The organism is Niallia sp. Man26, from assembly GCF_022049065.2.
In the GTDB taxonomy this organism is placed as follows: Bacteria; Bacillota; Bacilli; order Bacillales; family Cytobacillaceae; genus Niallia.
In genome coordinates, this window is sequence record NZ_CP095746.1 from 115343 (window position 1) to 173013 (window position 57671).

Consider the following 57671-nt stretch of genomic DNA (forward strand, 5'->3'; position numbering starts at 1 on the left):
AAAAGTCCAACGCTGGAATTTGTGATGGATTCATTAAAACAGGTGCTTCCTATTATTCAAGAGCGTGCCAAATATAGAACCACCATTCACTCCGATCAAGGCTGGCACTATCAGCACTACAAATGGGTACACACATTGAAAGAAAATAAGATGTACCAAAGCATGTCTCGCAAAGCAACATGTGCAGACAATGCAGCAATGGAAAACTTCTTTGGCTTACTGAAGCAGGAAATGTATTACGGAGAACAATTAATTTCTTATGAAGCCTTGAAGATGAAGATTGAGAAGTACATCCATTACTATAACAACGATCGAATTAAACAAAAACTGGCCGGCATGAGTCCGGTAAAATTCCGAACTCATGCCAGCCAATTAGCTGTGTAATAAAAACTCTAACTTTAAGGGGTCACTACCTTACGGTAGCCTTTTTTTATCATTAAAATTAATATGGGAGTTGGACAAAATGGGGGCTGAAAAGATAAAAATTACTGTTAACGGTGGTATCCAGTTCGGAGCTAGAATAAATGCAAGGCAACTATCGATTCTGGCTAAATATTTAGATGAGAATCAAGAGGTAGAATTAACTACCTTCCAACAAATATATTTAGAGATTCCAAAAAGTAATGCTCAAGAAATAATGAAGGAATTTAGGATGTCTGGATTAAGTTGTTATCCAGTAGGCAATTATGTGAAAAGCCTACGTACATGTAATTTTTGTAAAGGTTCTGAGGAGGAAGGTATGCCTGTAGCACAGGAATTGAACAGAAGAGTTGCAGGTAGGGAAGTACCATTTACTTTGAAATTTGCTTATACTGGTTGTCCCGTGGGTTGTGGTGAACCATTAGTAAACGATATAGGAGTAATGAAAATAAAAGATACTTATTCCTTGTATATTGGGGGGGAAAGTACTGGGAAAGATGCAGAAATAGGAACATTATTATTTAAGGATCTTTCACCAGAGCAACTATATCAAAAGGCTGATAAAATCATAGAATTATATATTTGTGAAGGTAAGAAGAGAGAAAAATTTTATAAATTTGTTAAGCGAGTGGGAATAGATCGAATCAAGGAAAGTCTTTGATTTTGATAGAAAAGGTTATAGAGTTTGCTTTATAACCTTTTCATATTTTTGCTAGTTAATATTTGCTTAATAGATTAAAAGACTATTAGGTATAAAAACAATTAAAATAGGACAGTATGAAGCTAGAAGGGGGATATTTATATGAAGAAAACAATTATCTATTCAACAGCTTCTGTCCTTTTAATTTCTTTATTTTTTCATTTTAATTTTAAGGTCCTTGGAAAAGAGGATAAATTACTACAAACTATTGATAATCTCCAATCGATAAATGCTAATATTGCTCAGTGGTCTATCTTCACAAAAAAAGAGGAGAAGAGTGATTCTTCATTAAAGAAATACTATGAATCGGCTACACTAAGTTGGACAGAATTTATAAGGGCTAGTACACTAAACATACTAACCTAAAGGAGCTTGGTACAATGCCGCGCCAACGTAGAACTTTTACAGCCGAATTTAAACTTCAATTAGTAAAGCTATATGAAAATGGAAAGTCCCGTGCGGATATCTGCCGAGAGTATGAAATCACACCATCCTCATTAGATCGTTGGATTAAAAATCATCAAGAAACTGGATCCTTTTTTGCGAAAGATAATCGTACAGAGGAAGAGAACGAGTTAATGAGATTACGCAAAGAAAACCAACGCTTAATGATGGAGAATGACATTTTAAAGCAAGCTGCGCTGATCATGGGACGAAAATAAATGTGATTCGAAATAACACACACAAATATTCAGTATCAGCAATGTGTAACGTCCTCCATATACCCAAAAGTAGTTACTACTATCAAGCCAATTTGTGCGAAAAAGAAGCCCATGAAAGAGAAGAAGTGGAGCTTTCCAATGAAATTCAACGCATTTTTAAGGGAAGTCGTTGTAACTATGGTACTCGCAAACTCAAAGTAGAGTTAAAGAAGCAAAACTGGATCGTTTCTCGTCGTCGAATCGGTCGGATTATGAAACAACTAGGCTTGGTATCGAATTATACGGTGGCACAATACAAGCCATATAAACAATCCAGTAATGAAGCTCCTACCCGAAACGAGTTAAAACGTCCATTTAACCAAGAAGAAGCATTAACAGTAGTTGTAAGTGATTTAACATACGTCCGTGTCGAGAAAAAATGGCATTACGTATGCTTATTTGTCGATCTTTTCAACCGAGAAATTATCGGCTATAGTGCTGGTCCAAATAAGACAGCTGACCTGGTATATAAAGCATTGGCAAGCATTAAAGGTAACTTTCATAACATTCAACTGTTTCATACAGACCGAGGAAAAGAGTTTGATAATAAACTACTTTCCGAGGCTTTAGAAACATTTGGGATTCAAAGATCTTTGAGTACAAAGGGATGTCCATACGATAACGCCGTCGCCGAAGCTATGTTCAAAGTCTTCAAAACGGAATTCGCAAATGGAGCCCATTTTACTTCTCTTGAACAGCTAAAACTGAAATTAAATGATTATGTTCATTGGTTTAACCATATTCGAATTCATGGAACACTCGGTTACTTAACGCCAGTAGAATTCAAGAAACAGGCCTTATAAAAGTTGTCCAGTTTGGTGTTGACATTCCACTATAAAAGAAAATCTGAGTTGAAGAAAAAATATCAACAGTTTAACTGGGAAGTGGAGAAAGATGAAAACCATCATATTAAGTTAACTGGTTCATTAAAAGAGAAGAATAGAGAACAGTTAATTACCCTAACTGCATTTAAAGAAACTGATAAATATAATATTTTGGAAACCTATAGTTATAAAAATAGGGGTTGGAATAAAGAGGAATACAAAAAAGTATTATTAACATAGATGAGAAAGAAGAATACTATTTTACAGTCAAGGCATTAATGAAAAAGCAAGAAAATATTGAACAAATTTCAACTTTACTTGTAAAAAAATTTTCAGTAAAATCTATTGAAAAATTAGTTGAGGATGATTTTGTCTCAATTACAGCCTATAACAAGTCGTGGGAAAATTATTTAACTAGTAGTAAAAAAAATAAATTTAATGTTCAATTTGGTATAAGGACTAATAAAGATCTCCAAAACGCTTATAATTTAACAATTGGAAGCCCCATAATAACAGAAGAATATTGAAGGTTTTAACTATGGCTACCATAATGAGTATGCCATTTTTTTATGCAAGAGAAGTAGATTATACCATTCTAAAAAATTCTATCTCTATTAATGTGCAGAAAATATGCAGACTACTGGTGAATCTATCACATATAAATATGTAGATAACACTATCTAATAAGGAGGGTCTAATATGATTCTAAAAGTAAATGGTTATCTACTAGCTATTATTTTAGTGATGTATTTTAGTATTTTTCTAATAAATTATCTGAAATTAGATATCAAGCTTTCTTCAGATATTGTATCAACCTCTACAAAGCAACTAGATGCAGATATGCTTTCCTCTTTATTAGCAAATGAAATTGTACAATTTAATTTATCAGATGTGAACAAAGAAATAGTAAAACCCTCCATTTTAAACGGTGTGGTTTGGGTTACTTCAAATATTTGGCCAGATGATATAAGAACCTTTTTAGGAAGAGAATTAGTAGGATTTTCGCAATTTAATACAGAGATAGCTATTGCGGGGAAAGGAACGAATTTAGCAACATTGCCAATTGAGTCTCCACCTCCTAATGATGCCATTCTTTTAAATGACAGTAATAAAAATAGCAGCTCTAATGAAGAGAAAATTGAAACCCCAAAGAAGGATACTTCTGATAAAAAGGTTGTTTATATATATCATACTCATAGTTGGGAAGCTTTTTTACCACAACTTTCAGGTGTGACAAATCCTAATCAGGCGTCTAGCATAGATGAAACGAGAAATGTTATTCAAGTGGGTACCCAATTACAGAATGAATTACTAGAGAGAGGTATAGGGACTGAACATAGTACTACCAATGTAACTGCAGAACTTAAAAAGAAGGGTTGGGGTTATTCACAATCTTATAGTTTAACAAGAGAAATCGTACAAGAAGCAACTGCCAAGGAAAACTCTTTAGTATACCTTATTGATATACATAGGGATTCACAGGCAAGAAAAATAACTACATTAAATTATGATGGAATCGAATATGCAAGATTATTCTTTGTAGTTGGAAAGGATAATAAAAACTATGAACGAAATCTTAAATTGGCCAAAGATTTAAACGAAAGATTAGAAAATAAAATTCCTGGGATTAGTAGAGGAGTTTTTGTGAAAAGTAAAGATGAAGGTAATGGAGTTTATAATCAAGATTTATCAAGTAATTCTATTCTCCTGGAATTTGGTGGGGTGGATAATACACAGAAGGAACTTTCAAATACGGTTGAAAAATTTGCAGAGGTGTTTAGTGAATATTATAAACAAGTAGAGGAAGTAAATAATTAAATATATTTCCAGTACTAATTGTGCGGGTGATTATTATAAACATATAAATTTGGTGTAAAGATTAAAAATCCACACTTTCTCCAAATTTTAATTTATATTAACCACTAGAACAATGGAATGGAGAAAAGAGAATGAATTTCAAATTGGCAGTAAAAACAACATTCCTTTCTTTAATCATCCTTATCTTAGCAGCATGTATAACCGCGCAAAATGAAAAAACAAAATCCGTGGTGGATAGTAAAGAAAAAGTAAAAGAAGTAGTTCTTATAAGAAATAATTATAAGTTAGATAAAAATTGGAATTTAGTCGATATTCCAGACAATATAGTGATTTCTAAAAATAACAAGGATGTACAGGTTTTTGAAGAAGAATATGTATGTAAGGAAATGAAAGAAGATAGGAATATAGTAATCGGATATAATCACAACAAAATGTGATGGTCATCAAATATTAAGTAACCATATACACGTTGATCTTAAGTAACTTAATTAAAATCTGAAAAGGGTACGCCTAGGTTACTTTAGGTTTATTTCATACATACGTTTGCTACAGTACCATTTAAATCCTTTTTAAAACAAGGGGAGTTATATGTGACTTATTCTTCTATAAAATCTTATTACAAAGACAAAGCTGAAAAAAACCCTTGGGTATGACCAGCGATAAATAGAAGAAAAAATTAACTTTAGGCTTTACATAGGGTGCGGGGGTATAGTATACTTTGTTTGTGGAGGTGAATGTATTAATGACATCTTTTTTAGATAATGATGAGTCTTTAGAGGAAACTCATTGTTCCACTTCAAGTGATCGAAAAAGCCATCACTCCAATAAGGTCAAACAAAACCTTATAACTAGGTTAAATCGGATTGAAGGTCAAATACGAGGTATAAAAGGATTAATAGAGAAAGATACTTATTGTGATGATGTCATAACACAGATATCTGCTACACAAGCTGCTATAAATAGCGTTGCAAAGATTTTACTGGAGGGTCACCTGAAAGAGTGCGTTGTTGAGCGAATACAAGAAGGTGACTTAGAAGTATTAGATGAAGTTTTAGTAACAATACAAAAACTAATGAAAAAATAAGGGAGAAGATAATTATGGAAAAAGTAAAATTGAACGTACAGGGTATGTCTTGTAATCATTGCGTAAACTCAATCGAAGGTAGTGTAGGTAAAATTGATGGCGTATCAAATGTAAAAGTTGATCTTGGAGCCGGATCTGTATTTGTAGAGTTTGATAAAGAGGTAGTTACATTAGATAAAATTAAAGAAACAATTGATGATCAGGGTTACGAAGTACAGTAATACTAACAGGGGCGAACGTTAAAAAATAACGTTGCCCTCTCTTTATAAAATAAATATACCTGTAGGGGGTATTTTTTATGTGGACTATGAAGAGAATATAAAACCTTTTTTGTGTCAAATTAATAAAGGATTTTATAACTGTAAATGAAAGTTATAGGAGGGTATAAAATGTCAACAGAAAATGGTTCATTAGCACAACCAAAACCTAATACTAGTGAAAATGTTTCACTAAATATTACTGGAATGACATGTGCAGCATGCGCAACTCGTATTGAAAAAAACATATCAAAAGTGCAAGGCGTTCAACAAGCAAATGTAAATCTAGCTACAGAAAAAGCAGCAGTGACCTATAATCCATCACAAGTTTCAATTGAGGAAATAATTGAAAAAGTTAACAAAACAGGGTATGGGGTTGAACAAGAAAAAGTAAATTTAAATATCATAGGTATGACATGCGCCGCTTGTGCTACTCGTATTGAAAAAGTATTAAATAAGGTAGACGGAGTGAAAAATGCTACTGTTAATCTTGCAACAGAGAAGGCCAGTGTTGAATATATTCCGGGAAGTACCAATGTAGATCAATTAGTTAATGTAGTAAAGAAGGCTGGCTATGATGCAAAATTAATTAGTGAAAATGATGGGGATTATGAACAAAGTGCTCGAGAAAAAGCATATAGAAAACAAAAAATAAAATTTATTGTTGGTGCTATTTTATCTATACCTTTCTTAATCATGATGATATCAGATTTTATGATGGAGTACGGAAATGGAGGGTTTTTCCACTTAAATCCTTGGATTCAATTTTTACTAGCCACAGTAGTTCAATTTTATGTTGGTGGTCATTATTACCGCGATGCTTATAATTCAGTTCGAGGAGGTAGCGCAAATATGGCTGTACTAGTAGTGCTAGGAACATCAGCGGCCTATTTATACAGTTTAGTTGTTACCATAATGGGGACTGGGCAATTTCTTTATTTTGAAGCCGCAGCTGTGGTTATGACTCTAATTGTTTTAGGAAAGCTACTGGAAATAAGGGCAAAAGGTCAAACTTCTGAGGCTATAAAAAAATTAATGGGTTTACAGGCAAAGACAGCTAGAGTTATCCGTAATGGTATGGAAGTGGATATACCACTAGAAGATGTTCAAACAGAAGATATTATTTTCGTTAGGGCAGGCGAAAAGATACCAGTTGACGGAATAATTATAGAAGGAAATACTACAGTTGATGAATCTATGTTAACAGGAGAAAGCATGCCTGTTGGTAAGAAAGCTGGAGATAATGTTATTGGTGCTACTATGAATAAACATGGTTCGTTTAAATTCCAGGCAACTAAAGTTGGAAAAGATACTGCTCTTTCGCAAATAATTAAACTAGTTGAAGAAGCCCAAGGATCCAAAGCGCCAATTCAGCAAGTTGCAGATAAAATATCAGCAGTATTTGTACCAATTGTAATTGTAATAGCTTTAGCGACATTTGGTATTACATTCGTACTTCTTGGATTTACCCCAGCGTTAGTTAGTACAATTGCAGTACTAGTTATCGCATGTCCATGTGCTTTAGGATTAGCCACACCAACAGCTGTGATGGTAGGGACAGGTAAAGGGGCTGAAAATGGATTACTTATAAAAGGTGCAGAACATCTACAAAACTCACAGCGTGTAACAACAGTTGTGTTAGATAAAACCGGTACTATTACAAAGGGCGAACCTGATGTAACAGATATTGTTCCCTTCGGAAATCTTTCTCAAGATGAAATTTTACAAATTGCTGCAACTGCAGAAAAAGGTTCAGAACATCCACTTGGTGAAGCTATTGTAAACAGTGCGTCTGATAAAGGGTTAAATTTATTAAATGCAACTAACTTTAAAGCTATACCGGGGCATGGGATTGAGGTTAGTATCAATAATCAAAGGATTTTAATCGGTAATAAAAAGCTTATGGCTCAAAATAAGGTGAATATTAGTTCTTCTATTGATACTATGGAAAAATTCGAGGGTGAGGGAAAAACTGCTATGCTTATGGCTATTGATGAAAGTCTAGCAGCCATAATTGCTGTGGCAGATACTGTTAAAGAAACATCTACAGATGCTATTAAGGCTCTAAAGCAACTAGGTATTGAGGTCATCATGATTACTGGGGACAACCGACTTACAGCAGAAGCTATTGCCAAGCAAGTTGGTGTGGACCGAGTACTTGCTGAAGTTCTGCCAGAAGACAAATCTGCCGAAGTAGAAAAACTGAAGCAAGAAGGAAAAGTTGTTGCAATGGTTGGAGATGGAATTAATGATGCTCCCGCACTTGCTTCGGCTGATGTAGGAATTGCAATTGGGACTGGTACTGATGTTGCAATGGAGGCTGCTGATATTACCTTAATGCGGGGAGATTTGATGGGGATAGTCGATATAATTCTTCTTTCGAAATCAACGATGCGAAAGATACGCCAGAATTTGTTTTGGGCATTTGCATATAATATCATCCTTATCCCTGTTGCGGCAATTGGTTTATTAAATCCAATACTTGCCGGTGGTGCTATGGCTTTTAGTTCCGTATCTGTTGTAGGAAATACATTATTCCTCCGTAGATGGAAACCTATTAGATAAGTTGATAAAAGAACCTGCAAATATCTTGCAGGTTCTTTGTTTTATTTAAGTAACTACTGTTTATTGTTGTTGCAGATTTATTTCTACCAATAAGTTCTAGTTTTTGTTAGGTTAAAACGTTAAAATTTATGAACTTTTGTTCATATAAAATGCATAAAATCTCCAATTATTTTTAATATGATAATTCATGAAAGTGAGGAGAGAGAATGAAATTAAAAATAATAGCATTAATTGGATTTATATTGTTAATTCTTTCGGCATGCTCAAATAAACAAAACGAAAATACAAATCGAGCAGATGTTGAAAATCAGCCTGAGAAGATTACTACAGAAGAAACAACTGAACCTGAAATCTTAAAAGGGAACGAGTTTTCTATTGTCGCGAAAGAAGCAAAGCATCAATTGACAAAAGAAGTCAGTGTAGATGCTTGGACTTTTAATGGTTCGGTTCCAGGTTCTCAAATACGTGTAATGCAAGGGGAGAAAGTAAAAATCAACTTAAAAAATGAATTAGCCGATCCTGTAACTATACATTGGCATGGACTTGTTCTCCCAAATAATATGGATGGTATTCCGGGTGTTACTCAAAATGCTGTACAACCAGGTGAAACATTTACTTATGAGTTTACACCCCAAACTCCTGGCACTTATATGTATCACACTCATCAAGACGGTGTTAATCAACTTGATAAAGGTCTATATGGTGCCTTAATTGTTGAACCAAAAGAAAAAACATACGATCGTGATTATACGTTAATGCTTGACGAATGGATGAGTAATCCAGAGGAAGGTATGGATATGAGTGATATGGAAGGTATGGACATGGGTGAAAGTGATGAAATGGAAGATATGGATATGGATACGAGTAATGATGGTGCAAGCATGACGATGGACGATATGAGCGCATATGACATCTTTACCATCAATGGAAAAAGTGGTGAGATTATTGAGCCTTTAAAAATGAAGGAGGGTGAGACGGTAAGACTCCGTTTGGCTAATATTGGGTATATGACACACAAAATGCATTTGCATGGTCAGAAATTTAAGGTTGTTGCGATTGATGGGCAAGAAATAGACAACCCAGAAGTAATAGAAAATCAGTTAATTTCTATATCGCCAGGTGAACGGTATGATATTGAGTTTGTAGCAGATAACCCAGGGGAGTGGTTTCTGGAGTGTCATGGAAATATGGAAGGAACTGCTGGAATGAAAGTGAAACTACAATATGAAGGAAGTTCCTTATCTACAGACAAACCGAATCAGGAGAAAGAACTTCCAGAGTTCACTTACACAAATTATGGTTCCTCAAAAGAAAGTGAGTTCACTTTAAATCAGAAATATGATGTTAAATATACAATGAACCTAAATACAGAGGTATTAGATAATAATACGGCTTACACAATTAATGGAAAGGCTTTTCCGAATACAGAAAATATTTCAGTTAAAGAAGGGGACCTTGTAAAAGTAAAGCTTGTTAATAACTCTAAAGGTGAAGACCATCCTATGCATTTACATGGTACATCTTTTCAAATTCTAAGTAAAAACGGAAAAAATCTTGAGGGAGCTTCTATTATTAAAGACACTGTAAATCTAGAACCTGGAGATGAGTATATAATAGCTTTCAAAGCTGATAATCCTGGGAATTGGCTATTCCACTGCCATGATTTACATCATGCTTCTGCAGGTATGGTAACAATGGTTAAATATAAAGGGTTTCAGCCATCTTTTACTCCTGATAAAAATGCAAATAATCAGCCAGAATAATTTATCTTATAAAATAGGATAAAATGCGGCCTTTTAGGGCAGCATTTTACTGCTAATAAAAATAGTAACCGATAAAGGACGGGGAACATTTGAATTTTACTTTATTATTAAGGGATAAAAAGGTGTTGTTTATTCTATTAGTTGTCAATATTATAGGCACATTATATGGATTTATTTGGTATGGTGGTCAACTTTCGGTTACACCTAATAAATATCTAATTTTTGTTCCTGATAGCCCAACAGCTAGTTTGTTTTTTGTGTTTGTATTAATTGGTTTGATTTTAAGAACAAATTTACCTTTGTTTGAGGCTCTAGCTATTGTAACGTTATTTAAATATGGAATATGGGCAGTTGTAATGAATGTATTAGTTCTGATAGAGATAGGATATTTAGATTGGTCTAGTTACATGCTGATTTTCTCCCATGGAGCCATGGCAATTCAGGGTTTACTATATAAAAGTTTCTATAAAATAAAAGGTTGGCATCTAGTAGTTGCTGCAATTTGGACTCTTCATAATGATGTGATTGATTATCTATTTAACATGATGCCAAGATATAGTGTATTGGATAATTATATTCCGCAAATAGGCTATTTTACTTTCTGGCTAAGTGTTATTTCTATTGGCATTACGTATTTTCTTTGTATAAGAAAGAAAAATGCAATACCGGAAATTTGAAACAAAATCTCAGTCTTGAAAATTTAAAACGAGGTGAATCTTTGTGGAGAACATACAACAGTTAAATAGAATCGCTTTTGAGTTTGGAAATTTCACTGTTTATTGGTATGGAATAATTATTGGAGCTGGTTTACTTCTTGGGTGGATTCTTGCTACTAATGAATCTAAAAAACAAGGACTTCCTAAAGACATTTTTTCCGATCTCTTATTATGGGCTATACCTATTTCAATTATTAGTGCCAGGATTTATTATATTTTATTTCAGTGGGACTATTACAAAGAGAATATAGGAGAAATCGTGGCAATATGGGAAGGGGGTATTGCGATACATGGAGCTATTATAGGAGGGGTCCTGACTGCTTGGGTTTTTGCTAAAAAGAAAGGTTTATCCTTTTGGCAATTGGCTGACATAGCAGCACCTAGTCTTATACTAGGTCAGGCAATAGGACGTTGGGGGAACTTTATGAACCAGGAAGCTCACGGTGGCAAGGTTACTAGAGATTTTCTGGAGAATTTAAATTTGCCAGATATTATTATTAATCAAATGTATATTGAGGGCGCGTATTATCATCCCACTTTTTTGTATGAATCCTTATGGAATATTCTTGGCTTTACTTTATTAATTGTTGTTAGAAGAATTATTACCCTTAAAAAGGGAGAACTATTTTTAGGTTATATAATGTGGTATTCTTTTGGGAGGTTTTTTATTGAGGGGTTAAGAACGGATAGCTTAATGCTTACAGATAACTTACGGGTTGCACAAGTAATTTCTTTGATATTCTTTATTGCCGCTGTACTATTAATCTGGTATAGAAGAAGGCAGGAATGTGAAAAACTTAGATAATTTAACATCTACAAAAAATAGGCACCAGTTTTTCAGAAGCCTATTTTTTGTTGTTTTTTCTATGATAGGTGACTTTATCTCCATTTTTTATCTTGTTGCTTTATTTTTTTTAACTCTTTTAAAATATATATTAATAACAGGATTATTGAGCAATATATTATTGTCTCTTTCCATCCAGATAAATTGATATTGAATACCTTATTAATGGAATAAACTTCAATTAGAAGCGATGGAATTTTTCCTATTGTACTAGCTATAGTAAACGGGATAATTCTAATGCTACCTAATGCTGCTGTTAATGTCACGGCACATGAAGGAATAAAAGGAAGAATTCTTAACAGGATTATAAGTATTACGGCATTAAATTCAGTTGTGTTTTGTAACTTTTTTAAGAAGTGACTTTTTATCTTATACTTAGTGGTAAAGCGTTTTAACCCTTTACGGTATAAGATAAAACTTACTATAGCACCTAATGATTCACCAATTATTGAAATAATAATTGCTAATTTTAAATCAAAATAAATAATATTTATAGTAGTAAGAAAGGCACTAGGAATAACTCCAAAAATTGCTATTATAATATTTGCAATTATAGTAACAGCAGCTATGACGATGGGGTTCCCTGGTAAATACTCTATAAAGATGTTCTTCAATCAGATTCTTTTCCAATCCACTTGTATCCAACACCCCATACTGTTAATAAGTATTCCTCTGAAGGAAAACCAGCCTTTCTAAGTTTGTCACGCAAATTTCTTATGTGTGAATCTATTGTTCTATCTTCAGTTTCTACTCCATGTCCCCATATGGAGTGTATCAGATGGTCTCTAGTGAATACTTTATTTAGGTTTTGGAGAAAAAGTTTCATAAGAGCAAATTCCTTTGGAGTTAGAGGAATATTCTTCGTCTGGTATTGTAAATCAAAGGACTCTTGATCTAAGACTAAGCCATCAAACTCTATCAATTCGGACCTATTACCTTTTCTTCTTAATACTGCTTCAATTCTAGCAACAAGTTCCTCACCATCAAAAGGTTTGGATATATAGTCATCTGCCCCTGTATTTAACCCTTTAACAACATCTTTTTTATCTGTTCTTGCAGTAAGCATTATTATTGGAGTTTCCCAGTATTTTTTAATTTCTATACATGCTTCCCAGCCATTCATATCAGGCATCATTAAATCTAATAAAATAAGATCAACGGGGTTTGATTCTAAATAAAGTAAAGCATCAATTGCTGAATTTATTTTTTTGCAGTGATAGCCTAATGGTGACAAATACAGAGCAATTAGATCAAGCATTTGCTGTTCATCATCTACAATTAAGATTTGTTTCAATTGACTTCCCCTCCATACGTTTTAAAAGATAGTATAAATGTTGTTCCGATATTAAGCTTACTTTCTACTCTTATTGTTCCTTCATGTGCTTGAACCAATTCTTGTACAATGGATAAACCTAGTCCAGTACCCCCTAAAGATCTTGTTCTTGACTTGTCAACACGGTAAAATCGATTGAAAATATAAGGAAGATCCTCTTCGGGTATTCCGTTTCCATTATCATGGATAATTATTTCCGTTTCTTTTTTTCTAGCTGTTACTATAACTTCTACTTTACTGTTTTTTGGAGAGTACTTCATAGCATTATCCAATAAGTTGAATATTATTTGTTCCATTCTCGCTGGGTCTCCATGTAAAGAAGAAGTTCTAGGACAATTAATTGTTAAATCGATTTCTTTTTCTTTAAAGGCCGGTGACATTTTTATTTGTAATTTCACTAATAGCTCATATAGATTTATTTGTTGTTTCTGGATGAGAAATGTGTTTTTATCAATCTTTGCTAACTCAAATAAGTCCTCTATTAAAGTAGAAAGTCTATTTGCTTCTTCTACAATAATTCGAAGGTACTTTTCTTTTTCTTCCTCTTCAATATTTTTTCTAAGAGAAATATCAGCATAACCCTTTATATAAGTTAACGGCGTTCTAAGTTCATGAGAAATACTAGCCAAAAAATCATTTCTCTCTTTTTTTAAGAAATTTAAGTCTCTTGCTAATTCTTTTAAGGATACTGCTAATTCTCCTAATTCATCATTACTTGTTTTTGGGAGATCGACTAAGAAATTCCCTTTACTTATTTGATAAGTAGCTTCCTTCATCTTTACGAGTGGTTTAGTTAAAGCTTTAGTAAGGAGTATAATCACAATAAAGGTTAAAAGAAGTGCAATTATACCAGCAAGAACAAAATGCTCATTTAACCTTCCAATTAAAGTGTGAATGGAGTCTGTTTCTTGGTACATGTAAACATAACCGATAATTTCCTTTTTTTGCAATATCGGACTTATAGTAATAATGTAAGGTTTATTTTTCCAGTCATCCTCTACAATTTCCCCCTTTTTCTTTATTTCTGTTTTTTGGGGGTAAATTAAGTATTTCTTGAAATTTTCATTATCAAATGAGGAACCTAGAACTTCTCCTTTTTGATTAACAATTACTACATCTGTTAAAGCCTCTGACTCCATTAAAATTACGTGACTAATGGAATCTTCTACAAAATGTTTCTCTAGAATATCTCTATGAGAGTTACCTCTTGCTTGTAAGGATGATAGCTCATCATCAATTCTGGCATTAACTATAGAATTATGAAGATAAGAAAACATAAATGCTTCTAGTCCGAAAATAATTATGCAAAATAGAATTCCTAATTTTATTGAAAGTTTTCTCATTAGCTCACCTGAATTTTTATTGTATTTTTATAATACTACATTTGTATGAAGAAATTATGCAGGGAGGTAGGTAGTATAATTCACTATAGGATTTTTATTATGAATAAAGTACTCCTTTATCATACATTTTGTGGTAAATTACTCCTTAAATTTTATCAGGATATTACAATGAAATGTAATTGTAATAATTTTCATCTCCAAATTCGACAAAATGTGATGTTATAATTTTGCTTGTTACTAGAGAATTAAAAAGAAAGGAAATACTAATGAGTAAATTATTGATTAAGAAATCTACCATAACGATTGGGATTGCTGCTTCATTAACTTTATTTAATAATACATCTTTAGCATTAGCATCTTCTGAGAAGGATTTGCAAAATGTAAAAATTAATATACAAGAAAATCGTAGTAAAGTCCAAAGTGGTTTAGACAAAGCAGAAGAAGAACTTGAAAACATAAAAAAGGAACAAGATGATATTAATGCAGAAATTAAACGTCTGGATACATTGATTTCCAAAACCAATAGCGAAATACGTGAAAACGATGAAAATATTAAAGAAGCAAACACTAAGGTTAAAAAGTTAAATACGGAGATAAAAACTCTTAAAGAGCGCATACAGCAACGTGAGGAGTTGCTAAAGGAAAGAGCTCGTTCCTATCAAGAGACTGGAACTATTAACTATTTAGATGTTTTAATAGGATCACAAAGTTTTAGTGACTTTCTAGACAGAGCGGGAGCGGTAACAACCATAATCACTGCAGATCAAGAGTTAATACAAAAACATTTGGATGAAAAAAAATTGTTAGAAGATAAGCAAAATCAAGCAAAAGACCTGTTAGAAAAACTTGAAAATTTTGGTGAATCTCAAAAGAAGCTAAAAAGCGATTTAGACATACAAAAGAAGGAAAAGGATAATATTATGAAATCCTTAAAGTCTAAAGAAAAAGATTTAGAAAATGAAAAACTAAGTTTGGAAGAACAAAACTCATTGCTTAATTCTCAAGATGAAGCTATTGGAAAAGCAATAAAATTAGAATCTGAGAAGGAAACTGTAGTTAAAAATAAAACTGGATCAAGTAATTCTTCAATAAATAATGATTCGAATACAACTATTTCTAAACAGGCAAAAGGAGCGTGGACAGCTCCAGTTCAGGGGCGTTTAACTTCTACTCTTGGTGAAAGATGGAACAAGTTTCATGCTGGTATAGATATTGCTAATAGTGCCGATGTTCCAATAGTTGCTGCTGCTGATGGAGTTGTTAGTAGATCTTATTATTCCACAAGTTATGGCAATGTAGTCTTTATCTCTCATTCTATTAATGGACAGGTCTATACAACTGTTTATGCGCACATGGATAGTAGAGTCGTTGAGGCAGGAGAAACTATTTCTAAGGGGCAACAGGTAGGAATTATAGGTAACACTGGACAATCATTTGGTCAGCATTTGCATTTTGAACTCCATAAAGGTCAGTGGAATGCGTCTAAATCGAATGCTGTCAACCCACTCGACTATATTCCATTGTAAAAATTCCAATTAATCACAATAATTATTTTATCATTAACTTGATTAAAAAAAGTTTAATTAAGTTAATGTTTTTTTTTGAATTATTTAATATAAATATGGAACCCAAAAGGGGGAAATTGACAGATAAAACGGTAAATGAGATATGTGCCTTTACAAAGGTTAGTCAGGCTTCATTTTATCGAAAGTTAAAGGAAAGAGAAATTAATATGCTATAGCGGATTGGACATTTATATATGTGTCCCCTCGATGCGATTCGTTTTCGTACCTCTAAAAAAAGAAGAAAAAAAGGAGAGTATTGTTTTTCTGTTATGCGAGAAAAATTTAGCGACCTTAAAATTAAAATGAATAAAAATCTTTATAAAAAACAGTTCATTATTCAAGTTATTAATTTATCTATTTGCACTACTTTTATTGAAATTTATTCATCTATGTATATTATTCATTTTGATTTAAAAATTTGAAAATATTTTCGTAATTTCTCGTAAAAAATCCTTGTTTGAATATTATCCTAATAAAAAGTAAAGGAGTGATAAAAAATGGAATGGTTATCTATTTTACTAGTACTTATATGTCCAATTATGATGTTATTTATGATGAAAAGTCATGGAGGACATAAAGATAAGGTGAACAATAAATAACTAGATGCAAGAATTATTAATTTGGAAATCGAAAATAAAGAATTGCATAGGAAACTAAATGAAATTTCTACTAAATGATTTGATGTTTCTTAAGATTATAAAAGAACACCTTATTGTGTTTTAATTCCACTTTAAGGTGTTCTTTTTCTATTTCTTTCTAAAGTTTTTAATAAACTAGTTTAGTTTATTTTGAAATGTTAAATCAGTGGAATTACTTACCAGTCTCTATGTGTATAAAAATTCCCTTTTCATCATCTGTGATGCCCATAATAAGTGGTGTATCACTTGTTATTCCAAGTATATTTCGTATTTCCTTTGGTATAGAAATACGATTCCTGCTTAAATAACATTGATTTAAATTTTTATTATCATGGTTTGCTATTATTATAATAGATTTGTCTAATATATCAATAAATAAAAGGTCTCCATCTTTTAAGTTCAACAGATTCTGTACTTTTTTTGGAACAGAGATTTGTCCATTGTTATAAATTCTCCTTCTATACACAGTCATTTTTCCACACCTTTTTAATTTTGCTTTAATAATAACTTTTTCTATTATAGAAATTATTATTGAAGAAATTGTGCAGAAATCAAATTACCTTCTTTTCTCCATACTTTTTTGATGAATTGATTATAAACTCATGTTATTAAGTAGTTAGGGAGAATAATAATGCAATTTCAGTTTATTGTCTTGATTATGATAAGTTTGTTGTGTATAAGTATTTTAATAATATTGCTTGTGAAAAGAACCAAATTAGTTATAATTTCACTTATTTCTTTGTATTTAATCATAATATTGTCTTTATTTAGTATTGATAATAAGAAAGTCAATGAAATTTTACGCAAAGAAATAGCGATAGATATTTCTATACCGAAGTCTTTGTTGAAACAGACAAGGGAAAACCCTAAAGAACTAAATAACAAAGATAATGAAGTAGATACAATATCTAATTTAGAACTAATTAAGGATGACATTTTAATAGATGCACCTATAATAAAGCAATTTCCAGAGTTGCCTAGGGGCTGTGAAGTAACTAGTTTAGCAATGTTTTTACAATATTATCAAGTTGAAACAGATAAAATGGAACTTGCTAAAAACATAAAAAGGGATTCAACTCCTTTAACAACTCAAAATGGAAAGATACATTGGGGAGATCCAAATCAAGGATATATTGGAGACATGTATTCGTATAACAATCCAGGATATGGGGTTTATCATAGACCTATAATGGAGTTGGCAGAAGAGTATCTACCAAACAAAATAGAAAATTTAACAGGAAAACAGTTTGAGGAATTAAAATTATATCTTTCAAATGACAGACCTGTTTGGATAATTACTAACACAAGTTATAAAAAATTGCCTAATACCTCTTTTGAGGAATGGGAGACACCAAATGGAAAAGTTGAAATAACGTATAAAGAACATTCTGTGCTAATTACAGGGTATGATAATTCTTTCGTATTCTTTAATGATCCCATTAGTGGTGAAAAGAACAAAAAAGTACAATTAGGACCATTTATAGATGCTTGGAAACAAATGGGGAGCCAAGCCCTTTCATTAAAGTTAAACTAAGAATAACTTATTAACAGAATTACAGTTCAAGTGGAAATAAGTAACACATTTTAGTAACCTTTAAATCACAGGCTTTAAAGTGCATAGGAAAATTTTGGAGGTAGTGTATAAATAGTTTCGTTGATAATATTGTTCTCGTAGACTTTAGTACTAGGGGGGTATATGGACTTTAACAATAAATTTTTATCTTCAACGTTACTAGTAATACTATTATCGTTATTTTTTGGAATAAATTCAGAAGCATCTTCATTATACACAGTGAAATCTGGAGATACACTGTGAAAAATAAGTCAGCAAAATGGATTTCCTATAGGATCTATACAAATAGCAAATAATCTAAAAGTTAATAAATTAAATGTAGGACAACGATTGACATTACCAGAACCAATTACTGAAAGCGAAAGAACTTTATTAGCACAATTGATTTATGCCGAAGCACAGGGAGAACTTTATTCTGGAAAGGTTGCAGTAGCGCGACTGTAGTTCTAAACCGTGTAGATAGTAATCTTTTTTCCTAATACAATAAGAGAAGTAATATATGAACGTTCTAATGGATATTATGCTTTTTCGCCAGTTCAAAATGGGAAAATAAAGAATAACCCAACTACGGTAGAATATAGAGTAGTAGATGAGGCAGTAGCATATAGAGGGAAAGGGAGTAGATCCCTGTATTTTTACAATCCCAAAACAGCAAAAAGTGAGTGGATTCTAATTAAAGAAGTAACGGTGAGAATTGGAAATCATTCTTTTGCAAAGTAAACAAACATGAAACACAAAGGGGACCCCTTTGTGTTTTTATTAAATTTAGGAACTTGAACGAATTTGATTACGACTTTTTTTATAACTTTATTAGAGTAGATAAATATGAATATAAGTTCTATCACATCTTACGCAACTCTTGGTGTTTACGCCAACCATAGGGAGTCAATCCCATTGGCTTATATACAGACAAGATTACAATCAGGATTAACACAAGTAAACCAACCCCTGGATGGAAAAGTTCACTTGGTAGAACAAAATTGGCAGTATCCCTTCTTTTTGTTTTAGCAGCTAAAGCGCTCACTAATGGCATATGCAATAGAAAACGATAATGGAATAAGTTTGAAGAGAACTCAATAGTGCTTGAATAAACCCTATGGTGTGCCAAGTGATATATTATAATTATACCAGTAAGCAACGAAGCGAAAGCCAGTGGGACAATGACGTACCATCCTACTATCCAGGCTGCCTGCAACGTTAAAATATCCTACGACTTTTAATATTTAATACCATGTTAAGAAAGATTACGCTCATTCACTACGTGAAACTGCGTTTTTTAGAGATAAATGTTTGTTTATTGAGGGAGTTATTGATAAAGTACTAATTAATGTGTTTCATTCAATAAATAGTTGTAGGAGTAATGTAATAGTGAAAATAATGGCATGTAATGAAAGACCAATTGATTACGAAGAAGTTATCAAACTTTATAGGAATTCGGAGTTGTTAGAGGAGAGAGTATTTCAAGATAAAGAGGATAAATTAAATAAAGTACTGACCCTTGGTGCTTGGAAGGACGAATCTTTGATTGGCTTAGTAAGAGCAGTGTCAGATGGGAACTCTAGAGCCTATATAGAAGATATAGTTATTCATAGTTTATATCGGAAGGAAGGTTTAGGAATTAAATTGGTTTCAACAGTGTTAAAAGAACTTTCATGTAACCATTTTATATTGCGAAGGAAATATAATACTCTTCTATGAAAAAAGATATTTTATGATGAAAGAATTTAATAAATAAGTGTATGACTCTAAATATATGAAGAAAGAGGGCATTAATCCAGTGATATGCTCTCCTTAAAATTGGCAGACAAAAAACAAAAAGTTCGTTGCTTAAAGGTGGGGGATGATTCTTACGAACTTTGTAATAAATAAACATTACTTATCCCGCTTTAAAACGATGGAGACTGCCAGTTAGAGATTATTTAACTGGGGATTATTCATTTTTGAAATATGAAGTTAGTGGCTCAGATGGTCTTCAAGATAAATGAGGAAGAAACAAAGAGGAACAGGAGTTAACCGCAGAAGAAAATTTTAAACTTGAAATGAAACGACTTGAAAGAGGAAACGAACGGATACTTGCTGAAAATGCATTCTTATAAAAGTTAGAGGATTTAAAAAGGAGGCGACATTAAACCAAGTTCGTTACATGGATAAATAAATAGCTATTCAAGAATTACATGAAAAGGAAAAGTACTCTATTATTCAACTATGTAAAATGGCAGGGATCGCCTGATTACCCTCCTACTATAAATGTCAAAACCGCACCCCGACTACTAAAGGATACGAAAAATGAAGAACTTTTGAAGGAAATAAAAGTAATTCATCATAAGATTGAAGCAATATTTGGCTATCGTCGAATGAATTTAAATTTAAACCGTAAATTTAACAAACAATTTAATTATAAACGAATTTATTGAAGGAAGCTGGAAACATAATAAATTTGTATACTCAGCATATATACATTAGACATTCATCAGAAGGGTACCAGCAAAATTGGCCTATACTGTTTGGCGGTCGTAAATTAAATGCTTAAGCCATACAGCGAAAAATGTTATTTAAGCTAGAGTTTGTCCTGACAGTATCTTCAATGGTTAAAACAGCGAATACATTGTAATTATGATGGGTGTATTGTTATCTATAATTTTAATTATAATTCTGCTACCTATTGTTAGCAATTTATAGTATAGCAGAATTAGCTAAAGTTGTTCTTTCGGCGAAAGAGATAAACAGCATTATCTTCCGATGGTGGTAAAATGAGAGAAGACAATCGTTCATCTAGTTCCATAGTGAAGTTTTCAGACGCAGCGTTATAATAGGCATCATAATCGCCAGTAATTTTAGGTTTTTTTGTACCAATTACAATATATAATTCAACTGATTTAGTTTTAAAAACGTGTTTCTCATATGAATTATTAGGAACGGGCCACGAACATAGGACAACTTCTGGATTGTATTTATTAAGAGCAGCTTTTGCATTTGCTTTTTCAACAAAATCGGGATAGTTTATAAAATAATCCCAACTAAAGTCATCTGTGGCTATGCAGTTAATATTTTTGTCTTTCAAAAACTTAGTTAATGTACCATCCCCTGCTGCAATCTCTACACAATATTTACCGTCTAATATAGTTGAGAGATTATTAATTAATTGTTTTGTATAAAAACAATAAATTCCTCTCTCATTCACAAGAGGTAGTAAAACTTTTTTATTTACAATGAATTTCCAAAAGAACGTAAATAAACCTAATGAGACTGGTTTCCTTATTAAATCTTTTTCAAATAGGAGCTTCTGTAAAATAAATCCGTCCCATATATTTAACCGTGTTTTGTTTTTTATTTTATTTGTAGAAGAAGCGAAGATAAGCCTTTGTAACAAAAATATGGCAAATCGGGCTTTGATTATATTTGGCATAAAGGCATTTAATGTTTTTTCGTTATACCCACTCTTTGCAATTTTTTTACTAGCTATTTTTGCATTTAAAGTGTATTTTTCAATTATTGTGTTAATTAAATTAGAATCTTTTGAATTTATTATGGCATTTATCTCCTTTAAAACATCTCCTTTATATTCCGGATATTGAGTCAAAAGTTTTTCTACACTAATCTCATTTTTTAGAATTTGTAGTGATAAGTCCTTTGTAAAGTTTTTCATTTCTTTCTCCAGTGCTTTGAAATTTTAGTTTTTCTAAATATAAAACATTTATACAATCCATGTATTTAATTATAATAATTTTTGGAAGATTGTTATGTTATTAATTTTAATTAAAATAACATTAACTTCTTTTTTAAATACTTCTTTGCTTAGTGGGATTCGTTTTTATTTTATTTACTTTCTCTTCTCTATGGCAAAATTATTAGTAGGCTTTTCTTCCTTTTATAATTATGTCTATTAAGAAAGTATTTTATGTGATTTAACTTTTTTTGTTTTGATTCATGTATTTCCGGAAGTTTAAAATATGCAATAAAGCAGAGTCAACTTATTTGTTATTAAATTTTTTAAAAATAAATAGATGTGTTTGTGTTTGAAAAATATGGTATATTTAGTTGATTTTCTAAAGTAATTCAAATAATATGATTATATGAATGTATAATCATATAAAGAGAGGAGAGTTAAATATGTATGATACTTTAATTATAGGGGCTGGTCAAGCTGGTATTTCTATTGGATATCATTTGAACAAATTAAATCGAAATGTCGTTATTCTTGAAAGGAGGTCAGAAATAGGGTCAAGTTGGAGGGATAGATACGATTCTTTAATTTTATTCACTCCACGTATGTATAATTCTCTTCCGGGAATGAAAATGGAAGGAGATAAACATGGTTTCCCAACAAAAGATGAAGTCGCGAACTATTTAATGAATTACGTCAAGAAGTTTAACATACCAATTAAATTAGGTGTTGAAGTAAAAAGTGCCTATAAACAAGACGGCTATTATTTAGTGAAAACAAATTATAAAGAATATATGGCGAAAAACCTTATAGTTGCTTCTGGAGCTTTTCAAACACCTAAAATTCCGTCTTTCTCAAGAAAATTACCAGAAGGGATATTTCAAATACATTCATCGCAATATAAAAACCCTCAGCAACTTGCAGATGGTAATGTTTTAGTTGTTGGTGGGGGAAATAGCGGTGCTCAGATTGCTGTTGAATTGTCTAAAGAAAAAGATACTTATTTATCACATGGTGAAAAGTTACTGTATTTACCTTTAATATTACTAAAAAAAAGTATTTTTTGGTGGTTTGATAAAATAGGTTTATTAAAACAAAATTATAACACTAGGTTAGGGAAATTCATTCAGAGTAAGGGAGATCCAATATTCGGATACGATTTAAAACATACTATTAGAAAAAAGAAAATAGTTATCAAAGGAAGGGTAATCGATATAAAAGAGGACGAAATTATTTTTAAAGATCAATCATCATTAAGAGTAAACAATATTATATGGGCTACAGGTTTTAAAAATCCATTACCTTGGCTGAAGGTTAATGAAATATATAATAAACAAGGTGAAATAATTCATCAACGGGGTGTCACAAACGTAATGGGATTATATTTTATTGGCTTACCGTGGCAATATAGAAGGGGGTCATCCTTACTTCAAGGAGTTGGATACGATGCAAAATACATTGTAAAACATATTATGAGTAAAGCATAAGTTATTAATGATAATTAGGCAAGTAATGTGATAATGTGAATTTTCATCTACTCGAAAATTTTGACTTATTTAGGAAATAAGCATATTATTAATATGAATATATGTTCATATAATTACAGTGTATTTTTTTCTTTATTACGATACACTTTAAAGAATGTGATATTAAGAAAAGAAGATGGTGCAAGATACAGGATTAAATGAAATTCATAAGGAGGAAGAACAATGGGACACGGACATGACCATTCCCATAATCATGCAAGTGGGACAAATAAAAAAGTTTTATTGATTTCTTTTAGTATTATTACTATTTATATGGTTATTGAGGCATTTGGAGGATTTTTAACAAACAGCTTAGCGTTAATATCAGATGCAGGCCATATGTTAAGTGATTCTATCTCTTTAATGATTGCTCTTATCGCATTTAAATTAGCTGAAAGAACGGCAAGTCATAGTAAGACATTCGGTTATAAACGCTTTGAAATTATTGCTGCAGTAATAAATGGAGTAACATTATTACTGATCTCTCTTTTTATATTTTATGAAGCAATTGATCGGTTTGCTAACCCACCTGAAGTTGCTACAACAGGAATGCTGTTAATCAGTTTTATCGGGTTATTGGTCAATATACTGGTTGCTTGGATAATGTTGCGTAGCGGTGATACGGAACATAACTTAAATATGCGAGGGGCGTATTTACATGTCATTAGTGACATGCTTGGTTCATTAGGAGCAATAATTGCTGCTTTATTAATAATGTTTTTTGGTTGGGGGTGGGCTGACCCTCTTGCTAGTGTAATTGTGGCACTACTTATCCTAAGAAGTGGCTATTATGTTACTAAGGATGCTATCCATGTATTAATGGAGGGAACTCCTAAAAATATAGATGTTAAAGATATCATTACAACAATTGAGGGGACAAAGGGTATTATTAAAATCCATGATTTACACATATGGACGATTACTAGTGGATTGAATGCACTTTCTTGCCATGCTGTTGTAGACAGTAAATTAACTATTGCAGAAGGCGAAATTATTCTACGTGATATTGAACATGAACTTGAGCATAAAGGAATTACCCATGTAACAATTCAATTGGAAACTAGCGAGCATAACCATGAAAATGAGGTCTTATGCCAAGTGAAAAATGAACCTATGCATGATCATCAACATTAAATTTATACAAGACCTAAAAATAGGTCAGTACTTTGTTGCTTTAGAATTTATTAACGAATATTGAAAAAAGCGTTTCGCTTTTTTCAATATATCTACTAATAGGATGTTATTTTTCTTTAAAAACAGATTTATTTTAGAAAAATTATATTTTTTTAGTTGTCCTACTATATAAAATCGGTTGGCATAGTGATTTGACAAATATGATAATTATCGGATATTCTTTTTATATGAATGAGTGCGCATTTAAGAATATAGCAATGCATTCTAATTTATTTTTTAGAAAGCTGGTGGATAAGTAAATGAAAAGAGATATCAACTCTTTGTTATCTGACGAAAATATAAAGGGACTTTCACGTGTTTGTAAAGTACTTACAAATCCAACAAGAATAAAAATATTATCTTTGATATATAAAAAAGAGTTAACAATAAATCAGATTTCTGACAGACTGAAAATGTCTAATTCTATGATATCTAATCAAGTAAACTATTTAACAAATGTAAAATATATTGAGTGTAGAAAAGGGTCAGAGAATTTTTATAGACATGACGACGAAGAACTAATTATTACAATAAATCAATTATTAAAACAAGCAAATTAATAATATCAAATACCAAAGTTAAATTTCATCCAACAGAAAGAACCTATCCAGTAAGTTACTGGATAGGTTCTTTCTGTTGGATATGAAATTTATTCGTTATCATTATCAGTTCTTGTATAAAAGTAATCATTAGGATTTATCGGTTTACAGTTTTTAGGAGTATAAAATCTTAAAAGGATCACCATTTACTACTTTATCGGAAAGAGAAAGGGTGGTAGTGACCTTATCTAGAAGCCTTTTTGCCTCAATGGTTTGCTCATCCTGTATTACCTTTCCTTGAATTGTAAAATTTTTCATCAATTGCTGATATGGTTGGACTCACAAAGTCACCATTTCTAAATGGTACAAGTTCATTATGACCTTCAGATAAAAGGTTTATGCCAAATTGGATGTAGTTTTTAGTATCAATACCCAGTATATAAAAGGGGAGGCATCAGGTCAATTTGCCCGTCATATTCTTCAATCGTACCACCTGTTAGTTTAAACGCAACTGATCAAGAGATGGGTTATCATAGGCTGCTAGGCTGCCTAACTTCTCTATATACTTTAATGCTTCTTTACGATTGACTATAGAAAAATCTATTATTAAGATTAATTCAGTATTTTCACAATCATTAATAGTTACCTCTATAAATCCAAAAAAGTCTTTGACATATCTAAATTAAGTTTGTAGGTTAATCAATTATATAAAAAACCAAAGCTAATGAATATTGTTTCGATTTTGTTTCCAATAGGAGAATTTACCTACCTTAATCCTATTTGCATATATGAACAAGTGGATTAGTTTAATACTTATAAAATAAGGTAAAAGACATTAATAAGAATGTTATTTGAAAAACAAGAATTAGAAATGAAAGGAGAAAGTAAATGGAAAAATCTCATGCGTCTGCAAAAAATATTAAATTGGCCTTTGGGATTAATCTTCTTTTTTCATTATTAGAATTTATTGGCGGCTTTTTGATTAACAGTGTTGCTATTATGTCGGATGCTGTTCATGATTTAGGAGACTCTCTTTCGTTGGGGCTCTCATGGTTTCTCCAAAAATTTTCTAATAAGAAAGGGGATCAACAATTTTCTTTTGGCTATAAGCGATTCTCTCTCCTTGGTGCATTAATTAATTCTTTGGTTTTAATTGGGGGATCCGTCTTTATTATTTCTAAAGCCGTTCCTCTGTTGTTTAATCCGGTACATTCCAATGCGCAGGGAATGTTTTGGTTTGCCATTGTAGGAGTACTCTTAAATGGATTTGCCGCTTTTCGGCTGCACAAGGGGAACTCCATCAACGAAGGTGTTATTTCCTGGCATATGATAGAAGACGTTTTAGGTTGGGCAGCTGTTTTAATGGTCAGTATTGTTTTGTTGTTTAAGGATATTCATATTCTTGATCCGATTTTGTCTCTTGCGATAGCCTTGTTTATTTTAATTAATGTTGTACGAAATTTGATTAAAACCATGAAGATACTCTTAGAAGGTGTACCAAATGGCGTTAATATAAAAGAAATTCAATCGAAAATTGAAAGGATACAGGGGGTTGTTTCGGTTTCTTCATTGCATATCTGGTCCATCGATGGAGAAGAAACTGCCTTAAATGCACACCTTTGTGTCACAGGAAACCGCCTGAGTGATTGTGAGGTAATTAAGAAGTCTGTACGGGACGTCACTTCTGACCTGAACATTACCCATTCAACAATTGAACTGGAATGGAAAAATCAATAAGTAGTTGTAGGGAAGGACCTTTGCCCTTTAAAAAAGCCAAAATAAAGATCGGAAAAAAATTCAGTTTCTTTTCTGATTTATATTTTGGTTATTCTATTTTGAAGTTTTCCTTAAAGAGAGGAATCCTAACTGTGTAATCATTAAATACTGTTAAGTTTGAAATTATAACGAGAAAGAAAAACCCTTTGGCAGGTAATCTTGTATCACTTACTGTATTTAACAAGGACGAGCGCATTTCGTAATTTTCTTCATAGGATAGTAGTGAATGATTAAGAGCCTTTCTTTCAGTGAGAGGAGATTATAGTTATGCTTTTATCTACTTTTATCAAGAATCTGTCTCTTATTTAAGTAGCTACAGCAATTTAGAACGTTTTGTCATACTAAAGAGTAATTTTAAAACACATTATTTAAAGTAAAAATACTTCCAGACAAGATAATGATATGAATATAAAAAAGAACGATGATGCTGAAGGAAGCGTAAATGACCTTCAAGCGGTATTTCTAAAAGGGATAATCCCTGGTTAAAAATTATCTTAAAACAAGTCCTCTTTTTAAGATAATTGTGTCTTGAGCCGGCAAGCTAAAAGGGACAAAAAATTTTACTCAGAATTTCACATAAATCATAACCAAAATCATACATTAGCTTAGATTTCACAACTTAAACCATCGTAATTGGTATGTATATCGCTAAACATCATCACGTAGCTAAAGCACAGGATTATCAAGGAATGGAGCTAGGTCCAATACTTATTTTGAACTCCAATATTTCCATATATTAATTTTTCAAGGGTGGTAAAGCTTTGGATGGTAGTATTAAGTAATACAGGAACAGTTTTAATTTTTATTTTAATTGCATTATGGAAACTACGTATGAAAAGTTAAGATAATAAAACGAAGAAGTGTCTGATTATGCGATATCTCGTATTTGCTATTTAATACTCGGAAGTGATAATAGGTGTTCCAATTGTTACTTTTACTTGATTCGTAGATTCACTAGTTTCTCTGTATGCAATATGGAGGTTCATGTATTGGTTATCACCAAGAGGGAGTTTATTCTCCCAGCGTTTCGTATATGCGGATAGAGAAACGAATTTTGTTTCATTTAGACTTTGTATTTCTTCTCCTGAAAAATTAGTTAATAGTTTAGATGCTTCAGTATACAAAGATTGATTAATATTTTTTGTTCCTTGGACGGTATAAAACGCCGAATAATCCTCTATTTTATTCTTATACATATTGAAGATTGCTGGCCATTTAGTTTCATCCCATTTGCCCTTTATATCATAGGTGACACTTAAATTATACTTACCGCTCTGTGAGTATATAATGATTAGAACTTTCTCCTCTAGGTCTGCAATAGAAGTTTTTTTCTTGCCTTCAATTTTATAGTAATCTTTCACAAATTTCTTTTTTGACCAACTATAATCTTTTTCAGTGTCTTTAATATCATCTATTGTCCTATCAAGATCTTTCATATCAGAATATTTCCTAATAGGTTCTTTAATATACATAGACCAATTATTAATAAATATATTGTTTTGCTTTGCAATTTGTGTAATTTGACTTAATTCATTATCTTGGTAAAAAGCTTTAGCTTCATTTGTTGTTAAAGTTATTAATAAGAAAAAACAAAATAATAGAATTAATTTTTTCATACTTCTCAACTCCCTCTATATATGAAGGATAGCCAGGAAAATAAAAATTTATACTAGATTAGTAAATTTTATGTTTTTATTCTTTAATAGGAATTGCAATAATCAAAACTTTAATATTGAGTTAATGGAATTAAGTAATTTTTTTCTAGTTATTTAATTAGGTATATCACCATGGATAAAAGATGAAAAGTATGGATGCAGAATCATTAAAATAGAAGACATTAGAAAAATATGCTCATGATATTTAGGTGGCAAAACGCGTGGATATAGAAGTTGTTGACATTCCTCGATCGGGCATTTATGTCCGGGCAACTTAGAGACGATATTGGAGAGTATATCTATACGCTATGTTACTTTTTTGGTTGTGATATTTTTAAACTTAATGGCTATTTTTTTCTATGTCTGCAAAACTTGGAGTCGTAAAAGGAATAAATTTATTTGATTTTGCTTAGGAGCAATGACCTGAACCAGTTTCTTTTGGTCTATGGATAGAGGAAATGTTTGTAACGGTAACTGATTTGTTGCATTCATTGATGCTGCTATAAGGCTTTATTATTTTTTTGCATTCTTCAGCTGTAATCGCGCTATTGGTTCTTCTGTTATCCTTTAATTGCATATAATGGGAGTTATGTCTTAAGAGTAGGGTATAGCTGGACTTGTTTTTGTAGTAGTAATTTCATTTGGGATATATGCAAAACAAGATATGTTACCACTCATACTGGTGTGCTATCCCTTTCTGGACACTAAAACTATTGAAGGTATAAATTTATTGTGATTATTCATGTAAATATAAGGAAACCAAAAAAGGACCTAATTTAAAATATTATAGGAAAGTTGCTCTACTTTGAAGTTAGACTGTTAAAAAGAATAATTCAGCCAATTAGTTAGTTATAATTAGAATCCCGCTAACATATGTGGTTGTTGGCGGAACCCTAACTTTAAAAAAATAAGCCGGCAATTACAAACAAAATAGTTGAGACACCCAATGCTACGAAAGAGGAAGCGGATTTGGCCTTAGCATAATCAACAACGGGCAAATCAAAAACTGAAGCAGTAGTGACGGTTGTCTCTCCTAAGGGCGAAGTGAAGTCACCAAAGGATCCTGCGGCAAACACTGCTGCCACCGCCAGTGGCAGTGAAGCATCGGTAGCTTCTGCTAATGAAATTGCTAGAGGCATTAAAAGACCCCATGTACCCCAAGATGAACCTATAAAATAAGCTATAAGCGAACCAAATAAAAAAACTGCTACCGGTACAAAAGCCCCTGACAAAAAGGTTCCTGCTGTTCCTGTTATGAAGCTGGAAAACCCAAGGTCTTCCGCCATATTTGCAAGTGCCCAAACGAGTACTAATAGTATGATAGCCATTATTATTTGGTTTCCGCCATCAATGAAATGAAACATTAATTCAGAGATTTTTTCCTTTCGTAGAAGGAACAAACATAAAGAAAAAATGACTGTCGCAAAAAGGGCAATTAACATTGCTTGCGTTGCATCAGCTTGTTGCATTGCATCTAAGAACGAGTTTGCTCCCTTATGTAAACCATCTTGCCATATTAGATAAAATGTGCTAGATAGAAGTAAAAGTAAAGGTAAAATAAGGTTCATCGCTTTTGGTTCTACCTTTTCTAATTCGGATTCAATACTTTCCCTGTGAATCTCTTCTTCAATTTCAGACACGTTATGACCATTATTTGAATCAATTCCTTTTCCAATATATCGCCCTGTCAGTACTGCAAATATACCGATTGTCACTATTGACAAAGCCCAAAAATTAAAAGGGATACTTGCTAAAAAAAGCTGATAAGGAGATCGGTTAATATTTAATTGATTTAACGAACCTCCTACAACAGAAACCATATATCCAGTGTAAGTTGTGGCCACAGGCATTAGGACAATTACTGGAACGGTGGAAACGTCGATTGCATATGCAAGCTTTGCCCTCGTAATGGCAACGGATGTTTTTGCAGCCTTCATAACTGGTCCAGTAGTCATAATCCTAAACTCGCAATCCATAAAGGTGACGAGAATCGTAGACCATGCAACGATTAAGGCGCTTCGCTCGGTTTTAATTCGCTTCTGTACTGTTTTTGCAAATCCTTTAATGCCTCCAGCAACTTGCATCATACCAACAAGCCCTCCGAAAACAAATAGAAAAATGATGATTCTAAGGTTGTCTCTATCTGAAATGGCAATAAACACATAATCACTCATTTTAGACAAAGAGTTAAAGATTCCGGGTTTTAATGAGTATGAGCCAATTAGAAGTCCCAATCCTAGACCAACTAATACTTGTCGGGTTGTCATTGCCACAAATACGGCGATGACAAACGGAACAATAGAAAACCAATTTTCCATTAATATCCCTCTTCTCTACAATAGATTTTACACACATATTTTGTACCAAAGGTTTAAAATCATTCGTAAAATAATGAAATAATGTAGAGTGTATATCTTCTAATGCTATATAAGTTATTCGTTAACCTATCTTATACGATTAAACTCTTTAATATTAATTTGGACTCAAAAAATATTAATTAAAACAATAAGCTAAGGGAATATAGAATTTTACCTCTGAATATATTTGTTAAAACTAGTTCTATATGGAGGCGTGGAATGTCTGTAGAAATTAAGGTCAGTTTAATCATTATGAGTTTAGTTTTTATGGGGATAGTACTAGGGGGAGGACTCATTCGAATATTATTCCCTTTTTTGAGAGATAAATATTACTTTTTGCCCCTTTTGGGCGGTGGAGTTTTAGCTGGAATGTTGGGATTTGAACTTATTCCTGAAGCCATAGCTAGATATGATATCCTTGGTCTAATGGCAGGAAGTTCTGTAGGTATTTTTTTTATTGTGCTTGTAGAAAAATATACTCATAACATAAAGTATAACGGTATACAAAATATGAAAGTTATATTTTTATTATTCTTCGCTTTATTCATCCACAGTATCCCTACAGGTATAGCTCTTGGAATTAATATTGGTGAAACTGATACTTCCCTTTTGAAAGTAACATTGGCTCATAATATCCCAGAAGGGATGGTTTTGATGACTTCTCTATTAATTTCAAAAGCCGGTATAAACATTTTTTGGATTTTATGCGCTATGTTATCGGCTGCACTAGCAATCAATGTGTATGTAGGGATGGAGTTAAACATTGCATCACCAAAAATAACAACTATGTTCATGGGAGCTGGAATTAGCACACTAGGCTATGTAACGGTTTATGAAATATTATGGAAAACCATTAGCAGGTAAACTTGCATTCACTGTAAAGCTAAAGATAAAGTAGCTTTTTCCATGAATAATTTAGGCTGCCATACGGTGGTTAATTTTATAAATAAAGACAGCAATCCTCAATTAAACGAATTGTTTATGAAGGTATATATTCTTTCCTTATGTTTGTATAGAACCCGTGGTTTAAAATTATATGAATTCCATGCTAATATAGGCCCTAAAAGAAAAGCGAAGTAAGTGTGTGAGAGCTTTCCTCTTAAGGCCCTTAGTAAGGTATAGAACCTTATATTGTTTCGGCATAAAGGATCAATAGTTTAGTTAATCAACAAAAATTTAATAGTTTCCTTTTATCACATTTATATGTCTGTATGTTTCTAACTGGTGGCATTCGGACTCTCATTCACATAGAACCGAGTTCTAAGACAACTGCAGATAGTGTATCAGAATGGAAATCTCTATTAAGTGACAGTCTTGGTTAAGAAAGCTTTGTAGTCATATTCTATTGGATCAAGACAGGCGTTAAGTTTGGAACAATGCTTTAGGAGTATGACCTTAGGTACAAACCACTTGATAGAGTTATGGTGGAATCAAGGGTTGCTAAAAAATTACTAATAGAACATTATTAATTCAATTATCTTATGCAGAAGCACTAGGAGAACCATATGAACTTAAAAGTTGCATTAGGAATTTAGTCTTGAATCAGTGTTTATATTAATACATTTTCATATACAATTAGAAAAGTTAATTTTAATAGTTCTAACAGTTATTTTATTATCTTGCTTGTTAAAATAGGCAAAATAAATAAGACTCTACAAGCATAGGAAACAAGGCATTGGATAAAACATTGTCTATAGAGAGGACACAAGGTCTCTATACTTCTACAATCAAAAGGGAATGGATTTTAACTAAAGAAGAGAAGTGAATGTCAGATTTGGTAACAAACTTTTGCAAAGTAAGCAAAAAAAGGGGAAATCCTTTTTTTTTATTAATTAAATAGGAACTAGGATTGGATCCTTTTTGTTTGAGTAAAAATAAAAATAGAACACTATCATAATCTTTTTGATTTCAGTCTCTAATGATGCTCTTGCTGTTTATGCCGTTTTGGAGTTTAGGAGTTCAATTTTTGTAAAGTTGAGGGTTTCGGAAGTTAGTGGTAAAAATACCCTTACGGAATTGTACACAAAACGTACACTATTTGTACACATTTTTTTATATACTTCCATGATAACATTGTATACATAGTGAAAATAGAAAAATACAATCTATCATTTACATGATTAGAATGGTTGATAGTTGTATAAGGATTATCTATAGTTCTTATAAAGAAAGAAATCCTGTTATATGAACAAGGTATTGATAAATATGTGTAAAAGTTCTTTAATGATAAATGTTTAAACCAGACAATCTATTGTTTAAGAGTATATAAGTATACAAAAACTTGTTCAGAATTTCACATAAATTAACATTTGAGGAGGCTTTAAAATGGAGTTTGATACAGTTACAATAAGTAGATTAATTACCGCTATGACACTAATTTTTCATATTGTTTTTGCTACTTTAGGCGTAGGTGTACCATTATTTATTTCGTTAGCTGAATTTATTGGTATTAAGAAGAAAGACAAACATTATGAATTATTAGCTAAACGTTGGTCCAGAGGTTTTGTGATATCTGTAGCTATTGGGGTGGTTACGGGAACGGCTATAGCCCTACAGTTATCTTTAGTTTGGCCAAACTTTATGGAGCTTGCCGGCAATGTGATTGCATTGCCGCTGTTTATGGAAGTCTTTGCATTTTTCTTTGAAGCAATTTTCCTGGGGATTTATTTATATACTTGGGATCGATTTAAAGGGAAATATACACACTGGTTATTATCTTTACCTGTCATTATCGGTGCAGGTATGTCGGCGGTATTCATTAGTACAGTGAATTCGTTTATGAATTCACCAGACGGATTTACCATGGTGAATGGTGAGTTTACTGCAGTAAATCCATTGCAAGCCATGTTAAACCCATCAACTCCCACAAGAGTCTTTCACGTCTTAGGAGGTTCATATTTAACAGTTGCTGCAATTTTAGCTGCCCTTGCTGCGTTTGCACTCTTAAAAAAGAAAGGTGCTGCAGAATATCATAAGAAAGCATTAAAAATGACTGTTATTTCTATGGTTGTGTTCTCTTTGCTAACTGCATTAGGTGGAGATTTGTCAGCAAAATACCTAGCCAAGTACCAGTCAGAAAAATTAGCAGCTGCAGAGTGGCACTTTGAAACAGAGGGTAATGCTGATCTTGTTCTTTTCGGATGGTTAAATGAAGATAATGAAGTAGTTGGGGCGATCCGAATTCCAGGTTTTTTAAGCTTTTTAGCAAATGGTGATTTTACGAGTGAGGTAATAGGGCTTGAGGAAACACCAGAAGGAGAACGACCACCATTAATCATTCACTATTTGTTTGATTTGATGGTTTCGATTGGATTATTCTTATTAGGGGTTTCGTCCTTGTATCTAGTATTAAGTAGATTTAAACGATGGGATGTCCACAACAAGTTTATATTATGGTTACTCGCTTTAGGTGGTCCACTTGCGATGTTAGCAGTCGAATTTGGCTGGGTATTTGCAGAGCTGGGCAGACAGCCATGGATTTTAAGAGGATATATGACAGTGGAAGAGGCAGCAACTAAATCTCCCTATATTGTTCACATGTTTTTCTTATTTTTAGCACTATACTTAGTGCTTGGAACCCTATTTGTCCTTACTTTAAGGAAATTATTTAAAGATAAGCCTGTGGAACTCGAATTAGAGAAATACTACCCTGAACTTAATAAGGGGGATAAAAAATGAGCTATGAAGTAATTGGGATTAGTGTATTATGGATATTTTTATATGGATATCTAATAGTGGCATCCATAGATTTCGGTGCAGGCTTTTTCGCTTACTATGCAAAAGTTACGAAACAAGATCACATTATCAATAAAATTATTTCACGTTATTTATCTCCAGTTTGGGAGGTAACAAATGTATTTTTAGTATTCTTTTTTGTTGGTATTGTTGGATTCTTTCCATCAACAGCCTATTACTATGGATCAGCATTACTTGTACCCGCAAGTTTTGCCATCATTTTGATAGCTATTCGCGGTTCCTTTTATGCTTTTGAAAATTATGGGTCAAAACAAAGTAATATTTATATGTTTCTATATGGTGCAACAGGGCTATTTATCCCAGCCTCTCTATCGGTTGCCTTAACGATTTCTGAGGGCGGATTCATTACAGAACAAAATGGACACGTATCATTAAAATACTTTGAGTTATTTACTAGTCCATTAGCTTGGAGCATTGTTGGTTTGGCTATTGTCTCTGTCCTGTTTATTAGTGCGAGCTTTATAACGTACTATGCATCAAGAGCAAATGATATACCGGCACTTCATTTAGTAAGAAAATGGGCACTTTTTTGGGCAACACCAACCATTATTATGGCACTTACAACCATGATAGCTTTAAGTCAGCGCAATCAGCAAAATTACGAAAATATGATTGATTTATGGTGGGTTTTTGGTCTATCGATGGCATTTTTCTTAATTGCGATTAGTCTATTGTATATTGGCAAGTATTATGGTGTTGCTTTTATAGCGATTATGCTGCAATTTCTTTTTGCCTTTTTTGGATACGGCATGGCCAAGTTTCCATATTTACTATATCCGCAAATCAGTATAGAAAATAGTGTTACAAATCCTTCGATGGGAATTGCACTTATTGTTGCATTTATAGCTGGACTGCTATTATTAGTTCCTTCCCTGATTTTGTTAATGCGTCTGTTCTTATTTGATGCAGATTACGCGAAGGGTAAAAAATAATGAGATTGAACAAAGGGCTGAATTGATTATGCAAAAATTAAAGCAGACCATCTGGTTATATAAAAAAAGAATTTTTCTTTTAATGGGATTAACATTAATACTTGGTATAGCCGTTATTACACAGGCTTTCGCAATGACGAATATAGTGGATGGTGTCTTCTTGAATCATCAAACCTTTTCAGCAGTTATACCATGGTTAATCCTATTATTATTCATACTATTGATTAGATCTAGTTCTGATTATCTAAGTAAACGTATCGGTGTTTCCATTGCGAGCGATGTAAAGAATGCTACGCGTAAAGAATTATTAACGAAATATGCTGGTAGCTCTATTCAGTTAGCAGAAAAAGGGCAAACAGGTAAAAAGGTTAGTATGCTGCTTGATGGTGTGGATGAGATGGATAGCTTTTATAGTCAATTTATTCCGCAAGTGATGCAGAGCACCTTTGTACCGATTTTAGTGCTAATAATCATTTTTACACAACATATCAATTCAGGTTTAATACTATTAGTTTCCGCTCCTTTTATTCCGATCTATATGATTATCATCGGAATTAAAACGCAAAAAAAATCAGAAGAGAAGTTAGAAAAACTAGCTTCTTTTTCTGGTAACTTTTTAGATGCATTAAAAGGACTCGTTACGTTAAAGTTATTTGACCAAACGAAACGTCAAAAGGATGAATTAGAAAAAAGTAGTTTGAGTTTTCGTGACACAACTCTTGATATACTAAAGATTGCTTTTACACAATCCTTTGCACTTGAACTTATCTCCATGTTAAGTATAGGAATTGTTGCACTGGAATTGGCTATACAGATGATTATTTATGAAAACATGTCATTCTTTACGGCCTTTTTAATTCTTATATTAGTTCCTGAGTTTTTTACTTCATTAAAAGAACTAGGAACAACATTCCATAATGGCAGAGCAAGTATGGGAGCGACGAAAAAAGTATTAGAAGAATTTGAGGAACAAGAAAACTTGTTGTTATGGGGAAAAGAAGAGCTGCCAAAGCAGGATGTTCCTCCAACTATATTACTTGATCAAGTAGGATATACCTATCCTGTTGGGGACTTTCAATTAAAGCCGGTCACTGCTACGTTCTTGCCAAAACAAAAGATTGCCATAGTTGGTGCAAGTGGAACAGGGAAATCTACTTTACTTAACATATTGGCAGGAATGATAACTCCAGATCATGGGTCAGTTAAAATTAATAGTAGAGAGCTGACTAGCTATACAGAAGCTTCCTGGTTAAATCAGATCTCTTACATTTCACAGCACCCTTATATTTTTTCTGGTACGATAGCCGAAAATATATCAATGGGGATTACAGATAAGGTAGAAGAAACAGCTATAGAAGAGGCTGCAAGATTGGCTGGGCTTTTACCACTTATAAAATCTTTAGAAAAAGGGTTTCAAACAGAAATAGGGGAAGCAGGCAGGGGATTATCTAGCGGCGAGAAACAAAGGGTATCCATTGCCAGAGCCTTTCTGAAAAAACCGAATATAGTTTTACTTGATGAGCCAACACGAGGACTTGATCTTGCTACGGAAAGTATCTTGCAGCAATCGATTGAAATGCTAAGTGAAAAGGCGACTGTTATAACGGTAGCACATCGATTGCATACCATTAAAAATGCAGATCAGATTCTCTATCTAGAGAATGGGCAGTTACAAGCAACTGGTTCGCATGAATACTTGGTTGAGAATATCCCAGCATATAAAAAAATTGTTACCATTCAAAAAGGGGGGGCTAAACAATGAGCGCTTTGCTAAAAGTAATTAAACTAGTTTTAATAGAGAAAAAAGATATCGTTATTGCGGTTATCTGTGGCTTTATTGCTGGAATTAGTAGTGTAGGTTTATTTGCAGCAAGTGGTTATCTTATTTCTAAATCGGCCTTAACCCCTCCCTTTTATACATTAATTGTATTAACATCAACTGTAAAATTATTAGGTCTAGTTAAAGCAGGGGCAAAATACGGAGAGCGTCTTTATTCCCACAGAGCAACATTTACCATTTTAAGTAATTTGCGAGTGGCTTTTTTTGAAAAATTAACCCCACTTGTTCCAAATGTTTTTCAAAAGTATAGAAGTGGAGATTTACTAGCACGTGTAGTTGGAGACGTAGAAAGTTTACAAAATTTCTTTCTGAGAGTTTTTTACCCACCAATGGTGTTATTACTTGTTTTTATTAGTACCATTTTCTTTGCTAGCTTCTATTCAATGGAGATTGCTGTAATCCTTTTAATTGGATTTTTATTGACCACCGTCCTTATTCCAGCGCTATTTACCTTAAGACAAGTGAAGATTAATGGCAAAGTTAGAAATGAACGTGGTGAATTATCCACATATATTACAGAAATGATGTTTGGCTTTCGTGATTTAAAGTTATTTCAACAATTACAAACAAAACAAAATCATTTAATAAGTCAATCAGAAGCCTATATTGCTCAACAAAAAGCTAAAAATATAAATAAAATATCCAGTCAATCGTTTAATGGATTTATTACCTTTGTAGTCAGCTGGTTTGTCTTAGCCTTTGGAGCATATTTAGTTACGAATGGTACATTAGAAGGGATATTTTTGGCAATGCTAGTCATGGTTTCCCTTACTGTCTTTGAGCCTGCAGCACCAATGGCCGTCTTTCCAATCTATATGCAAGAAAGCAGTGATGCTTCCAAGCGTTTATATGATGTAGTAGAAGACCCAGACGTACAGGTTAATGAGACTAAGGCGACTATATTTAAATTACCGGATAATGCCCCATCACTACACTTTAAAGAAATCCAGTTTACACACCAAGGCGATTGGCGGACAACAATCCCTAATCTTTCATTAACGATACCATCTAAATCGAAAGTAGCAATTGTAGGTGCAAGTGGTTCTGGAAAATCCACATTACTGCAAATTGCCTTAAAGTTACTACAAGTTCAAAACGGTAAAGTATTCTGGGATAAACAAGATACAGCAAGTATTGCAGGCGAAGCAATCTGGGAACAAGCAAAGGTAGTGTTGCAGGAAAATCATTTCTTTTATGGTACCATCCGAGAAAATCTAAAATTAGCTGGAGCTGAACTTACAGATGATCAGTTGAAAGCTGCCTTAACTAACGTAAATCTTGAACAATTTTCATTAGATCAGCAAGTATTAGAAAACGGTGAAAATCTTTCAGGAGGAGAAAAACAGCGATTAGCCATTGCTAGAGCTTTCCTAAAGAAAGGACATCTGTGGTTATTAGATGAGCCCACTTCATCATTAGATGCACTGACAGAACAAAGTATTTATCAGCGACTTTTCGAATATGCAAAAGAGGATACTTTAATACTAATCAGTCATAGGCTGCAAGGATTAGACAGAATGGATCTAATTATTGTAATGGACCAAGGAAATATTATAGAATACGGTTCCTACCAAGAGCTTTTGAACAAAGAAGGATATTTCTTTCAAATGAAAACATTAGAAGAAAGTTTACTTTAAAAAGGAATAAATAATAGACAAGAGTGTGAAACACGCCAACTATGCACTAGATATAAGAGCTATTGTATTTTGGTGTCGTTTTTTCACCACAATTATTAATACTATGTGTAGTATAATGAATATCAGATTAGCCAGTTCCTCCTAGGTAACTGGCTTTTTGAATTGTTGTACTGGAATTTTTGCAGAAAGGGGTATTTGCTGATTCTAAGAAATATGTACAATGTTCATAAGTTTTGCTTGAAATAACATATTTTTTTGATAACCTAATTTTATAAAAAAGTTTCAAGGATTCCTATATCAACCACTTTATTATTCCCATAGACCTGACCTTAATCTCTATACTCTTGAAAACATTCAGATTATAATTTGATTCTTCATAAGTTGTCAATTTTCCCATCAAATTCATTGAAAGCTGTTGAGAGGCATATTAAAAATATCCCAGGCAGTTTAACAAATTAGAAGTCCTAGATAAGGTTTGTTACTGTATGCAATCTAATTGTTGCACTACTTATCCTAAGAAGTGGCTATTAAGTTACTAAAAGTTACTAAGGAACCTATAATAATCCTACTAATAAATTTGGTGGTATAAAGTTTGACAAATACAAGGATATTCATATATTCTATATATGAATGAGTGCGCATTTAAGAATATAGATGCATTCTAATTTATTTTTTAGAAAGATGGTGGGATAAGTAAATGAAAAGAGATATCAACTCTTTGTTATCTGATGAAAATATAAAGGGACTTTCACGTCTTTGTAAAGTACTTACAAATCCAACAAGAATAAAAATATTATCTTTGATATATAAAAAAGAGTTAACAATAAATCAGATTTCTGACAGACTGAAAATGTCTAGTTCTATGATATCTAATCAAGTAAACTATTTAACAAATGTAAAATATATTGAGTGTAGAAAAGGGTCAGAGAATTTTTATAGACATGACGACGAAGAACTAATTATTACAATAAACCAATTATTAAAACAAGCATATTAATAATATCAAATACCAAAGTTATATTTCATCCAACAGAAGAACCTATCCAGTAAGTTACTAGATAGGTTCTTTCTGTTGGATATGAAATTTATTCTTTATCATTATCAGTTCTTGTATAAAAGTAATCATTTGGATCTATCGGTTTAAAGTTTTTAGGAGTATAGAATCTTAAAAGATCACCATTTACTACTTTATCGGAAAGAGAAAGGGTGGTAGTGACCTTATCTAGAAGCCTTTTTGCCTCAATGGTTTGCTCATCCTGTATTACCTTTCCCGTTTTTGAATTGTAAAATTTTTCATCAATTGATGATATGGTTGGACTTACAAAGTCACCGTTTCTAAATGGTACAAGTTCATTATGGTCTTCAGATAAAAGGTCTGTCCCAAATTGAATATATTTTTTCGTATCAATACCCAGAAGATGTAATAGTGTTGGCAACAGGTCAATTTGTCCACCATACTCTTCAATCGTTCCACCTTTTTGGCCGGGTACACGAATGAATAAAGGAACACGCTGTAGTGCAGCTGATTCAAAGGGAGTTACTTCTTTTCCAATCACTTTCTCCATTGCTGTATTATGATTCTCTGAAATTCCGTAATGGTCTCCATACATGATGATAATAGAGTTATCATATAAACCAGTTTTCTTTAAGTAATCAAAAAAGTTATTTAAAGCCTCATCTGCGTAACGTGCTGTTTGAAAATAGTTGTCTACAGATTTATCTTCTGTAGTAGCAGGCTCTATAGAAGTTTCCTCTTGATTCATCGTATAAGGATAATGATTGGAAACAGTGATAAACTTAGCATAAAATGGCTGTTTCAGAGAATTAAGTAAAGGAACGGACTTTTGAAAAAATGGCTTGTCCATAATACCATAACCGGTCATTTGTTCAGGGTCTACATCATCATAATAGCTTTCATCAAAAAAATTAGTATAACCTAAAGACTTATACATTTCGTTTCTGTTCCAAAAGCTACCTGCGTTACCATGGAAAACGGCAGAAGTATAGCCTTGTTGTCCTAAAATACCAGGTGCAGCTTGGTAAGAATTACCACTTTTAGTTGTAAAGGCAGAACCCCTAGACAAGCCGTAGAGTGAATTTTCTATCATAAATTCTGCATCAGAGGTTTTTCCTTGTGCTGTTTGATGGAAGAAGTTATTAAAATATAAAGTATTTTCATCTTGTGTTAGTGAGTTTAAAAACGGAGTAACCTCTTCGCCGTTTAAACTATAGTTTATAACAAAATTTTGAATGGACTCTAAGTGGAAATATATAACGTTCATTCCTTTACCAATACCAAAGTATTCTGGGTTAGGCTTAGCATAATTTGCTTGAGTAAAGTTAACAACTTCTGTTATTTCGTCACTTGAAGCTAATACCCTTTGTGCGGAAGCTCTTGTACTTTGTATACCATCATAAATAGTGTAGTTATATAAACCTAAATACTTTACAATATAATTTCTATCAAATCCTCTTGTTAATAATTGTGGCCTATCTGTCTCCGCTAAAATCAAATTACCTATAGACAAGAGTAAACCAATAGCAAACAAACCCAGTTTCTGCTTTCTTTTTAAGTTTCTATTGTCGATTTTAATAAATTTTACTGCAAATAATATTAGTAACATAATAAAATCAAAAAAGAATAGAAAATCATACGGTTTTAATAATGAAAAAAGGCTACTACTTACATCACCAAAGTTTTGAGTTTGGGTTAAAGTTGGCAGGGTAATGAAATCATTAAAAAAACGATAGTATAGAACATTTGCATACAATAAGAATGATAGAAAGAAATATAAGCCAAATAGTAGATAGTATTTTTTTCGTCCTTTAAATAGCAATGCTATGCCTAAAAATAATAAAGAAGAACCAAGCGGGTTTAAAAATAATAAAAACTGCTGTAAGAGGTTTTCAATCCCTAATTTAAATTGTGTTATTTGTACAAAGTAGGTCTTTAACCATATTAAAAATACCATAAAAAGATAAATAACCATGATATTATTTAATTTTTTAAATTTATTAAGGTAGCTAGTTTCCATATTTACACCTCTTTTATGTCTATTGTATCTCACTTGACGATTAACTTAATATGTCTAAGTGAACATGTATTATTATAATACATTTTGTTTTATATTGAATAGCAAAAACACAGAAGTATCTGGTAACTAAATAATAAAATGGAAAAATATTACTTCTTAATTTCGTCACAATTACATTTATTTTTATATGTTACCATTATAAAGATAGTGAAAATATCAGATTTAAATGAATGATTGCACATATATATTTATTTAAATATGGTTAGGTGTGCATGTAGTGATTAAGTGTGAGGGGGGATAAGACTTTATTAATCAAATTTTTTAAAGAAAGGATACAGATGATGAAAACAAAAAAGATTGTTTATTTTACAGCTATATTAAGTCTTGTTCTTTTAACAGGGTGTGAGCCTCTAATGGTTTTGGATCCAAAAGGCCCACAAGGAAGAATAACTGCCGATATTATTAAGATATCTATATGGACAATGGCTATCGTAGTAGTTTCTGTATTAGCTTTATATTCTTATATGGTATGGAAATACAGGGCTTCCAAACAAAAAGAGGATTACGAACCGCCTCATATTGAAGGTAGCATAAAATTAGAAATAATTTGGACAGCTATACCTATTCTAATTGTTGCTTTTTTATCCTTCATAACAATCAAATCTACCTATGAAGTGGAAGATATACCAAAGGGATATAGTCAAGAACCACTTGTTATTTATGCGTCGTCATCCAATTGGAAGTGGCACTTTAGTTACCCAGAAGAGGATATAGAGACAGTTAACTACCTCTTTATTCCTACAGACCGACCAATACAGTTTAAGTTATATTCTTACGGACCTATCTCTAGCTTTTGGATCCCGCAATTAGGTGGCCAGAAATATGCAATGGCTGATATGCTGAACACCTTAAATCTAGCTGCAGATGTACCAGGTGAATATCCAGGTCGTAATGCAAATTTCACTGGAGAAGGATTTGCTCAGCAAACTTTTAATGTTCAGGCAATGCCGGAGGATGAATATAAGGAGTGGGTAACAGAAGTAAAAAGTACAGCAGAAAAACTAACAGAGGAAAAATTTAATGAATTGTTAAAACCTGGTCATTTGGGTCAGTCAACTTATAATGGAACTCATTTGGGCTTTTCTCCACCGCCTCATGATATGAAAGCGAATACGGAAGATGAAGAAAAAGGGAATTCCGCAGATTCAAATGAGACAGGTAATATGTCAGATACGAACATGGATGGTATGAACCATTAATAATAAATCTTTTTCCTGAAAGGAGTACTACCGTATGGATTTTTTCGATAGATTTGCTGTTCCAAATCCAGGGCCAACAATCTATGCTTCTATGGTTGCAATAGCCCTTACCGTTATAGGGACATTAGTGTTTATAACGTATACAAAAAAGTGGGGGTATTTATGGCGAGAGTGGTTAACAACTGTAGATCATAAAAAAATAGGTATTTTATATTTAATCTCAGCATTATTAATGCTTTTCCGTGGTGGAGCCGATGCCATTATGATGAGGGCGCAAACAGCGGTTCCAGATAATAATTTATTAAATGCTCAGGAATATAATGAAATCTTTACTACACATGGTGTAGTTATGATTATATTTATGGCGATGGCATTTATCATGGCTCTTATGAACTTTGTAGTACCGCTGCAAATCGGTGCGAGAGACGTCGCCTTTCCAAGGCTAAACGCAGTTAGTTTTTGGTTATATTTCTTTGGAGCCATGTTATTCAATATTTCTTTCGTAGTTGGAGGTTCACCAGATTCTGGTTGGTCTTCTTACTTCCCATTAGCCGGAACTGAGTTTAGTAAATCTGTAGGTACGAATTATTACATGACTGCACTACAAATTTCTGGAATAGGTACATTAATAACAGGTATTAACTTTGTTACTACTATCTTAAAAATGAGAGCTCCAGGTATGACTCTTATGAAAATGCCGATGTTTACTTGGTCAGCACTGATTACAAACTTAATCATTGTATTTGCCTTTCCTATTTTAACCATTGCATTAATCATGGGAACAATGGATCGACTGTTTGGTACGAACTTCTTTACAACCACTGATGGTGGGATGGATATGCTTTGGGCTAACCTATTTTGGGTGTGGGGGCATCCAGAAGTATACATCCTCATATTGCCGGCTTTCGGTATATACAGTGAAATTATTCCAACCTTCGCTAAGAGAAATTTATATGGATATAAATCAATGGTAATATCGATCGTTGCAATTTCTGTACTTTCCTTCTTAGTATGGGTTCACCATTTCTTTACTATGGGACAAGGTGCATTAGTAAATAGTATCTTCTCTGTTACTACAATGGCTATTGCGGTACCAACGGGTATTAAGATTTTCAACTGGCTGTTTACCTTAAGGAAGGGTAAAATACAGTTTACGGTTCCGATGCTATATTCTCTAGGATTCATCCCTATTTTCACAATAGGTGGAGTGACTGGAGTAATGCTTGGAATGGCAAGTGCTGACTACCAATACCATAATACAATGTTTCTAGTAGCTCACTTTCACTTAGTAATTATTCCTGGGGTTGTTTTTGCAATGCTTGCTGGGTTGACTTATTGGTGGCCAAAGATGTTTGGATACATGCTAAGCGAAAGAATTGGAAAATGGGCATTCTGGTTTATTTCTATAAGCGTCTGTGTCACTTTCTTCCCAATGTTCATTTCAGGATTAGATGGTCAGGCACGAAGAATGTATACCTATTCTGAGTCAACAGGTTTTGGTATATGGAATATGATCTCCTTTATAGGAGCTTTAGGACTATTAGTTGGGTTTGTCCTAATAGTTTACAATATTCTTTACAGCTTCAAGAATGCACCAAGAAATATTTCTTCCGACCCTTGGGATGCAAGATCTTTAGAATGGGCAACTAAATCACCTGTCCCAGAGTACAATTTTGCTATAACTCCTACAGTTGATTCAACAGAAGCATTTTGGGATTCAAAGAAAAAGGGTTATAAGTTATTTAAAGGGAAAGTAGATAAAATTCATATGCCAAATAACAGTGGCATGCCTTTTGTTCTAGGTTTTATCTTCTTTGTTTGGGGATTTGCCTTTGTATTTGCACTTTGGATTTTATTAATTATAGCAACAGTAGCTATCTTTATTTGTTTAGCATTTAGATCAAACGAAAAAGATAACGGAAGATATATTCCTAAGGAAACAGTAGAGAAAATAGAAAATTCGTTAGGAGGTCCGAAATAATGAAAATAGATCATACTTTGCCTCTTGAATATAGTACAGAACAAAATCGGTTAAATATACTTGGTTTTTGGATATTTCTAGGAGCTGAAATTGCGTTGTTTGGAACACTTTTTGCCTCCTACTTTACTCTCGTTGATCGGACAGGATCTGGACCAACAGGTGCTGAAATATTCGAGATATTACCAGTGATTATTGAAACGATACTGTTATTGGCAAGCAGTTTTACCATTGGCCTTGGTATAAATGCTATGAGATTAAGAAAGCAGAAAGCAATGGTCACTTTTTTCGCTCTTACGTTATTACTCGGCTTAGCATTCTTGGGAGTCGAAATTTATGATTTTGTTGTTTATATACATGAAGGTGCTACTCTGCAAACTAGCGGATTTACTGCCATTCTCTTCACTCTTTTAGGAACTCATGGAGCTCACGTAGCATTTGGAATTCTTTGGGGAACAATGATTATTTTGCAGGTAATAAGAGATGGGATAAATGAAAGAACTGCCAATAAAGCTTTTATATTCTCACTATATTGGCATTTTATCGATGTAGTTTGGATCTTCCTTTATAGTTTTGTGTTCTTGAAAGGAATGATGTAGAATGGGTGAATTATTTCCAAAGAAACATGTGATTGGGTTTGTGTCTTCCTTAATATTAACCGCAATTGCACTAACTGTTTATTTCTTGGATATGTCATTTGCTGTTGGATCTACTATATTACTAGTTACTGCCTTTATTCAGGCAATTGTACAATTAGTAATCTTCATGCATGCAGGTGAATCAAAAGATAAAAATGTAATATACATTAATATTTATTACGGAGTTTTTATCGCCTTGGTAACTGTTTTTGGAACACTTTTAACTTTAATTTGGGGATATTATTAATAAAGATAAAATAATTTATGTATTGTATTCTAAGCTGGGCATGGTTTAATATGTCCAGTTTTCTTTTTTATTTGGTAAGTTATGCAGCCGTTGGTCATATTCAAAGTTTTTTTATTGTTACCTGTTTTGGCATAAATTTGCTTGGTTGTTTGCGGAAATTTATGCTTTCTAATAGTAGGTGGGTAAAGGGTTATCCTACTAACATTAGAGATTATAGCAAAGTTAATTAAGAAAATTTAAAAGAGACATTATCGAATAGGTAAGGTTTAAGTGGAGCGTCTACACTTATCTGGACAGAAAAATTAAGGTCACGTACACTTGATCTAAAACAGATGAGGAGAACCCACTATGACAAAACGAGAACGCCGTACTTTCACGCCCGAGTTTAAAAAGCAAATGGTGCAGCTATACCAGAATGGAAAAACGAAACGAGCCTTTATTGATGAATATGATCTGACTCCGTCATCTCTTGACCGGTGGATCAACCAGGATGAAACCTCCGGTTCTTTTAAAGAAAAAGACAATCGTTCTTCTGAACAACAGGAGCTTTTAGAACTCCGCAAGGAACTAAAACAGCTAAGAATGGAGAACGACATTTTAAAGCAAGCCGCGCTGATAATGGGACGAAAGTAAATGTCATTAAGCAAAATAAAGACAAATACTCGGTATCAGCAATGTGCAGCGTCCTACAAATCTCACGTAGTACGTATTATTTATTATGAGGCCAAAGAACGTCAGTCAGAAGACGACGTAACAGGCACTGTTATAGAAATTTTTAAACAAAATCGCAACACCTATGGCACGCGTAAGATTAAAGTCGAGCTTTACAAGCGTGGATTTACAGTTTCTAGAAGACGAATTGGCCGTATCATGGAGGAGCAAGGGCTAGTTTCCTCCTATACAGTAGCACAGTTCAAGCCACAGAAAACTCCCTGTAATGAGTCGGCTCAGGCAAACGAATTGAAACGTAAGTTTCAGCAGACAGAAGTAAAAAAAGTAGTGGTCAGTGATTTAACATACGTTAAAGTCAAAAATAAATGGCATTACGTATGTATCTTTGTCGATCTTTTTAATCGAGAAATCATTGGTTTCAGTACAGGAACCAACAAAGATGCGAGCCTTGTCGCACGAGCTTTTTCTTCTATTCAAGGTGATCTGCGGGATATCCAGCTGTTCCACACCGACCGTGGTAGCGAGTTTAAAAACCAGCTCATCGACCAAACGTTAGCGGCCTTCCAGATTGGTCGCTCTTTAAGCATGAAAGGCTGTCCATATGATAACGCTGTAGCGGAAGCTACATTTAAAATCATTAAAACAGAGTTTATTAGCCAAATGAAATTTGATAGTTTAGAATATTTAACGCTAGAATTCAGTGACTATGTTAACTGTTATAACAAGCTTCGAATCCATGGAACACTAGGTTATGTAAGCCCCATTGACTACAAACAATCGTCCCTTAAAAAAGCTGTTTGATTTAATGTTGACAATCCAAAGAATGTTTTAGTACCTATAAAATTAGGAAAAAAGGACAAAGTAAAATCTTCATATTATAATTCCAAGATATCTCAGTCGAAAGCACTTAACTCCTAAAATTAGCGATCAGCAGTTATAACAAGATATAAACCATTACTTAATTTTACTGTATCCCCTCTAACAGCTAGGGCTACTTCCCTTACTAACGATTGCTGTTCTTTCTCTTCTTTTGCCTGAATGAAAAGTGCATTTCCAGAGTTAATTGTTTCATTTGTATGACTACTGCTTCCAATAACGGCAAAAATTTTAATGTCTTCCACAATTATTTCTCCTTTTTTGTAAATATTTATGATTCTTTTGGACTGTTTCAAGAACAGGGGTGCGAAGAATAGAAGAAATCATATTATCAATATTATGAATTATAGGTACGATTACAAAAGCAATTCTCCCGTTAGAATAATCTTTTCTGGTAAAATGGTACCTTTTTAAGCCAAGAGTTCTGGTGATTTCAAATAAAATAGCTTGTCTTTGGCCAAAATTATCAAGGAAGATTCTATAGTGTTCTTGTTTAGGGCTTAAAATAACAGCTATCCCCTCTTGAAGTATCATCTCTTGCCCACGAATACTACCTATACGATTAGAAATAAACATATCATCTGCATAAAGCTCGTTATTTTTTATAATTATCTTTGCTTGGTTTACTACTGCAAAATCAGATATAGTTTTCCCTTTTGAGAAACGGACTAAGATTAAAAAGATTAAAATTCCCCCTAATATTCCCAAGCTTATACGGATGAACACTGGCATTGTTTCGAGTGACTCAGCTATGACACTTATTGTTAATGCAACAAATAAAGCTATATAATTTCTCGCCTCGTAGGTCTTCGAAATACCATCGATATAAGCACTTCCGCGTTTTGTGTATTCGGTTTCTTCTAAGGATTTTAGGCTGTCTTGTTCTAACTTTCTAACACCCTGAAATTGAGTTATTGCCAAAGCTAAAAAAGTAGCAGCTGTAACGTTATTTGTCATTATTGCAGGGATGAAAGTTGCCCCTAATGTTGATGCAACAAAACCAAGTGCAATTTGGCTAAGAACCCCATTTGGATAGGTGGGATATTGTCTATAGTCCTCTCTTAAAATAAGTACCCTAGCAAGTGTACCACCAATTATTCCTATAATAATTAAAATTAAATGTGGGGTAGATAGAATTTGTGCTCTCATTTTTTCCCCCTCCTCATATCTACTTTTCAAAAATATTATCTCCGCAAATGAATAATGTATTCAGGTTTATAATAATAAAATGAACTTTGTATGGTTGGAGAAAATTTCAAAAAATATCATTCATATTAAAGTTTAGTTTAGATAAAAATAGATTTGGGAGGTGAAAAAATATGTTTAATAAAAATAAGTTTTTAGGTGTAATAAATAATATGGGAAATCCAGATGATATAAGTCTGTTAAATAATTTAGGAATTAAAGAATCAAACGAACCATTCATTGAAATAAATAATCCATTTGAGTTGAAAGAACCAGTTGAAATTAGAGAACCACAGTAATATAAAGCAATGAATACACTGAGAAAAAACTCTGATTAAAATATTGAACAGAGTTTTTTCTCATAAAATTAGGATAAGTTAAATTTATATTGGATTTTTATTGATTATTATTTTATTTTCTAACCACTTAGGATAAATGAAACGAGTATTCACTTAATAAAGCCTATTATATTTTAAAGAAATTGTTTCAATATCTCATATTTAAGGAAATACTACACTGAATAACGAACCAGCCAATGGAGGTAATTAGTTTGGAGAATAAAAAGCAGAAAGATTCAATTCATAAAGGAGAAAACCATGAAAATAATCACCATCACGGAGGAATCTTTGGAGGTAATACAGAACTTATTTTTTCATTACTATGTGGTGCCTTATTAGGAATTGGTTATCTGATAAGTATAACGAAAGATAATGTCAGTTTAATATCCATTACTTTGTATGTTATAGCGTATTTTTTTGGCGGATTTTTTACGCTTAAAGAAGCTATTTCATCTATAAAAAAAGGAAAATTTGAAATAGACTTTCTAATGATCTTGGCAGCAATTGGGGCAGCTTTTCTAGGTGAGTGGGCTGAAGGTGCATTGTTACTGTTTTTGTTTAGTGCAGGACATGCACTAGAACATTTTGCGATGAATAGAGCGCGTAATTCAATATCTGCCCTTGCTGATATTGCCCCTAGAACAGCTATTGTCAGAATTGGAAAAGATCAAAAAGAAGTGCCTATCGAGGATTTGACAATCGGAGATATCGTAATTGTAAAGCCTAATAGCAAAATATCAGCTGATGGAGTGGTCGTGAAAGGTAAGAGTAGTGTTAATCAAGCTCCAATAACGGGTGAGAGCATGCCTGTTGATAAAATTCCTATAAGTAATCCAGATAATATATCGGAGAAAAATCTACCTTCTGAAAGTAGAGTGTTTTCTGGAACCATTAATGGTACTGATACTTTAGAAGTTAAGGTATTAAAAGAGGCTAACGATTCGACTTTAAGTCGTTTAATAAAATTAGTGAAAGAAACGGAATCACAGAAATCGCCTACTCAATTATTTACTGATCGTTTTGAGAAGTATTTTGTCCCAGCTATACTTATATTGGTGTTTTTACTTCTTTTTGCTTTTCTTGTTTTAGATGAAACATTTAGTGAAAGCTTTTATCGGGCAATGGCAGTTTTGGTTGCAGCAAGCCCTTGCGCATTAGCTATTTCTACGCCAAGTGCTGTATTAAGTGGAGTAGCAAGAGCTGCTCGTGGAGGTGTATTAATAAAAGGTGGGTTACCTCTTGAAAATTTAGGAGAATTAAAAGCAATAGCCTTTGATAAAACAGGAACATTGACGGAGGGTAAACCAAAACTAAATAAAATCGTAACTGTTAATAATGTTAGTGAGGAAGAGTTATTATTAACTACTATTGCGGTAGAGAAATTAAGTGATCATCCACTAGCAGCCGCCATAGTAAAAGGTGGAGTAGAGAAACTCGGAAATAGACCAATAGAAGAAGCAGATAGTTTAAAAGCCGTTACGGGAAGAGGTGTTACGGCACAGTTAAATAATGAAACCATTTATATTGGAAACAGAAGTTTATTTGAGGAGCACCTCTCCATTAGTTTACCCGATGATTTATCAAACAGTTTAAATGAATTGGAGTCAAATGGAAATACTGCGATGATAGTAAAAAAAGAAGAAATGTTTCTGGGTATTATTGGACTGATGGATACTCCAAAAGAAGAGGCTGAATCTGTTATTAAAAGTTTGCGGAAGTACGGAATAAAACGAATGATAATGATTACAGGTGATAATCAACGAGTAGCGGATAGTATTGCGAAATTAATCGGAATTAAAGAGGCTTGGGGAGGACTACTACCTGAAGATAAGGTTAAAGCAATAAATGATCTTAAAGAAACTGAAAAGAAGGTTGCTATGGTAGGGGATGGTGTTAATGATGCTCCTGCTATGGCAAAAAGTTCTGTTGGTATTGCAATGGGTGCTGCAGGGTCAGATGTTGCGTTAGAAACAGCAGATATCGCCTTGATGGCAGATAATTTAAATGATTTACCTTTCGCAATAAATCTAAGTAGGAAAAGTAAATCCATAATAAAGCAAAATTTATGGATAAGTTTAGGCGTTACTGCTTTCCTGATACCTGCAACTTTATTTGGTTTTACTGGAATTGGGTTAGCTGTTTTAATACATGAGGGATCCACAATACTTGTTGTTTTTAATGCATTAAGACTTTTAGCTTTAAAAAAATAATTTTCTGTATACCACAAATAATATTTAAATACGGGAAGGTAAAGTAGTTTAGATTAATGTGTAATATATCCCATTAGAATTATAGTAAACAGTTGCTTTTTTTAGTAAATAAAAAAGGGGAATTATATATTTATGCTATAATAGAGAAATTAGAACTAAATAAGGGGATTACATAATGGGATCTTTACATGAAAAAAATGAGGGGAAGACAAAACAATATATAAATCAACTGGATGAGGAAACATTATTTATAGTGTCTCAAACGTTTAAGGCTCTTTCTGAACCAACACGGATAAAAATATTGCATTTGTTAGCAGAAAGACCGCACTCTGTAAATGAAATAGCAGAAAGGTTGGAGATGTTACAATCAACTGTTTCTCATCAATTAAGTTTTCTGAAAAATTTGAGGCTTGTTAAATATAAAAGAGAAGGAACTACTATGATTTATTCGTGTGATGATGCGCATGTAATGGGTGTATTAGAACAAATGATTGATCATGCACAACACCATTAATAAGAAGATTATTTAGAAAGAATATGGGGTAAAAGGATGGTGGAGTGTATACCATCCTTTTTTATTCTTAAAAGTTGATAACCATTGACACTTGTTTTGGATAGTATATAATACATATATGGTTATATGAATATTTGGTCATATATAAGTTTTTGAACGCTTGTAGAAAGGGGAAAGAGTATTTATGGAAGAAGTCAGACAACAGTTAAAAAAGGAATTTTTATTAGAGGGTCTTGACTGTGCTAACTGTGCAATGAAAATTGAAAGAGGAGTTTCGTCTATAAATGGTGTAAAGGATTGTAATGTGAATTTTGCTACACAGACAATATCCTTGCGATACGAAAGTAACGAAGAAGAAAGTATATTATTAAATACAAAGAAAACAATTAATCGTTTAGAGCCACATGTTAAGTTAGTTGAAAAACAAAGTGGGAGAAGGAATACTAAACTCATAAGCCATGGTCATGCTCATAGCCATAATCATGACCATTCCCACAATGATGCAAATGACCATAATCATGGCCATTCCCATTCCCATGAGCATGGAAGTAATGATATCAAAAAAATGATTAGTCGTTTATTCTTAGGTGGACTAATTTTTGGTTTAGGGATTTTTGCGCCAATAACAGGAATGACCGAATTGATGGTGTTCTTACTTGCTTATGTTATAGTTGGTGGCGATATTGTATTAAGAGCAATAAAAAATATAACAAGAGGGCAAGTCTTCGATGAGCATTTCCTTATGGCTATTGCTACAATCGGTGCTTTTGCTATTCAGGAGTATCCAGAAGGTGTAGCCGTAATGCTATTTTATCAGGTCGGTGAGCTATTCCAATCAATTGCAGTTAATCGTTCTAGAAAATCAATCAGCAGTTTAATGGATATTCGACCAGACTTTGCCAATCTTCAAGTTGGATTAGATGTCAAAAAAGTATCACCCGAAGATGTTGAAATTGGCGATATTATTGTAATTAAACCTGGAGAAAAGGTTCCATTAGATGGTGTTATATTAGAAGGAACTTCGAGCGTTGACACATCTGCATTAACAGGGGAATCAGTGCCACGTGATGTAACTGTGGGAAGTGATATATTAAGTGGTTTTATTAACAAAAATGGTCTTCTGACGGTAGAAGTAAAAAAAGAATTTGGAGAATCAACTGTTTCTAAAATTTTAGAATTAGTACAAAATGCTAGCAATAGAAAAGCTAAAACGGAGAACTTTATCACTAAATTCGCTCGTTACTATACACCAGTTGTTGTAATTATTGCATTACTGTTAGCTATTGTTCCACCCTTACTTTTTAGTGGAGCTACCTTCTCAGACTGGGTATATAGAGCCCTTATCTTTTTAGTTATTTCCTGTCCTTGTGCTTTAGTTGTTTCTATTCCTTTAGGCTTTTTCGGTGGAATTGGAGCAGCCTCTAAAAAAGGAATATTAGTAAAAGGTAGTAACTATTTGGAAGCACTTAATGATGTTAAGTATGTCGTATTTGATAAAACAGGAACCCTTACAAAAGGTGTATTTGAAGTAGACTCGGTTTATCCTGTTAATGGATACTCAGAGGAAGAAATAATTAAGTTTGCTGCTTACGCTGAAACACACTCCAATCATCCAATTGCTGACTCAATTAGAAAGGCCTTTGGAGATAAGATAAAGGAAGAATTAATTCAAGACTATAATGAAATAGCTGGTCATGGTATTTCTGTAGTAGTGGACGGAAAAGAAATACTAGCTGGAAACGATAAACTTATGCAAAAAGAAAAGGTTGATTTTTACAGGAATAACGAAATTGGTACGATTGTTTATGTTGCATACGATAAACAATTCGTAGGTTCCATTGCAATTTCAGACCAAATAAAAGCGGACTCCTATAGCGCGATACAAACACTAAAAAGAATAGGCATCAAGAAGACCGTTATGTTAACAGGGGATTCTAAAGTGGTTGGGAAAAGGGTAGGAGAACTGCTTGAAATAGATGAGGTTCATGCAGAGTTACTTCCTCAAAATAAAGTAGAAGAAATAGAGAAATTAGATGCTTCTAAGAATGCTAAAGACAAAATTTTGTTTGTTGGAGACGGTATTAATGATACTCCAGTATTAGCTAGAGCAGATGTAGGAATGGCTATGGGGGGGTTAGGTTCAGATGCAGCAATTGAAGCGGCTGATATTGTTATTATGACAGATGAACCTTCTAAAATAGCCACGGCAATCTCACTTGCTAAGCGGACTAGACGTATTGTATGGCAAAACATTATTTTCGCATTAGGAGTAAAGGCAATCTTTCTATTGTTAGGGGCTTTTGGTATTGCAACAATGTGGGAAGCCGTATTTTCTGATGTAGGAGTTACACTTATCGCAGTATTGAATGCTATGAGAATACTAAAAGTAACAAATGACGATCCTTTTTCTTAATCCTAATAATTAGCTAAAACAGCATCATTATTTAGTAACTAAGCTGATAATGATGCTGTTTTTTGCAATTTACTTTTATGGATATATACTGATGTTGAATTTCACCTGTAAAATTAATTAGGAGAAGTCGATATGCAAAATATTGTTATTGTACTTGTGGGCTTAGTATTAATTACCTTAATAATCATTTTTATTTCAAAAAGTATTAGAACTATGATTCCTTCTTTAATTGCCTTTTATTTCTTAATCTTAATAAGCTTGTTTACTTATAATAGCAAGCAAGTGGAGTCTTTTTTACAAAAGGAAGTTGACATTACAAGCAGTGAAAAGAAGGAGGGAATAGAGAAAAAACCAGCACAGGAAATAAACAAAGAATGGAATGAAAAGGATGAAAATAGAGGAAAAGTCAAAAAAAACATAATTCTTGATGCACCTATAATTAAACAATTTCCTGAACTACCAAGAGGATGTGAAGTAACTAGTTTAGCAATGTTTTTCCAATATTACGATATTAAGGTTAATAAAATGGACTTAGCTAAAAAAGTAAAAAAGGATAAAACTCCATTAACTAAGAGAAATGGAAAGATATTCTGGGGAAATCCAAATGATGGATTTATAGGTGATATGTATTCTTTTAATAATCCTGGGTATGGTGTATATCATAAACCTATTCTGGATTTAGCTGAAGAATATCTTCCAGGGAAAATAGTAAATTTGACCGGAAGTAATTTAGAGGACTTAAAAAGATATCTCTCTAATAATAGACCTATCTGGATTATAACAAATGCAAGCTATGATTATTTGCCGTCATCTTCATTTGAAAAATGGAATACTCCATCAGGCGAAATTAATATCACTTATAGATTACACTCTGTTTTAATAACAGGTTATGATGAAGCTAATATCTATTTCAATGATCCAATTGATGGTAAGAAAAATAAACAGGTACCTATACAACCATTTATAAAGGCTTGGGAACAAATGGGGAGTCAGGCAATTTCATTAAACTTATAATTGAAACATATACCTCAACAAGTATTAGTATAAATTAATACTTATTCACTAAATTGTCACAATTATAATAATTAGAATCATGTTATCATTATAACGATGTTGTTAATATAATGACTAGAGAAAAAGAGGGGAAAAAATGAAAAAGGGTTTGTATATATTTTTTATTAGTTTCTTTTTTGTATGGACAAATAATGCATTTGCTCATACTGGGTTGGAAAGTTCATCACCTGGGAATGAGGAGATAGTAAAGGAAGAATTGCAAAAAATCACACTAACATTTGAAACTAAAATTGAACAGGGAAGTACATTTACACTAATAAATTCGGAAAACAAAGTGATACAAGTGCAAAATATTGAAAAAACGGATAACCAACTTATCGGGGAGTTTACTTCTCCATTAGAAAATGATAATTATGATATCCAATGGCAAATTATTGGAGTAGATGGTCATATTATTGAGGGAGAGTTTACTTTTACAGTTGATGCTCCTGTGGGAGAAGAAGAGGATCAGTTGAAAGCCGAAACAGATGAGAAAGCAACAACACAACAAGATGCTAAAGAAGAAGAAACAACTAAAGATGACACGAAAAAGGATACAGAGGAAATAGATCATTCAACTATGTCTCCAGAGGAACATGCTGCATATGAGAAAGCAAATTCCGATCCTTCTACTGTATTAATTCCTGCAATTTTAATATTAGTAGGGATAATAGTAATTATTATAGTTGCAGCATATATAGTAACAAGGAAAAATAAATCGGTATAATGTTTATCATAATCACAGTTACTCAAGCTTTATTATATATTTGCTACTCAATTATTATGGGAAGCTTTCTTTTGAATCTTGTCCCTAATAACTATAAGCCATTAATATATTTGCCTAGAAAAATATTACTAATCTCTCTTGGGGGAATAGTAATATTTTCATTTATTCCGGTATTACCACTTATCTTGCATCTTAATTCACTACTTGGATTTACTGACGCGGTAAATTCAGTTCTGCTTACATTTCAAATCGGAAAGTCTTGGTTATTCACTTTTGTTGTTTCTCTAACATTTGTTCCGTTTCTAGTTTTTTTTAACAACCGGAAAACAATACAAAACATTGTTGGTATTTTATTTACCTTAATCTTAATTAGCGCAGTAGGTTGGTCAAGTCATGCGAGTTCATTGAATCCTGTTAAGGGATTTTTGAGTGATAGTACACATCTGACTGCTGTAAGTGTTTGGGTTGGTATCCTATTTATAATTAGTTGGTTTTCCAAAGATGAGTCAAATTGGTTGCCGTTTTTAAAATGGTTTACACCAGTAGCTATTTCTTGCTTAGTTATTACAGCAATTAGCGGTATTGTTCTAATGACATTTGATATCGACTTTAATAATTACTATAATTCCTGGATGATTCCATATGGTCAATCATTACTAATAAAGCATATTTTAATTATCCCTTTACTGGTGTATGCATTTATTAATGGTTTTTTTATTAAAAGAAGACTTAATAAAGAAGAAAACTTTAATCCTAAACCATGGGCTAGGATTGAAAGTATAATAATTTTATTTGTTTTTACAGCTACATCAGCATTAAGTCAACAATCTCCACCGAAAGAAACAGCCATAACAGAAGAGTCTGTATCACCAATCTTTAAAGTCTTCCATCAAGGGGAAGTTGAGTTAGGAGTAAACTTACAAGTAGGTATTAGCTTAATAAGTATTCTATTTTTATTGTTAACCCTTGTATTTTTAATACTAACAGTTGTATTTTACTTTAAGAAAAAAAGTTCGTATTTGTCACTCGTTTTGGGAATTCTCTCTTTAGTAAGTATTTATTTATCGTTAATGTATATTGTTTCATAAAATAAAGTGTGGTCTGGAGATAGAGACATCTCCAGACTTTTTTAATTGGCTAGTTTTATTTAAGAATTTATTTCTCACATTAAAAAACAGTAATTTATTGACACACATATTAGTAAAAGTTAATATGATGGCATTAGACATATTAGAAACAACTAATACGAGGGGGTAATTATGCAAAATAGCACTTTGGATATGAAGGTCAAACTAATTCATGGTTTTTCGAATAAAACTCGAATTCAGATTCTAGAATGTCTGAAAAATGAGGAGAAAACTGTATCACAAATTGTCGAGCAGATAAAAGGAAATCAATCGAATATTTCTCAACATTTAGCCTGTTTAAAGGGTTGTGGCATTATCGTTGGAAGAAATGAAGGCAAATATTGCTTTTATAGTCTGAGAAACCAATATATTCGTGATTTATTAGATATGTTTGATGTAG

At 32.8% G+C, this 57671-nt stretch carries 50 protein-coding genes and 3 pseudogenes (2 of these 53 running past the window's edge); 43 read left to right on the plus strand and 10 right to left on the minus strand.

Annotated elements, in window-relative coordinates; translation table 11 throughout:
• The 14 genes and pseudogenes from L8T27_RS27990 to lgt form a co-directional block, all read left to right on the plus strand.
• Positions 1–384, plus strand: a pseudogene (locus L8T27_RS27990) (IS3 family transposase); its annotated part reaches 483 nt to the left of the window's first position; the annotation flags it as partial.
• Positions 385–463: 79 nt separating this feature from the next.
• Positions 464–1081 (plus strand): NAD(P)/FAD-dependent oxidoreductase, encoded by a 618-nt coding sequence (locus L8T27_RS27995; protein ID WP_127739852.1) that lies wholly within the window; start codon positions 464–466, stop codon positions 1079–1081.
• A 141-nt stretch (positions 1082–1222) separates the two neighbouring features.
• Positions 1223–1486 carry a hypothetical protein gene (locus L8T27_RS28000; RefSeq protein ID WP_127739851.1) on the plus strand — a complete coding sequence of 88 codons (264 nt, stop codon included), beginning with the start codon at positions 1223–1225 and terminating at the stop codon, positions 1484–1486.
• Positions 1487–1500: 14 nt separating this feature from the next.
• Positions 1501–2624, plus strand: a protein-coding gene (locus L8T27_RS28005) for an IS3 family transposase (protein WP_481858885.1) whose coding sequence is annotated in 2 segments (ribosomal slippage) — positions 1501–1747 and positions 1747–2624 — 1125 coding nt in all. Because the reading frame shifts where the segments join, the coding sequence is not laid out codon by codon here.
• 48 nt (positions 2625–2672) lie between these two features.
• On the plus strand, positions 2673–2885 hold the full coding sequence (locus L8T27_RS28010) for a hypothetical protein (protein WP_127739849.1): 213 nt from the start codon (positions 2673–2675) through the stop codon (positions 2883–2885).
• A gap of 38 nt (positions 2886–2923) precedes the next feature.
• Positions 2924–3172, plus strand: coding sequence for a YwmB family TATA-box binding protein (locus L8T27_RS28015; RefSeq protein WP_127739848.1), 249 nt, complete (start codon positions 2924–2926; stop codon positions 3170–3172).
• Positions 3173–3344: 172 nt separating this feature from the next.
• Complete coding sequence (gene spoIIP / locus L8T27_RS28020; RefSeq protein WP_127739847.1) at positions 3345–4463, plus strand: stage II sporulation protein P; 1119 nt, start codon at positions 3345–3347, stop codon at positions 4461–4463.
• A 131-nt stretch (positions 4464–4594) separates the two neighbouring features.
• The gene (locus L8T27_RS28025; protein WP_127739846.1) at positions 4595–4900 is read left to right on the plus strand and encodes a hypothetical protein; all 306 of its coding nucleotides are present in this window, start codon (positions 4595–4597) and stop codon (positions 4898–4900) included.
• Positions 4901–5205: 305 nt separating this feature from the next.
• Positions 5206–5547: a metal-sensitive transcriptional regulator gene (locus L8T27_RS28030; protein WP_127739845.1), complete on the plus strand. Its 342-nt coding sequence runs from the start codon at positions 5206–5208 to the stop codon at positions 5545–5547.
• 14 nt (positions 5548–5561) lie between these two features.
• Entirely contained in the window at positions 5562–5768 is a 207-nt protein-coding gene (gene copZ, locus L8T27_RS28035) for a copper chaperone CopZ (RefSeq protein ID WP_127739844.1), read from the plus strand.
• A gap of 168 nt (positions 5769–5936) precedes the next feature.
• The gene (locus L8T27_RS28040; protein WP_182104212.1) at positions 5937–8369 is read left to right on the plus strand and encodes a heavy metal translocating P-type ATPase; all 2433 of its coding nucleotides are present in this window, start codon (positions 5937–5939) and stop codon (positions 8367–8369) included.
• A 206-nt stretch (positions 8370–8575) separates the two neighbouring features.
• Positions 8576–10132 (plus strand): multicopper oxidase family protein, encoded by a 1557-nt coding sequence (locus L8T27_RS28045; protein ID WP_127739842.1) that lies wholly within the window; start codon positions 8576–8578, stop codon positions 10130–10132.
• 89 nt (positions 10133–10221) lie between these two features.
• Positions 10222–10809: a lipoprotein heptaprenylglyceryl N-acetyltransferase LhaT gene (lhaT, locus tag L8T27_RS28050; protein WP_127739841.1), complete on the plus strand. Its 588-nt coding sequence runs from the start codon at positions 10222–10224 to the stop codon at positions 10807–10809.
• A gap of 43 nt (positions 10810–10852) precedes the next feature.
• Positions 10853–11653 (plus strand): prolipoprotein diacylglyceryl transferase, encoded by an 801-nt coding sequence (gene lgt / locus L8T27_RS28055; RefSeq protein ID WP_213084036.1) that lies wholly within the window; start codon positions 10853–10855, stop codon positions 11651–11653.
• A 74-nt stretch (positions 11654–11727) separates the two neighbouring features.
• On the opposite strand, the gene L8T27_RS28060 is transcribed toward lgt, so the two are convergent.
• From L8T27_RS28060 to L8T27_RS28070, 3 genes are read right to left on the minus strand one after another with little or no spacing between them, the layout of a single operon-like run.
• Positions 11728–12306 carry a TVP38/TMEM64 family protein gene (locus L8T27_RS28060; RefSeq protein WP_127739839.1) on the minus strand — a complete coding sequence of 193 codons (579 nt, stop codon included), beginning with the start codon at positions 12304–12306 and terminating at the stop codon, positions 11728–11730.
• A complete protein-coding gene (locus L8T27_RS28065) occupies positions 12303–12986 on the minus strand; it encodes a response regulator transcription factor (RefSeq protein WP_127739838.1) in 684 nt (227 codons plus the stop codon). Before L8T27_RS28065 ends, L8T27_RS28060 begins: the two co-directional genes overlap by 4 nt.
• Positions 12983–14368 carry a sensor histidine kinase gene (locus L8T27_RS28070; RefSeq protein ID WP_127739837.1) on the minus strand — a complete coding sequence of 462 codons (1386 nt, stop codon included), beginning with the start codon at positions 14366–14368 and terminating at the stop codon, positions 12983–12985. Before L8T27_RS28070 ends, L8T27_RS28065 begins: the two co-directional genes overlap by 4 nt.
• A 266-nt stretch (positions 14369–14634) precedes the next feature.
• Between L8T27_RS28070 and L8T27_RS28075 the strand changes: the two genes are divergently transcribed.
• Positions 14635–15894, plus strand: a complete 1260-nt coding sequence (locus tag L8T27_RS28075) for a murein hydrolase activator EnvC family protein (protein ID WP_127739836.1) — start codon at positions 14635–14637, stop codon at positions 15892–15894.
• A gap of 581 nt (positions 15895–16475) precedes the next feature.
• Positions 16476–16532 (plus strand): hypothetical protein, encoded by a 57-nt coding sequence (locus L8T27_RS28080; protein ID WP_237944447.1) that lies wholly within the window; start codon positions 16476–16478, stop codon positions 16530–16532.
• A 211-nt stretch (positions 16533–16743) separates the two neighbouring features.
• On the opposite strand, the gene L8T27_RS28085 is transcribed toward L8T27_RS28080, so the two are convergent.
• A complete protein-coding gene (locus tag L8T27_RS28085; RefSeq protein ID WP_127739835.1) occupies positions 16744–17043 on the minus strand; it encodes an AbrB/MazE/SpoVT family DNA-binding domain-containing protein in 300 nt (99 codons plus the stop codon).
• Between the two features lie 159 nt (positions 17044–17202).
• On the opposite strand from L8T27_RS28085, the gene L8T27_RS28090 reads away from it, so the two are divergent.
• The 4 genes and pseudogenes from L8T27_RS28090 (at position 17203) to L8T27_RS29040 (ending at position 20558) form a co-directional block, all read left to right on the plus strand.
• The gene (locus L8T27_RS28090; protein ID WP_127739834.1) at positions 17203–18105 is read left to right on the plus strand and encodes a C39 family peptidase; all 903 of its coding nucleotides are present in this window, start codon (positions 17203–17205) and stop codon (positions 18103–18105) included.
• Between the two features lie 162 nt (positions 18106–18267).
• Positions 18268–18864 (plus strand): annotated as a pseudogene (locus tag L8T27_RS29035) (cell wall hydrolase).
• A 657-nt stretch (positions 18865–19521) separates the two neighbouring features.
• Positions 19522–19842: a GNAT family N-acetyltransferase gene (locus L8T27_RS28100; RefSeq protein ID WP_235856665.1), complete on the plus strand. Its 321-nt coding sequence runs from the start codon at positions 19522–19524 to the stop codon at positions 19840–19842.
• Positions 19843–20318: 476 nt separating this feature from the next.
• On the plus strand, positions 20319–20558 hold the full coding sequence (locus L8T27_RS29040; protein ID WP_366881137.1) for a helix-turn-helix domain-containing protein: 240 nt from the start codon (positions 20319–20321) through the stop codon (positions 20556–20558).
• Between the two features lie 275 nt (positions 20559–20833).
• Here L8T27_RS29040 and L8T27_RS28105 read toward each other — a convergent pair whose 3' ends face one another.
• Positions 20834–21790, minus strand: coding sequence for a class I SAM-dependent methyltransferase (locus tag L8T27_RS28105; protein ID WP_127739832.1), 957 nt, complete (start codon positions 21788–21790; stop codon positions 20834–20836).
• A gap of 464 nt (positions 21791–22254) precedes the next feature.
• Here L8T27_RS28105 and L8T27_RS28110 point away from each other — a divergent pair, with 464 nt between their 5' ends.
• The 4 genes from L8T27_RS28110 (at position 22255) to L8T27_RS28125 (ending at position 26783) form a co-directional block, all read left to right on the plus strand.
• A complete protein-coding gene (locus L8T27_RS28110; RefSeq protein WP_127739831.1) occupies positions 22255–23295 on the plus strand; it encodes a flavin-containing monooxygenase in 1041 nt (346 codons plus the stop codon).
• A 222-nt stretch (positions 23296–23517) separates the two neighbouring features.
• Positions 23518–24468, plus strand: coding sequence for a cation diffusion facilitator family transporter (locus tag L8T27_RS28115; RefSeq protein WP_127739830.1), 951 nt, complete (start codon positions 23518–23520; stop codon positions 24466–24468).
• A gap of 299 nt (positions 24469–24767) precedes the next feature.
• On the plus strand, positions 24768–25067 hold the full coding sequence (locus L8T27_RS28120; protein WP_127739829.1) for an ArsR family transcriptional regulator: 300 nt from the start codon (positions 24768–24770) through the stop codon (positions 25065–25067).
• Positions 25068–25934: 867 nt separating this feature from the next.
• Complete coding sequence (locus L8T27_RS28125) at positions 25935–26783, plus strand: cation diffusion facilitator family transporter (protein ID WP_127739828.1); 849 nt, start codon at positions 25935–25937, stop codon at positions 26781–26783.
• Between the two features lie 932 nt (positions 26784–27715).
• Here L8T27_RS28125 and L8T27_RS28130 read toward each other — a convergent pair.
• Together L8T27_RS28130 and L8T27_RS28135 are read right to left on the minus strand one after the other, a co-directional pair.
• Positions 27716–28438: a YwmB family TATA-box binding protein gene (locus tag L8T27_RS28130; protein WP_127739827.1), complete on the minus strand. Its 723-nt coding sequence runs from the start codon at positions 28436–28438 to the stop codon at positions 27716–27718.
• Between the two features lie 938 nt (positions 28439–29376).
• Complete coding sequence (locus L8T27_RS28135) at positions 29377–30795, minus strand: Na+/H+ antiporter NhaC family protein (protein WP_127739826.1); 1419 nt, start codon at positions 30793–30795, stop codon at positions 29377–29379.
• A gap of 258 nt (positions 30796–31053) precedes the next feature.
• Between L8T27_RS28135 and L8T27_RS28140 the strand changes: the two genes are divergently transcribed.
• From L8T27_RS28140 to L8T27_RS28165, 6 genes are all read left to right on the plus strand, one after another.
• Positions 31054–31698, plus strand: coding sequence for a ZIP family metal transporter (locus tag L8T27_RS28140; RefSeq protein WP_127739825.1), 645 nt, complete (start codon positions 31054–31056; stop codon positions 31696–31698).
• A gap of 1461 nt (positions 31699–33159) precedes the next feature.
• Positions 33160–34512 (plus strand): cytochrome ubiquinol oxidase subunit I, encoded by a 1353-nt coding sequence (locus L8T27_RS28145; RefSeq protein ID WP_127739824.1) that lies wholly within the window; start codon positions 33160–33162, stop codon positions 34510–34512.
• Positions 34509–35522 carry a cytochrome d ubiquinol oxidase subunit II gene (locus L8T27_RS28150; RefSeq protein ID WP_127739823.1) on the plus strand — a complete coding sequence of 338 codons (1014 nt, stop codon included), beginning with the start codon at positions 34509–34511 and terminating at the stop codon, positions 35520–35522. The genes L8T27_RS28145 and L8T27_RS28150 overlap by 4 nt, the downstream gene beginning before the upstream one ends.
• A gap of 28 nt (positions 35523–35550) precedes the next feature.
• Positions 35551–37284: a thiol reductant ABC exporter subunit CydD gene (gene cydD / locus L8T27_RS28155; RefSeq protein ID WP_127739822.1), complete on the plus strand. Its 1734-nt coding sequence runs from the start codon at positions 35551–35553 to the stop codon at positions 37282–37284.
• The gene (cydC, locus tag L8T27_RS28160; RefSeq protein ID WP_127739821.1) at positions 37281–38999 is read left to right on the plus strand and encodes a thiol reductant ABC exporter subunit CydC; all 1719 of its coding nucleotides are present in this window, start codon (positions 37281–37283) and stop codon (positions 38997–38999) included. Before cydD ends, cydC begins: the two co-directional genes overlap by 4 nt.
• A 697-nt stretch (positions 39000–39696) precedes the next feature.
• A complete protein-coding gene (locus tag L8T27_RS28165) occupies positions 39697–39996 on the plus strand; it encodes an ArsR family transcriptional regulator (RefSeq protein ID WP_127739820.1) in 300 nt (99 codons plus the stop codon).
• A gap of 88 nt (positions 39997–40084) precedes the next feature.
• Here L8T27_RS28165 and ltaS read toward each other — a convergent pair whose 3' ends face one another.
• The gene (gene ltaS, locus L8T27_RS28170) at positions 40085–42034 is read right to left on the minus strand and encodes a lipoteichoic acid synthase (RefSeq protein WP_127739819.1); all 1950 of its coding nucleotides are present in this window, start codon (positions 42032–42034) and stop codon (positions 40085–40087) included.
• A gap of 341 nt (positions 42035–42375) precedes the next feature.
• On the opposite strand from ltaS, the gene qoxA reads away from it, so the two are divergent.
• The 5 genes and pseudogenes from qoxA (at position 42376) to L8T27_RS28195 (ending at position 47629) form a co-directional block, all read left to right on the plus strand.
• Positions 42376–43293 (plus strand): cytochrome aa3 quinol oxidase subunit II, encoded by a 918-nt coding sequence (gene qoxA, locus L8T27_RS28175; protein ID WP_127740026.1) that lies wholly within the window; start codon positions 42376–42378, stop codon positions 43291–43293.
• A 34-nt stretch (positions 43294–43327) separates the two neighbouring features.
• Positions 43328–45274, plus strand: coding sequence for a cytochrome aa3 quinol oxidase subunit I (qoxB, locus tag L8T27_RS28180; RefSeq protein ID WP_127739818.1), 1947 nt, complete (start codon positions 43328–43330; stop codon positions 45272–45274).
• Complete coding sequence (gene qoxC / locus L8T27_RS28185) at positions 45274–45870, plus strand: cytochrome aa3 quinol oxidase subunit III (RefSeq protein ID WP_127739817.1); 597 nt, start codon at positions 45274–45276, stop codon at positions 45868–45870. The genes qoxB and qoxC overlap by 1 nt, the downstream gene beginning before the upstream one ends.
• 1 nt (position 45871) lies before the next feature.
• A complete protein-coding gene (qoxD, locus tag L8T27_RS28190; protein WP_127739816.1) occupies positions 45872–46156 on the plus strand; it encodes a cytochrome aa3 quinol oxidase subunit IV in 285 nt (94 codons plus the stop codon).
• Positions 46157–46504: 348 nt separating this feature from the next.
• Positions 46505–47629: pseudogene (locus tag L8T27_RS28195) on the plus strand (IS3 family transposase).
• Positions 47630–47748: 119 nt separating this feature from the next.
• Here the strand turns inward: L8T27_RS28195 and L8T27_RS28200 are convergent.
• Together L8T27_RS28200 and L8T27_RS28205 are read right to left on the minus strand one after the other, a co-directional pair.
• A complete protein-coding gene (locus L8T27_RS28200; RefSeq protein WP_182103051.1) occupies positions 47749–47949 on the minus strand; it encodes a capping complex subunit for YIEGIA in 201 nt (66 codons plus the stop codon).
• Positions 47936–48853 (minus strand): YIEGIA domain-containing protein, encoded by a 918-nt coding sequence (locus L8T27_RS28205; protein ID WP_182103052.1) that lies wholly within the window; start codon positions 48851–48853, stop codon positions 47936–47938. Before L8T27_RS28205 ends, L8T27_RS28200 begins: the two co-directional genes overlap by 14 nt.
• 170 nt (positions 48854–49023) lie before the next feature.
• Here L8T27_RS28205 and L8T27_RS28210 point away from each other — a divergent pair, with 170 nt between their 5' ends.
• The 8 genes from L8T27_RS28210 to L8T27_RS28245 all read left to right on the plus strand — a co-directional run.
• Positions 49024–49188, plus strand: a complete 165-nt coding sequence (locus L8T27_RS28210) for a hypothetical protein (protein WP_182103053.1) — start codon at positions 49024–49026, stop codon at positions 49186–49188.
• Positions 49189–49424: 236 nt separating this feature from the next.
• Entirely contained in the window at positions 49425–51437 is a 2013-nt protein-coding gene (locus L8T27_RS28215; RefSeq protein ID WP_182103054.1) for a heavy metal translocating P-type ATPase, read from the plus strand.
• Positions 51438–51612: 175 nt separating this feature from the next.
• On the plus strand, positions 51613–51951 hold the full coding sequence (locus L8T27_RS28220; RefSeq protein WP_182103055.1) for an ArsR/SmtB family transcription factor: 339 nt from the start codon (positions 51613–51615) through the stop codon (positions 51949–51951).
• A gap of 184 nt (positions 51952–52135) precedes the next feature.
• A complete protein-coding gene (locus L8T27_RS28225) occupies positions 52136–54364 on the plus strand; it encodes a heavy metal translocating P-type ATPase (RefSeq protein ID WP_182103056.1) in 2229 nt (742 codons plus the stop codon).
• Between the two features lie 132 nt (positions 54365–54496).
• Positions 54497–55378 carry a C39 family peptidase gene (locus tag L8T27_RS28230; protein ID WP_237944437.1) on the plus strand — a complete coding sequence of 294 codons (882 nt, stop codon included), beginning with the start codon at positions 54497–54499 and terminating at the stop codon, positions 55376–55378.
• A gap of 136 nt (positions 55379–55514) precedes the next feature.
• Entirely contained in the window at positions 55515–56144 is a 630-nt protein-coding gene (locus tag L8T27_RS28235; protein WP_182103057.1) for a copper resistance CopC family protein, read from the plus strand.
• Positions 56145–56215: 71 nt separating this feature from the next.
• Positions 56216–57232, plus strand: a complete 1017-nt coding sequence (locus L8T27_RS28240) for a copper resistance D family protein (protein ID WP_237944438.1) — start codon at positions 56216–56218, stop codon at positions 57230–57232.
• Positions 57233–57403: 171 nt separating this feature from the next.
• Positions 57404–57671, plus strand: partial view of an ArsR/SmtB family transcription factor gene (locus L8T27_RS28245; protein ID WP_127739801.1) — the 5' portion only. Its footprint extends 53 nt past the window's final position; only the first 268 of its 321 coding nucleotides appear in the window; it begins with the start codon at positions 57404–57406; its stop codon lies off the right edge, out of view.

Excerpts from the sequence above, each read along its gene's own strand:
- L8T27_RS28120 (WP_127739829.1), top strand. The coding sequence starts at position 24,768 with ATGAAAAGAGATATCAACTCTTTGTTATCTGACGAAAATATAAAGGGA.
- ltaS (WP_127739819.1), bottom strand. The coding sequence starts at position 42,034 with ATGGAAACTAGCTACCTTAATAAATTTAAAAAATTAAATAATATCATG.
- L8T27_RS28045 (WP_127739842.1), top strand. The coding sequence starts at position 8,576 with ATGAAATTAAAAATAATAGCATTAATTGGATTTATATTGTTAATTCTT.
- L8T27_RS28025 (WP_127739846.1), top strand. The coding sequence starts at position 4,595 with ATGAATTTCAAATTGGCAGTAAAAACAACATTCCTTTCTTTAATCATC.
- L8T27_RS28125 (WP_127739828.1), top strand. The coding sequence starts at position 25,935 with ATGGAAAAATCTCATGCGTCTGCAAAAAATATTAAATTGGCCTTTGGG.
- L8T27_RS28225 (WP_182103056.1), top strand. The coding sequence starts at position 52,136 with ATGGAAGAAGTCAGACAACAGTTAAAAAAGGAATTTTTATTAGAGGGT.
- L8T27_RS28115 (WP_127739830.1), top strand. The coding sequence starts at position 23,518 with ATGGGACACGGACATGACCATTCCCATAATCATGCAAGTGGGACAAAT.
- L8T27_RS28230 (WP_237944437.1), top strand. The coding sequence starts at position 54,497 with ATGCAAAATATTGTTATTGTACTTGTGGGCTTAGTATTAATTACCTTA.
- qoxC (WP_127739817.1), top strand. The coding sequence starts at position 45,274 with ATGAAAATAGATCATACTTTGCCTCTTGAATATAGTACAGAACAAAAT.
- L8T27_RS28135 (WP_127739826.1), bottom strand. The coding sequence starts at position 30,795 with ATGGAAAATTGGTTTTCTATTGTTCCGTTTGTCATCGCCGTATTTGTG.
- L8T27_RS28145 (WP_127739824.1), top strand. The coding sequence starts at position 33,160 with ATGGAGTTTGATACAGTTACAATAAGTAGATTAATTACCGCTATGACA.
- L8T27_RS28130 (WP_127739827.1), bottom strand. The coding sequence starts at position 28,438 with ATGAAAAAATTAATTCTATTATTTTGTTTTTTCTTATTAATAACTTTA.
- L8T27_RS28220 (WP_182103055.1), top strand. The coding sequence starts at position 51,613 with ATGGGATCTTTACATGAAAAAAATGAGGGGAAGACAAAACAATATATA.
- L8T27_RS28015 (WP_127739848.1), top strand. The coding sequence starts at position 2,924 with ATGAAAAAGCAAGAAAATATTGAACAAATTTCAACTTTACTTGTAAAA.
- qoxA (WP_127740026.1), top strand. The coding sequence starts at position 42,376 with ATGAAAACAAAAAAGATTGTTTATTTTACAGCTATATTAAGTCTTGTT.
- cydD (WP_127739822.1), top strand. The coding sequence starts at position 35,551 with ATGCAAAAATTAAAGCAGACCATCTGGTTATATAAAAAAAGAATTTTT.
- L8T27_RS28165 (WP_127739820.1), top strand. The coding sequence starts at position 39,697 with ATGAAAAGAGATATCAACTCTTTGTTATCTGATGAAAATATAAAGGGA.
- L8T27_RS27995 (WP_127739852.1), top strand. The coding sequence starts at position 464 with ATGGGGGCTGAAAAGATAAAAATTACTGTTAACGGTGGTATCCAGTTC.
- L8T27_RS28000 (WP_127739851.1), top strand. The coding sequence starts at position 1,223 with ATGAAGAAAACAATTATCTATTCAACAGCTTCTGTCCTTTTAATTTCT.
- L8T27_RS28070 (WP_127739837.1), bottom strand. The coding sequence starts at position 14,368 with ATGAGAAAACTTTCAATAAAATTAGGAATTCTATTTTGCATAATTATT.
- L8T27_RS28210 (WP_182103053.1), top strand. The coding sequence starts at position 49,024 with ATGTTTAATAAAAATAAGTTTTTAGGTGTAATAAATAATATGGGAAAT.
- L8T27_RS28075 (WP_127739836.1), top strand. The coding sequence starts at position 14,635 with ATGAGTAAATTATTGATTAAGAAATCTACCATAACGATTGGGATTGCT.
- L8T27_RS28090 (WP_127739834.1), top strand. The coding sequence starts at position 17,203 with ATGCAATTTCAGTTTATTGTCTTGATTATGATAAGTTTGTTGTGTATA.
- L8T27_RS28235 (WP_182103057.1), top strand. The coding sequence starts at position 55,515 with ATGAAAAAGGGTTTGTATATATTTTTTATTAGTTTCTTTTTTGTATGG.
- L8T27_RS28110 (WP_127739831.1), top strand. The coding sequence starts at position 22,255 with ATGTATGATACTTTAATTATAGGGGCTGGTCAAGCTGGTATTTCTATT.
- L8T27_RS28140 (WP_127739825.1), top strand. The coding sequence starts at position 31,054 with ATGTCTGTAGAAATTAAGGTCAGTTTAATCATTATGAGTTTAGTTTTT.
- L8T27_RS28040 (WP_182104212.1), top strand. The coding sequence starts at position 5,937 with ATGTCAACAGAAAATGGTTCATTAGCACAACCAAAACCTAATACTAGT.
- L8T27_RS28150 (WP_127739823.1), top strand. The coding sequence starts at position 34,509 with ATGAGCTATGAAGTAATTGGGATTAGTGTATTATGGATATTTTTATAT.
- qoxD (WP_127739816.1), top strand. The coding sequence starts at position 45,872 with ATGGGTGAATTATTTCCAAAGAAACATGTGATTGGGTTTGTGTCTTCC.
- L8T27_RS28100 (WP_235856665.1), top strand. The coding sequence starts at position 19,522 with ATGGCATGTAATGAAAGACCAATTGATTACGAAGAAGTTATCAAACTT.
- cydC (WP_127739821.1), top strand. The coding sequence starts at position 37,281 with ATGAGCGCTTTGCTAAAAGTAATTAAACTAGTTTTAATAGAGAAAAAA.
- L8T27_RS28105 (WP_127739832.1), bottom strand. The coding sequence starts at position 21,790 with ATGAAAAACTTTACAAAGGACTTATCACTACAAATTCTAAAAAATGAG.
- L8T27_RS28215 (WP_182103054.1), top strand. The coding sequence starts at position 49,425 with ATGGAGGTAATTAGTTTGGAGAATAAAAAGCAGAAAGATTCAATTCAT.
- spoIIP (WP_127739847.1), top strand. The coding sequence starts at position 3,345 with ATGATTCTAAAAGTAAATGGTTATCTACTAGCTATTATTTTAGTGATG.
- copZ (WP_127739844.1), top strand. The coding sequence starts at position 5,562 with ATGGAAAAAGTAAAATTGAACGTACAGGGTATGTCTTGTAATCATTGC.
- L8T27_RS29040 (WP_366881137.1), top strand. The coding sequence starts at position 20,319 with ATGAAAAGGAAAAGTACTCTATTATTCAACTATGTAAAATGGCAGGGA.
- L8T27_RS28030 (WP_127739845.1), top strand. The coding sequence starts at position 5,206 with ATGACATCTTTTTTAGATAATGATGAGTCTTTAGAGGAAACTCATTGT.
- qoxB (WP_127739818.1), top strand. The coding sequence starts at position 43,328 with ATGGATTTTTTCGATAGATTTGCTGTTCCAAATCCAGGGCCAACAATC.
- L8T27_RS28205 (WP_182103052.1), bottom strand. The coding sequence starts at position 48,853 with ATGAGAGCACAAATTCTATCTACCCCACATTTAATTTTAATTATTATA.
- L8T27_RS28085 (WP_127739835.1), bottom strand. The coding sequence starts at position 17,043 with ATGACTGTGTATAGAAGGAGAATTTATAACAATGGACAAATCTCTGTT.